Raw genomic sequence first — 57,671 nt, 5'->3', positions numbered from 1 at the left:
TTGAATTATTGGAAAGTTTTTATATTTATGAGAAATTTGTTTTCATCTATCCTTTAGCCTCTTTATCCAAACTCTTCTTTACGCCCACCTCACTTAATGTTAGATTTTATAACATATCATTATGAAAGCGAGTGGGTTGAAGATGGATCTGCAACAGTTATTGACTATCCCCATTCTCTCCAAAGCAAAGGTTATTGCCGGACATCGCGGACTAGATCGCTTGGTGCAATCGATTAATATTATGGACGCACCAGATATTGTACAATTCCTGAAGCCGGGAGATATGCTGCTGACGAACGGTTATATCCTGAAAGACCGCCCAGATGCTCATCTTGGATTCATTACAGACATGCATGCAATTGGTTGTGCAGCGCTCGCGGTCAAGACACAGCGTTTCTCTCTTGAATTATCTCCGCAACTGCTTGAAACGGCCGACAAGCTGGGCTTCCCAATCATCGAACTGTCCAAGATAGACAATACACTCGGTGAAATATTTCAACATTCGATCAGTGCCATCCTTCAGAACAAAACCCATGAGCTACACTACGCCTTATCTATTCACAAGCAATTTTCCACGATGGTTATGCAGGGAAAAGGCATACCATCCATCGTGGATACATTGTCTCAACTGCTATCCTCACCTGTGCTGCTGCTTGGTTCGAAGAAGCAAATCACGGCCAGCTCCCACTATGCACAACAGATGGATGACCAGTCTCTCGCCGCGCCATTACTGACATTTATTGATGAGCACCCTTCCTTCCATACTGCAATCTCGATCTGCCTGCTTACTGCTGATAAATACCGACATGCTGAGCTTCATCCCATCTTCACGGATCGGCACGAGGGCTATTTGATCGCACTATACGACAGTTCCGCAAGCTCTAAGCTCTCCACTCTGGCACTGGAGCAAGCGGTCAATGTGATCGGTCTGGAGTTAACCAAGAAGCAAGCCGTCAAGGAGCGCTCCCGCCGTTACAAAAATGAATATTTCTCCGATCTCATTCAAGGCTTCATTCGTTCTGAACAAGAAGCGCTGCATCGCGGCAAGAAATATGGGCTGCAAGCCAAAGGAAGTTCCGTTCTGATCATCGGCAAAAAGGATGAATCCTTAGCGGGCGTACCTAAGCAGAACTCTGCTTCCTCCGGGGAAGAGCGGTTCATCTCGGAACGAGACGCTAATTACGAGTTGATTAAACAGGAATTCGCCAGATTGGATCTCTCCTTTGTCATGTTCACTAAGAACGACCAGTTCGGCATACTCGTTTTTTTGGCCGAATCGTCTTGGGACGAACACACCGTTGTTCAGCAGCTTGAGCGGATGGCGATCAATCTGTATACAGAGTCGCAGCTCAGCCTATCCTTCGGCATAGGTAATTCCTACACCAATGTATTGGATATTGGACTCTCCTATAATGAAGCAGTCAAGGCACTCCAATCCGGTTATCAGATGCGAAAGACCCGCTTCGCTCATTCCTATCAAACCATGGATATAAGCCGTCTGCTGCGCATGATTCCCCACGATGAGATGCTGCAGTTCCATCACGAAACCTTTAAGCCCTTCAACGACCGAGATCCAAACGAGCGCAACGAGCTTATGAAAACTTTGTCCTCCTTCTATGAGAATCATTGCCAGATCGTCGATACAGCCAAAGAGCTGTTCGTACATCGCAATACCGTCATCTACAGGCTTGAGAAATGCGAAAAATTAACCGGCAGGAACATCAAGGATCCGAGTGAAAGTCTACGCTTCCGTCTCGCCTTCGCACTTGAGTCACTTCTGAATGTTAATCCAGCCCCTAGTGAAGCTAATCATACGTCTTAAACCGAGAACATGTCATGTATAATGACACGTTCTTTAATTTTTCTTTTCATATTCAATTCATGTTCAATCTTCATTTGTGCATTTTAACTAATTTAATTCTATTTTTATGTTCAGAGTAACTAATGACAATGATGCAAACAGTCTATATGATTAGGAATATATTCATTAATGTCATGTTAATTAACATCAATTCACATCAAGAAACGAACTACCATCAGGCTGTAGGAAAGGGGCTACCTATCATGGCTATACAGATACAAGGCGTATCCAAATCATTTGTCAGTGCAACCGGAGAAGATATTCAGGTACTCGCTGAGGTTTCGATGCAAATCAAGAAGCAGGAGTTCTTCAGTATCGTGGGACCGAGCGGCTGTGGAAAGAGTACGATCTTCAATATTATCGCGGGTCTGCTCAAGCCAACAAATGGCAAGGTTATCGTCTGTGGCGAAGAGATCGATCAGACCACCGGGCATGTCGGTTATATGATGCAGAAGGACCTGTTACTTCCTTGGAGAAGCATCCTGGACAATGTCACGCTAGGCTTGGAAGTGAAGGGCATGTCCAAAAAGGATCGCGGCGATATTGCCATGGATTATCTGGATCGTTATGGCCTGGCCTCATTCGCAGAAGCCTATCCCTCCACACTATCAGGTGGTATGCGCCAACGTGTAGCCCTCATACGTACCCTCGTTACCCAGCCCGATATTATATTACTGGATGAACCCTTCTCCGCACTTGATTATCAGACCAGACTCATTCTGGAAGATGAGATCTTGTCCATCCTGAAATCCGAGGGCAAAACAGGCGTCCTGATCACGCATGACATTGAGGAAGCCATCGCCATCTCCGACCGTATTGCCGTTATGAGTAAACGACCAACAACCGTGAAACAGGTGTATGACATTGGTCTCGCCTCGCAATATGGTTCAGCACTGAAAGCCCGCTCCGACCACAAGTTCAAGCAGTATTTTGAATCGATCTGGTCAGAGCTTGATATCCAAATGGGGAGGATCAGCTAATGAAGAGCACATCACCTGAAGTTACCCTTGCCGGAAAGCCTGCTGGAGTTACGAAGAGCAAGAGCAAACGCAGACAGTCCACCTTCTCCAAAGAATGGCTGATGACGATGCTGTGGCGGTTCATTATTGTAGCGGTCATCCTGGTGATCTGGGAATCCGCCGTTCGTTTGAAGCTGGTTAACGGATTCCTCATGGGATCACCAAACGCCATTCTTGATGCCGCCATCACCATGGCCAGCTCAGGGCAACTGCTTACAGACGCGTTTGCAACGGTGAATGCCACCGTTATCGGATTCGTAGCCGGAAGCTTAATCGGCTCATTGGCAGGACTGCTCATGTGGTATTCCAAGTCCGTTGCCCGTGTGCTCGATCCATTCATTGTAGCGATGAACGGCATCCCGAAGATTGCCCTCGCTCCTATGATTATCATCTGGTTTGGTTCAGGCATCTTCTCTAAGATTGCTCTGGCCTCCGTAGCAACATTTATCGTAGCTCTATTATCCGCCTATCAAGCGACTCATCAAATCGACGAATCACAGATTAATCTGATGAAATCCTTTGGTGCAAAGAAATCACAAATTTTCCGCAAAATTATCGTTCCTTCCTCTCTGCCATGGATCATCTCGGCCTTTCGGATCAATATCGGTTTGGCATTGGTGTCTGTTGTAGGTGGAGAATTCATCTCTTCAGATAAAGGACTTGGACACATGGTATTCGTCGAAGGTAATCTGTTCAACCTTCCGGCCGTATGGGTTGGCGTGTTCATGCTAATGCTGGTCGCCATGCTCCTCTACACCTGTGTCGGTTATATCGAATCCCGTCTCCTTCCATGGAATGACAACAAGACCAGCAGCAAATCCACATCTGTATAGCTGACCTACAACGATTAAAGGGGACGGATGACTAATGCGTACATTCAAAAAGATAGCTATTCTAACAGCGATGACGATTATATTGACTACACTGCTCAGTGCATGCGGAAGCAATGCCACAACACCCGCGAGTGGTGCAGGTGCATCTGATAGCGGGGGGCAAGCAAATACGCAGGTGGACAAAATTATGGTCTCCGAGGTGTATCACAATCTGCTCTACCTTCCCTTGTATGTAGCGAACAACCAAGGTTTTCTAGAGGAGAATCGCATTGAGCTATCTTCCATCCGTGCTGCCGGAAGTGGCCCAACAGCATTGTCTTCGGTGATCTCAGGCGAGTCTGCGTTCTCCTTCCACGGTCCTGAGCATGTCGCATTTGCTAATGCAAAGGGCGGAGATGCTCGCTCACTGGTCCTTCTATCCGGCAGTGCACCAGTATGGGCAGTTGCGCGAGAAGGAGTAACCGTGAACTCGACAGCGGATTTCAAAGGTAAAACCATCGTTGTGGGCTTGGCACCTACAAGCTCGAACAGCTTACTGCGGAAACTATTCGCTGACAATAACATCGATATTGACAAGGATGTGACGATCACTGAGGTTCAGAATGGCTCCGAGCTTGGTGCTGTATTAGCCGGCAAAGCCGATATTGCCATCGTTTACGAGCCGCAGCTGGATCAAGGCGTTGCTGAGGGACTGCATATTGTCCATGATTTCACGAAGGATTATCCTGACTTTGCCTTTGCAACGATGAATACAACCGCAAGCTTCATTGAAAAGAATCCTGATCTCACTCAGCGCTTTGTCACCTCTATTGAGCAAGCCCTGGACTACATTCAATCGAATCCTGAAGGCGCAAAGGCAGTTGCCGTGAAGGAATTCCCGAATCTGGACAAAAACGTCGTGGAGCAAGCGGTACAACGCATGATCGACAGCAAGGTATATCCTGCGGAGGGACTTATCAATGAATCCGCATTCGAGACCGCAATCGATATGCAGCGCTTCATCGGCAATCTGAAGGAAGACCTCGCTTACGAGGACATTATCGATTCAAGCTTCACCACCAAATAGAGAGAGAAAGGGTGATTACTCTGAACCAGGACAACTATCTCACACACCGCCGTACAGAAAGCGCCAAATATGAGGACGGAGTTATTACAAGCGAGGAGCTTGCCCTATTTACAGCAGACTTGAAGCTGATTCGAGGCTTCAAGTTGCCAGAAGAAGTAGGGCCCAATCCCCCGCATAGGAGCGTGCCTCTGCGATGATTACGAAACCACTTAACGAGCTGACGATTGCTGAAGCCGCAATACTGATTAAAAATAAGTTGATATCTCCTGTCGAGCTTACGAAATCCTATTTGAATCGCATTGAGAAAGTAGAGCCTGCTGTGCAAGCCTTCGTTACAGTCACCGCCGAACAGGCTTTGCAGGCCGCAAGAGAGTCTGAACAAAAACTGATGAATGGCGAATATCTCGGTCCTCTGCACGGCATTCCATATGGAGCCAAAGACATTATCCATACTGCTGGCATACGCACCTCGGCCGGATCAAGTACCTTTCCAGACTTCGTACCCGGAACGAATGCAACAGTGATTGATAAGTTGCAGGCTGCAGGCGCTATCCTGCTCGGCAAGACAACAACGACGGAATATGCCTTCCAGGGAGGAGAACCGCCAACACGCAACCCCTGGAATTTAGAACATACCCCGGGCGGTTCCAGTTCAGGCTCCGCCGCTGCTGTAGCGGCCGGCATGGCTTCCTTCACACTCGGAACGCAGACCTTTGGATCTCTGCTCAGACCCGCAGCTTACAACGGATTAACCTGTATGAAACCCACTTACGGCAGGGTTAGCCGTAACGGTGTCATCACAGCCAGTTGGAGCATGGATCATATTGGTGCCTTCACTCGATCCGCCCAAGATAACGCAATCGTCCTTGAAGCGATGGCCGGGCAAGATGAACTGGACCCCTTCACGCTTTCTTATGGCAAGCCAGACTTAACAAATGCTCTTGAGCATCCTATATCAGGAATGATGGTCGGGCTACCGAGCAACTTCTTCCAGACTGATGAACCGGCGATCTTGTTAGCGGTGGAGTCAGCAATTGCTATACTTGAGAAGCTGAGAATGCAATGGAAGAAAGTTAACCTGCCTTCTTATATGGAAGAGACAATTGCTGCTCATCGTACGGTAATGCGGGCAGAAGCTGCCGCCTTCCATCAGAAACGCTTCGCGGAAGCCTCTGATCGTTACGGCCACACGATGCGGGAGCAGCTTGAGCTCGGCTACCAGACGAGTGCTGTTGATTATTTGCAGGCACAGCGCATCCGAACAGTATTCCGGAGCGAGATGATGATGCTTTTCGATGAAGTAGATGTGTTATTGACTCCATCAACACCGTATGTGGCCCCATATGGCTACAAGACAGGCAGCCCGATTTTTAACGGACCGTTCACCAATACAGGACTACCTTCCATCACCGTACCCATCGGGTTTGATACCACCTCAGGGAAGCCATTGCCTATCGGCATGCAGCTTGCTGGTCCACTCATGCGAGAAGACCGCTTGTTGTCCATCACTCATCATTATCAGCAGGCTACGAACTGGCATCAGTTAACACCAATCATACACACTCATTAGGAAAGGAATGACAGCTACGATGTCTACCATCATACATGCAAGTGCAGCACCCAAGTTCCCGCTTCCTTTCTCCCATGCTGTCCGTGCAGGAGATTTGGTCTACGTCGCAGGTCAGGTAGGCGTTGATCCACAGACGCTTGAGCCCATTGGCGGCATTAAGGAGCAGACTGAGCAGTGCATTCGTAATATTGAGGTGATCCTGCAAGAAGCCGGACTTACACTCGATCATATTGTGAAGGTAACCACTCATCTGGCCCGAGTCGAGGATCAGTCCGAATACAACGAAGTGTATGCGCGAATGATTAAGCAGCCCTATCCCGCACGCATTACGGTATTTAGCGGGTTAGGCCCTTATTTAATTGAAATGGAAGTACTGGCGTATGCCCCCTCTGTCCGGGGAGCGTAGGAAATCACCTAAGAGCACCTGTACCATAGATGGGTACAGGTGCTCCGATTGTCGAGGAACCCGGTTCTCTTTCGAGAGGCGGGTTTCTTCGTATTCATTTAACTTTAACTGCAATCTCAAGCAACTCTACGCTGTGTGTGTATGCAGACCACATATGCTGCTTCGTACTACTCGGGCTGCTATCCTACTTCGTTTTGAAGCGAGATGATTCCTCGGCAAGTTGTTTGGTCAGTTCATCGATTCTCTGCACCATATCTGTCAAATGTTCCGTCATGCCGGACTGTTCCTGCATTGTTGCTGTTACTTCCTCAACAGAGGCGGATACCTCTTCACCAGAAGCGGACAGATTCTGTGCAGCTCCAATGACGTCATCCTTATCACGTTCAATGGATTCAATCTCGGAGGCAATGGCCTGCACCTGATTCATCATTTCATTCATATTTTGGGTTACAAAATTAAATGTCTCCTTCGTCTGAGCCACGCTACTCTTATTCTGTATTGCAATCGCCTCAATAGCTTGTACACTCCGGTTATTCTGTTCGACATGTTCAATCGTCTGCATCACAATTCGGTTAATGCCCTCCGACTGGGCCGTGGTCTGCTCCGCCAGCTTGCGAATCTCCGATGCTACTACGGAGAAGCCCCGACCATGCTCGCCCGCTCGTGCCGCTTCAATGGAGGCATTAAGGGCCAGCAGCTTTGTCTGATTTGCAATCTCGGCAATGGTGCCCGTAATCTGGTGAATACCGGAGGAACTCTCGGCTAACTGAACCGTGATTTGGGAAATTTTGCTCACTTCCGTCTCATTCTGAACATTCACCGCATTCAGTGCGTCAATGACCTCATAGTTGTTTTTAAATGCATCCGTGATCTCATCTGCCTTGAGCTTCACAGCCTGAGACATCTCATTCACGTTCGCAATTTTGTTGCCCACGTTCATGAATTTGTCCACAATCGCTTCTGTATCGTTCGCCTGGGATTCCATAGCTCGTGAAATCTCAAACGCCGTTGTCGTTGTTTCGGCAATGGAGGTCGATGTCTGCTGGGTGGACTGATCCAGCTCGGTTGTACTTATTTTCAGAACGTCAATGGAATGATTCATGCTGGAGATCAACTGTTGGTTGCCCGCTGCCATTGTATTGAAACTGTCTGCCAGGTTTTTGAACTCCCCACTATATTTACCTTGCGCCTGCACCGTCAGATCCCCGCCCGCAAGCTGTCTGAACAGCACAGTCAATCTCGTAATGGGTTTGGTCACCAGCAACGAAATCAAAATACCCGCTACGATGGAAACCGCGATGGCACTAAATAGAACAATATACATCTGTTTCGCCATCGCACGTAACGGCTTCTGCACATCACTTAGTTTATCTTCAACAATGACGATCCAGTCGGACCTTGGGATTTTGGAATAATACGCCACTTTTTCATCCGTGCTGACTTCCCCCTGCTGCAGTTCAGCGCTTGGAGCAAGATCAATCAACGATTGGTATTCGCCAGACTCCATCTTCTGGCCTGCCATCTTCTCATCCGCTGAATCGTAGATAACCGTACCTACACGGTCCAGAATGAGGACTTTTCCCTCATCATTAATATTGATATTCTGAAGCTGATTGACGAAGAAAGAGGTAGAAGCAGTAGACGCGAGCACGCCCTGTACTTCTTGATTCTCATTGTAGATCGGCATGGCAAAGACGGTTCCCAGCGTCCCCAGAGATTCGGAAATCACACCTTCGCTGATGACACTCTGTCCTTGCAGCGCCTGTTGGAAATACGTACGACTGGCGCGTTCTCCCCCGACCACTTCAGGATTGTTTGCTGCAACAACGACGCCTTTTCGGTCCAGCAAAATAAGAACGCTGTTGCCCTCCATTCCTGTCAGGCTGTCTGCCAATATCCCATTGGCCTTGTCCAGCAATTCACTATTTTCAGAAAAAAATAACTCATCACTCTGTCCTGCCGTATGTCGAATCTCCAGCAAATCACGGAATGTGCGATGTGTCGTAATCAGAAACGTAGACTGCTCCTCCAGATTCAGTGAGGTAAACAGCCCCGCACCAATCCGGTCGGAGGTTGCTCTGATCTCATCTTTGCTTTTGTCGAGAGTAATGACCGCTGCTACAGTGTAAGATAATACCGCAGTTACCGCCAATACGAGGGTTACCAGTAAACTGATCATCAGCGGCAATTTGACTCTGAACGACATGTTGAGCATGCGCTCTTTCGCCTTCACGATTAACAATAAATCCACCTTCCATTTCATCGATGTTGTTTTCAATATTGTATGAATCAACTTTATATCGGTATATATCAATAAATTCAGCAGTATAGAGAGCATTTTCAAAAAAATATTTATTTATATGGAAATACATGTATTTTATGTTAGTTTTATTTATTGTTTCTATCGCATTTTAGGAAAACTGGAGTATATGTAAAGGATAGTGGGCTCAAGATTGCATACCTGCAGGAGTTTCGGAAACTACAATAGTGATTTGAAGTAAGTTTTAACTGCTCACAGTAAAAAGTATAGGATACTCCAAGCAAAATACCCCGTAGAAAGACTTCTTAGAACGTCTCTCTACAGGGTACATTTTAGATATAGCTGGAACGTATATCATCGTAAACTTCAGTTACTCTCCCGCTTAACCAAGCTCCGCAATACGCTGTCCAATACGCGGAAACAGCCCAAAGGCATTCTCGTAGAACACTTTATCATGATGCTGTTCCGGTACAAGTCGGCGGACAAATTCGGCATACAGATCGATGGGCGCAAGGGGCCAGTCGGTGCCAAACAGCATTTTCTCGTAATGATCCGAATAGACCAAGGCCCGGCGGAAATGATCCATGAATAAAGGCTCGTTCATGAACCGTTCAAAATGAGGCCGATCCCCCACCACAAGACCAGACAAATCCGCGTACACGTTAGGATTCTTCGCCACCACTTCAGCTGCATCCATCACCCAGGGATCACCCAAATGACAGATCATGAAGTTCACACCGCGCTGCTGCAAGGCTAATTCATCCACCGTCAACGGATGCGAATATTTGAGTAATCCATTCATGGAGTACGTGTCACCCGTATGAATCACGACAGGCAGGTTGTACTTGGCTGCGAGTTCATAGACCGGAGTGTAAATTTTGTCATACACATAGTGATGATAGTATCCGGCATAGAGTTTGATTCCGGCTACTTCAGGGGATTGCAGTCTTGCTTCAATCCGATCAAGCTCGTCCTGAGCGTTTTTACCATCTAGCGCATTGGGATTGATCCCCACACATTCCATGAGGAATGATGGGACCTTCTCTTCCAGATCAAGTCCCATCGGGTTAGGGGAACTGGAATCCGGGAACGCTCCCTTCGTCTGCTCCGTAACCCCCATTCCGATACCCAGAATGACGTCGTTCTTATCAAACTCCGCTTTAAGACCAGCGGCAGAGTAATCCACTTTGGACAGATCAATCGCTGTTCGGTGAAAGCTGTCGATGTCCGACAGATGAATGTGAATATCAATGATCGGCATGTGAAGCCTCCTTTTCATCGGTAGAAGTTGCAAAATTCAGTTTGAGAAGGTCATGCACATCCGCTGAACTCAGCGGAATCTGTCCCAGAACCAGATATGTCGGCTCCGTCCAGACCGTTTCTCCCTGATGAATTGTCAGATGATGATTCACGTGCAGACCCGTCACTTGATTATTGGCAAACCCCCATGCACTCTGATTCGGGTAACGATGGACCGCATGCAGCATGTTTTCACGCGAAACCGATCCTAATCGCAAAAGGTCTTCAAGTGGCAGGCCCACATCCACCTTGCCCAGCGGGAATCGATCTTTACCCGGTTGCTCTATCCAACCTTCCGTAAATACAGATGAAGGCTGGAGGAAACGCTCCTCCGCAAGCGAGTAATCCGTCAGCGTCAGGCCGCTTTCGTTGGTCACGGCAAGCAGCGTGCATAGCACAGGAACACCCGGCAGCATCAGATAATGCTGGTGGATCGTGATTCCCCGATTCGCTTCATGCTTCTCAATCCGGGTGGTCAGCTTTATACCCTTCCAGACGTTGCCGTATTGATCCTTCTGCTCTGTCCAGGAAGCGGCTCTCTGTTCCAACTGGCGGCTGAAACCATTCATGCCTGGAACCCCCACACCCAGTCCGCCGTACCACGGATTCCACCACGAGCGTGGAGCCGGTTCAGGGTACGAGCTGTCCAGCCATTCTTCTCCTGCATATTTCAGAGAGTGTACTACACTCCCGAATTCAGGAGCAACGGAGATCGACAATACTCCATTGTTTACGGTATACAAAGGTCCAGATGAACCTTCTTCAATCTTCTGCTTCACCTCTGTTCCGCTCTGCGGGAACCAAAGGGCAGTTCGCTCCTGAATCCGATCTTCGCCCCGGTATAGCCCACGAACTTTCCAACCACTCACGTGCTGGTCTCGGTCCGCTTCGTCTGGTGAAAATGTCACCTTGGCGGAGTTTAGATTCTGCTCCGGATTGAATGCCATAGCATTGGCCATAACCTCCGGTTTGCCACCCTGCTGTACATACAGCTCCAACTTGCCCGCAAGCGAAACCAGTTTATGTTCAGTCAATGTTGCTTGTAGTACATCCGGGGCAAATGGATTCCCCTCACTCAGTGTCAGATCCAGATGACTGTCCAGCAACGGTATGATCGGGTTACGCTGTTTCCGGGCAAACGCACGGAAATCGTGCCACTTGGCAAACGTGTTCAAAGCATATACGGTTGCCTTGGTCCGCATAACGGTCCCTGCGGGAATACGGCCAAGCTCATGCTGAAACCCCAGCGTGTATTCCGGGCGAAGCAACTTCAGAGAAGGGTCCCAATAGATGCCGCTGGCACCATACTCCTCCTTACAGAACAGCCAGTTCTCCGTGATTTGGGCGCTGTCCCAATGGCTCGGATCGCCAGCGTAAGAATCCCCCATATCCACGAAGCGCCCCTGATAAGGAAGGATTAACCTGCTACCATAGAACCCAAAGTTGTTCATTAGAAACAGGTCTTCTTCCCAAGCGGTACCTCGTGTATTTTCAACCTCGTGGTGGAATTCGGCGACTCCATTCGCAGACAGCTTGACCACCGACTTGATCTGCAAGCCAGGGAAATTCTCCGAGTCATACAGTGCTTCAAGAACCTGACGTTCCCCTTCGGGATAAATATTCACTTCTTTTGCTTGTTTCTTGGATAACTCTTCGGCAAACGGCTTACCCAGCTTCGGATAAGTCCACCAAAACGAATGACGGGAGCCCGGGTATTCAATCCACATGTTATTATCTTGCTTGCTCATATGAATAGAGAATGCACCGTTAACAGCCACCCATTGATCCTCAATCTGCCCGCCATACTTACCTTCGATTCCCTTCATCAGGACAGAAATTTTGCTTGTAAAAGAGATCGCATGGTTCCCCACTGGGACAGCCGTCACTTCTACTTCTTGGGAATAGAGACCATATGAACACAAGGTGAAAGGCACTGGCACAGACACTTTGCCTTTGGCAGGCACCGTAAAGCGCACCGAACGCTCCGCCCATTCAAGGAATTCATCCTCAGGCAGGTTCAAGCTGAACTCCGTTTCTGCATCCACATTATTTTCCACGTTCAGAACCAACTCAGCCGGGATGCCTGGATAGAGTTCCTTCACAGGCAAGACGGTCTTGATCTTGGCCGGGAATTTCGGGGCGATACCCAACCTGAACTCCGCTTTCTTACCACCGATCAACCATATGCTGGCAACAACGGGATGGGTCTTATTGTTATTCTGTTCCTCTGTAATTGGATCAAGGTGAAACTCACCTTCCACGATGATGGTTTCTCCCGGAGCCACTGCTCGTGCAACGTCCAGCGCAAATCGAATGTTTTTGTTATCCTCACCCTTGATCTCAACTGCCAGTTCGGACGCAGAAGTGTTCTTAATGCGATAGCGAACCTTATAGCTGGAACCGAATACCAGATCATGATCGTCGACCTCTGTTGAGATCTCGTAATCCGGTGTTTCGAGGGCAGTCAGCCCGCGACCCGACTTTTCAAATTCAGCCCGCAGGGAGACATCTCCCTTTTTCCACGTGTAGTCAAAGAAATCAAAACCACGTTCCCGTCGGCCATCCGGCTCGATGACGAGTTCACGCGTGCTGTCTGCATACCAATCCAACTCCTCAAAATAAGGAGCAAGTGCTTCGGTCTGCAAAATGGTAGGGATGAAATTCATCAGATGCACATTATCGTCTTTTTTCTCCCAGAAGAATCCACATTTCTTGTACATCGGTACAGCCTTTGTATTCCCGGCCCAAGTGAACAGATCCAGGCGGGGCCATCCGGCCTCCACGGTCTTGCGCACAGCATTCAGGATCAGGTTGCGTCCAACCTTATAACCGTGATAGTCGGGGCGTACGTTAAGCAAAGGTACATATAGCGCTCTCTCGTCATAGCGGTAATGAGCAAAACTGCAGAAGCCAACAACCTCTTTCTCATGAACAGCTAGAAATGCATAAAGATTGGACGAACTCTCCATCTCCCGGCGAACCGTTTCCTCTGTTCTAAGATTGGTGCCACCTCCCCAGCTTTCGTTACTACGGTTCCACATATCCGCGAGTGCGGCAGCGTAAGAGGGGTCGTATTCAATAATATGGATTTGATCAATAATCGAAGTTACTGTCATATTTGGATCTCCTTATCTTTATCTATAGGATGGTCTTTGTGAACTTTAGATATGGCCTTTGCCCGATAGCCGCAGAGATAATACAGGCCATGTTTGAAGAAGCTAGCGATAGTCTTATCATACTATAAATGGAAGCATTTTCAGAGAATTAAAAATCTTTCTTTCCAACTTATATGTGCCTTTCGGAAGCTCTTGTTAGAAGCGTCAAGGATGGACGAATCTATTTAGGCATGAAAGAAAAAATCCACGTCTTTTAGTTAGACGTGGATTTAGGAATATGATCAGCTACTAATTTTCAATTATGCCAATATAGAACGGACATTGCGTAGAACTGATTTCATAAATTCAGAGGTTGGTTCGGCATGCCCCGCAATTTGGATACGTCGTTGCCGCACATCAAGACTCTTCAACTGATCCGTCAAAACAACACCTGAAAATGGCAGCTCTTCTGGTAGTGTAACTTCAAAAGGATAATCCTTGGCTTGGCTCGTTATGGGACATACAACGGCAAAACCCGTTATTTCATTGAATTCAAGTTCCGATAGAACAATAGCCGGTCGTCTCCCGGCTTGCTCGTGACCCGCTTGAGGATCAAAGTCAAGCCATATCAGATCGCCTCGTTTGGGAATAATCAAAGTAACTCGTTCCCTTCAGTACCAAAGTCTATTTCTTCATGTCTTGTATCCTGTTTCACTTTAGAGAGCAAAGTCTTTAGATGGTTACGTAGTTCCTCATTGGACTCTACAGGCTTGGTTTTTGGACGCAACAACAATTCATTATCTTCTGTCACCAAAATCTCGATTTCCGAGCCTTCTTCCAGATTAAGACGCTTAAGCAATTGGTTAGGAATGCGAATTGCACTGCTATTTCCCCATTTGCTAAGTGTGGCTGTAGTCATGGCAATCCCACGCCTTTCGTTTGATTGATGCTCCAATTATACCTCACCTCCCTACAGTTGTATATCTATATGATATACATGAAACAATAAAAGGATACATTGTATTCAACCATAAAATAATGATTGTACAGCCTATGATTACGAATAGATATACCATTGCTATAAAGCAAAATGAGCATATAAAAACCCTCGTTTGGTCGAAACGAGGGTTCCCCGTCAGATCATCCCCAACAATGAAAAACAGCTGTAAGCCTTAGACGAAAAAAATGAAGTCCAGACTGCCCCTGTTTTATGGAGCTATAGTCCCTCGGTAGCTTACCCTTGTATAATGTGCCTTGATCTCGACTGCCAGTTCGGACGCAGAAGTGTTCTTAATGCGATAGCGAACCTTATAGCTGGAACCGAAAACCAGATCATGATCATCGACCTCTGTAGAGATTTCGTAATCCGGTGTTTCGAGGGCAGTCAGCCCGCGACCCGACTTTTCAAATTCAGCCCGCAGGGAGACATCTCCCTTTTTCCACGTGTAGTCAAAGAAATCAAAACCACGCTCCCGTCGGCCATCCGGCCTCCACGGTCTTGCGCACAGCAGCGTAAGAGGGGTCGTATTCAATAATATGGATTTGTTCGATAATCGAAGTTATAGTCATGTTCTGATCTCCTTCTCTTTATGTACAGGATGGTGAAGAAGCTAGTGATAGTTTTATCACACTATAATTGGAAGCGTTTTCAGATGATTATATCATTGCCTGGTATCCACTTCTGTATGAAGTGTCAATGAATCCATGCCTTATGTACGGGTAAACATATTGCCGCAGTGTGTCCTGAAATAGACATACATGCGAACTTTGACAAGCTCTATTCGCTATTGTTACTCTTTGTATAGGAGTGTTTCTTTTATATAAAAAAAGATAGATTCATGGAGGGAAAGCATGACGGAATGGATCACGCAATTTATACTCTTCTTTAAAGATTTGTCATACACAGGTCTCGTTATTGCCTTGTCGTTTGAATTCGTACCTGCTGAACTTGTGCTGCCCATGGCGGGATATTGGGTGTATCTGGGGGATATGAAGCTTTGGCTGGCAATTCTGGCGGGTACCGTAGGGGGAACATTTGGACCTCTGACGTTATATGCCCTGGGACGATACGGCGGCAGACCGATGGTCGAAAAATTCGGCAAGTATTTCTTGATTCGCCCCCACCATCTGGACGCTTCCGATACGTTCTTCGAGAAATATGGCAGCGGGGTAGCTTTCTATGGACGTTTTGTACCCGGCATTCGCACAGTTATCTCCATTCCTTGCGGAATGGCGAAGATGAATGTTTTTAAGTTCAGTATCTTTACATTCTTGGCCATGCTTCCGATTACCTCATTGTACATCTACTTAGGCTTCAAGTTAGGCTCTCAGTGGGAGCATGTGGATGAGATTGTTAAACCTTATATCGTTCCGGCGGCGGTGGTATTCTTAGGTGCTTTTGGATTGTACGTGCTTTTGAAACGTTGGAAAAGAAGAGCGGCTTTGAACAAGTTATAGGTTTGTTTAAGTAAGGTAAAGAGATGGGAAGTTTGATGTTGATTTTTTGAAATAAATCGTATGCTAAAATTCAACTGATTATATGTAAGACCCCACTCGATCCTAAGGATCAGTGGGGTTTTGTCGGTTTAATGAGTATTGAAGGGTAGAGAGGAATCTACACTTCACCGTATTTTCATTTTTTAAAATATATCTCTCCAAAAAAAACCAACTATGTGCTAGCTCCTTTTCTGGTCACTAATGACTTAAAGTCGTGGTTTACTTTATTTATATGTTTTTCGTACCCTACCGTACCGAGGTCACCACTGTATGCCTCACGTATCCTTTTCATTTCAAGCTCTATAGAATGCTCGGCGCCTATCGGTGGTGGAACGATCATTACGCCATCTGACATACTTCACCCTCCCAATATTTCTAAATCAGTTCCTGCCTTCTTTTCAAATACACATACAATACTACGCCAGATGCCGCACAGATCACCGCACATAAACCAATGAATCCATATCCCGCCTGAAGTCCGCGCAGCAGCCCCAACTGAGTCGTTGAACCGTACAGATTCTTCACACCTTCAATCACCCAACCAATCACATAGTTACCGATGACACTACCAACCCCCATCAGGGTAACCGTGAACGTAATCGCGGTGTCACTGCCGTTCGGATATCTGCGTGCGATAAACGCCATAACTGTTGGATAGATCATCGCTATGCCCGCGCCAGATATCGCAAAGAAAATCGCAAGACGCTCTCCCCCTGCAAGCGCTACGAACGTACATACTCCCGAGAAAGCCGAGAACAGAATCAGTGATAATACAAATCCGATCCGGTCCGTCAATGGTCCAAGCAGCAAGCGTCCCAGCGAGAACGTGAGGAAGAACGCAGATAATAACCCGGAGGCTTTGACCGTGTCCCACGTGTAGGCTTTTTCTAGGAAATTAACCAGCCAACCCCCAACCGCCAGCTCCGATACCACGCCAAAAGAAAGAATGAGCACCATCAGCCAAAGGGCAGGATCACGTGTTAACGTCTTCAGTGAAGTCCGATCTTCATGCGGAAGATCATCCCCCGGGAATTTACTGCGCAGCGCCGCAATGATCGGCAGCAGACAGAGTGACAACATCACCAGATACATGCCGCGCCAGTCCAGTTCGTGTCCAAACACCTTCAAGGACATGACACCTGTCGCCAGCAAAGGTGCAACCGTTGAACTCAGCCCATAGAAGAAATGGGACAGGTTCATCATCGTACCTGTGTTTTTTACAAAAATCCGCGCACCCAGAATCGCCAAAGCAATCTCCAGCATGCCGTTACCGATGTACATGAAGAAGTACGATGAAGCGAAGAGTGGATAGGTATGAGACACATAAATGAATACACCCGAGAGGATCATCGAGGCAAACGATATGATGCTAACCGCCTTGATGCCCCATTTGCGAACCAGAATAGCCGTGAAAGAGCAGGCGATCAGATAACCCAGTGCGTTCAGAGACAATAACGTCCCGAGCTGTTTCTCATCCAGATTGAAGTCGAATTGAATACGCGGAATCGCTGGCCCCTTAATATTTTCCGATATGCCAAACACGATAAATCCAAGAAAGATCGTTGCCAGTTGCATGGCGTACAGCTTGTTGAACTTTCGTTTGTTTCCTTGCGTACCTGCTTGCTGATTCAAAATAAGTTCCTCCATTGTGTTCAGAAAAATGATTGCCCGTTATAACTACGATTGCAGTACCATCTTCCGACCGCTGTTATCCCTGTATTTTTTTGAATTGTTCCTAAAGGTGAAAATACAGTGATAAAGGCGTTCTTCAGATTGGTTCTGCCCTCTACGTTATCGTGTCAATAATTTGTACATTTGAGGCAGGAAACATGGTTAAGCTTTATTCCTAAAAATAGAATACTCGTAAAAGCTCCTTTTTCCTTTACCACTGCTTCTCAACTACCTGAATGCGGTAGGTCAGGCTCTCCAGCGTCACCGCGACCAGCCCAGTCACATATTCGCGCCGCGTGTCTCTTTGGATGATCAACTCCGGCATATGCTCCAATGGAATCATTCGATCCAGACAACCGTTCGTCAGTCCATCCCTCATAGCCGGGTCCATCGTATCCCCTGTAACTACAATCGTAGCCGGGTTAATGATCGCGATAATGGATACTAGCGTCTGTACCACCAGTTCCTGCAATCCTTCCGTCGTTTTCAACATCAGTAGCTGCTCTTCCCGTGAAACGCCAAAAGGTAAAAAGGACACCTCTCCCCCAAATTGCGTATTCCCGGTCAGCGGACGACCATCTATGATAAAACCTGCACCCGGAAAATGGTTCTCTGGAAACGTCACCACCGCAAAGTTCTTCTCTTCCTCGAATTGCTGCTGGTTATACAGACCGTAGACCGTCAGATTCATGTCGTTGCCAATGACTACTTCCACGTCATCATACTGCTCTTTGAGCATTGGCCCAAGTGGTTGACCCGCCAGCTCCGATACATCGCAAATTCCAATAACGCCGTTGTGTGCTACCCCTGGTATACCAATTCCGATGGCCTGCACATTGTGGTGTTGTTCGATCAGATTTGCAATCAGATCCTCTACCACCGTTACATTAATCTCATCCAAAAAGAGTGTCTGTTCTTCCGCCATCTCTCCGTTCAGATTGGCATATGTATGTGTGATCGAGTGAATGCCGCCCTCTGTTCGAATAATCAGGCACAGTACGCTGGCGTAGTCCGCATTGAATTGATACCGACTGGCAGGTCTTCCCCCACTCGATTCGTCTGGGCCCAGATCAATAATCTCACCAGTTTGGAGCAATTCGTTCAGAATCGTACCGCATGTGGCAACACTGAGTTTTGTTAGGTTCGCAATGGAAGCTTTCGTGCCTACGCCCATGGATCGGAGTGTGTTCTTCACAAGTTCAACGTTAATGCGCTTCACCTGCTGGGTGTTGTGTGATGTGGGTAACATGGTTAGTTATATGCCTCCTTTCGTTCATTTCGAACCATTCAATGAATGTTTTTAAAAGTGTTTTAATAATTGAAGTTTAGGGGGATTTGGGAGGAAAGTCAATGCTTAATTGGGATCGAAAAACGTTTGGATGGAAAGACAAAAAGACAGTTCAAGATCATCTTGTGTGATCCTGCACTGCCCTTTAGTTAGGTGGTTTATGTAGACTGGCTCATTTGATTTGCCAAGATGCTCTTCTCCAGTCGGACTTTAAATAGCTTTCGGTTTAGATCCTGTTCCATGGAATGAAGGTGATATGCTGCTTGTTTTACTGTATCCATGTCTAGCACACCTGCCTGCTTCGCAATAATGTCCATAGCGTCTAGGATGAGTTTGTTGCATGTAATGAGTTGGTCAACGTAATCGTCTTCCTGTTGGACAAGTTGTGCGTACTGCAAAGCGAGGTCTTCGCTGTTGGTACTTGTCATGTCACCACTCCTTTTAAGGAGAGGGTAACATATGATTTAGAAAGATGTGGTACTTCCATACGTAACACAACGCATTTTAACATTCCAAAAATAAAATTATATAAGCACTCAAAAATTTTCATAATTGTTATATTGAAGTTATTTGTCTATGGAATTTTAGAATACTATACCTTTTTTACATTTTCTTCTCCAAACCATAATTTAGCCTGATTGATAACAATCTCACTAGGGTTATGATAGAAAACTATTAAATTTTCTTTTGCTCGAGTGCAACATACATAGAATATTTTTTGGGTTCTTAAATAAACCGATTCTTTATCTGTTCTTTTACTAAATAAATAATCAAAATTATAATTATTCCATTTTCCATTATCTAGAACTAAAAGAACATTTTCGAATTCTTCACCTTTGATCTTATGTTGCGTAGAGAAAGGAGTATGTCCTTCTAAATAAGTGAACAAATTTCGAAATTCCTTAAACTTCACTTTCTTAACTCTATTATATATATACTCGTTTTCAATTATGAATTTATAAAAATCATCGTCTTTACAACAGAGTTGCCTCTCATCTGCAAAGTCAATAACTTCTTCGATTGTCAAATCGAACATTTGATCTATCCTAGTAATCGTTTCATTTATTTGTTTCTTTATATTTATTGAAGTAATTTCCAACTCTGTTCTCCTGATAAAATCATTATATAATTTATCCTTATAAAGTTGAATAATAGACTGTATTTTAAAGAGATGTTTTATTAAAGCATCCCTTTTAGTGCCTCCCTTATTTATATCTTGTTCATCTTGTTTCTTATCATCAATTAGGGAGTCCTTATTTAAATATATTTTACTGACTTTGGAGAACAATTCGTTTTTCATTTCATTATATAAAGCGTTATGAATAGGATTTTCTATAATAATATCTTTTCGTAATTTGTTTCTATTTTTTAAAGCGACCAAATCTACAACTTGATCAAAAGTATACTCTTCTCTAATTTGTATATTATCTTTTTTTATCTTATCCTTTAGTTTATTTTTTAAATCAATTATTGGATCTTTATCATAAATCTCCATTAATACCGAAAACCCTGCTTTTGGGGCAATTAAATTATGAGTCAGGTATAGCTCTTTTGTTTGCTTGGAATCTTCAAAATTCCAATTGTTAAAATACTCTGTCTCTCTAATATCACTAAGGTCATTGTTTAATGAGTATAAAAATTTTATATTACCTTCTTTTATGAGCCCTTCACACATGTTAGGCGCTTTGTCGTCAAGGGAAGGTTCCTGATGTAAGCCATCTGTTCTTATACTATTAGCTAAATTAATCACAGTTCTTGGATTCCTTCGATTTTGTTTTTTCCTAACTTCCTTAACACTCTGTTTTTGAATATAATTATTTAAATCACCAATGCCATCATCATATATTGATTGCATAGAATCCCCAAAAAAACCTATTATATTTTTTTTATTGCTTTGTTTTAGATGATCCAAAAAAATTTCAATAACTAATTGACTGGTATCTTGATATTCATCTATAAAAATAAATTTATAATTATCCTTTAAAATATCACAGAGTAAAGAGTACTTCCTGTACATTACATTTGATAACTCTAAAACTTCATCATGGGAAATTATCCCTTCCTTGACTCGAACATAATCTTTGTATTGGATACCTGACTCCAAAGAATCAAAATAATTAATATCAACATCATCAGGACTAGAGATTCTAGAATGTTCGTCATTTATAAGAAGAATTAATTCTTTTTTTAAATTTTTTTGGAAAGGTTTAATTGTATTCCATAAAAACTCATGAATAGTCATTACAGACAAGTTAGTGTGGTTTATTCTATCTTTGATTTCTTTAACAGCAGAATTTGTGTAAGTTATACAAGCAATTTTAGACGTCGGATTATCTTTTATCGCTTTCTTTATAACCATAACTAGGGAGTAAGTTTTCCCACTACCTGCGCCTCCACTTAACAAAAAATTTTGGTCATTTCGAATTAGTTCAAATATCTGTTCTACTTCAGGTTCTAATTGTTCTTCAGCCATAATAAACCTTCCTTAATGTAACTCGGAATATCCCAATTACAATATTTTTTATTATCTAAACTCTCCTTACTATTCAATAAAATTTCCATTGCAAAAGATGGCTTCTTATCTACACAACTCTCAGCCAAAAAATAAGAATCTTTTTCTTTATCTTCGAAATGTTTTATGTTTACTAAACTTTTGAAACTTTCTTTATTATCCAAAATAAATTGCTTATTTATATGAAAAAATGAATCTTCAAAGCTTCTCGCATGATATGCCACATTTAACGAATTAAGCTCAGATGTTTGATAAATAATCAACAAATTCCCTTCATTAGAGGGTATCCATTTTTTTGTTTCTGGGTTTTTCAAAAGTATTCTCTCTCTGTAATGCAGATTTATATAAAAATCTAAAATATCTACTTCTTCGTTGGACTCACTTAATATGTTTTCTGTAGTTGAAGCCACTTCGGTCTCATAATATGGAGAAGAGATATAATTATTGTAATTAATAAAATATTTTAATGAAGCATTTGTAGTTGTATAAGCTCCTTTATCAGTAACCCTACATTTTATATTCGAAATTTTTTCTTCACCACTTTTATTAATCTCAACTTTTTTCTTAGCAGAATCTATATCAGTAATTATAAGGGATTTTATCCCAATAAAAGCAATGAATTTTTCAAAAACATGAGAGTACGCCCCTACTTCTATAACAGAAATATTTTGTGATAGTAAAGGATTCTCTTCGTTCTCCTGATCAATCTTTTTCATCATTGCAGGTAATAATAACCTCTCTGTATCCCCCTCAATAAATATTGCTTTGTCTGCAAAAAACAACTCTGCTCGATGTAATGTCAAATACTGCTTTAGAAATTTAAAATTGCCGATCTGTCCATCCTTCTCGTATTCCTTTTCTAAATCTTTTAAATTTTTCGCGACAACTTGATTCTGATTAGTTTTATAAAAATATTTTATATCGTTAAAGTCGCTCTCTGCAGTGATATGGCAGGAATGAGTTGTGATAATAGTCTGTAAAGTAAACTTGTCACCATCCTCACCTTTACTCGCACTATTCAAAATATCTTTTATATTCTTTATAAATATGTATTGCATTTGTGGATGAGTATGAGCCTCTGGCTCTTCTATGAAGAGCAGATTTATATTTGCTGGTTTCTCATTCGATTTATTCTCACATCTAAATTCACTTAAAATAAGCTCAATCTCAAATATCATACTTATTAAATTTAAATATCCTAGACCATTATAGTTTTCTGGTAATGAGTGCTCTCCGTTATGGTCATACATCACTGTTGTATTATCTTTTAATAGTTCTTTATGTTGTAAGGTCGATACGATTTTAATAATTGAATCCCCTTTTTTTATACCTCCAAATCTCCCAACCTTCTCTATTATTTTCTCAAACAAATTATTATAAACTTCATTTAAATGCTTATCTGTTCTGCTTAGAATATCTTTGAACTCCTGAATTTTTTCTGACTCTTGATCCCTCTCTTCTTTCTTTTTATAGTAATTTGATGAAAGGATTGATAGTGTTTTATCTGAATCAATATTAGAAACATTTCTTTTAGCACTAATCATTTTAAAACTTATGACTTTTTCAATTTGAATCTTTTCTTTCAATAAATCAATATATTCACTTTCTATCTCAGTTGAAGCTTCAGTGTTGTAACCAATTGATTTTTTCGATAGTTGAAAATACTTCTTATAATTATTTCTCAGAAAAATGCTACCTTTATTTTCAATCTCATCATTTTTTATATTTTGTTTATCTTTGAACTCATTATATTCTTTTCTCATCTTCCTTAGATTTTCTTGTATTAGCTGATATTCAAATTTTAAAACAATCATTCTATGATTTGGATCTAAATCCAACATCAATTTACTTATATTGGATAAATCATCCTCTTCATCGTACTTTATAAATAACATCAATGATATACCTAGATATGTACTATTTTCTTCATATTCCTCAGCTTCTAATCTATTTATCAGATCTTTCAGAAAATCAATGTTGAAATCATCAAGAGAAAATGCATTTACGCCTGATCTTGAACCGATAAACTTTTCTATTATTGAAAGTAATGAAGTTTTACCACAATTATTTTTTCCAATTACTAAGGAGAATTCCTTTTCTAAATCAAGTTCAAGTGACTTGAGAAGTCTAAAATTCTCGATCTTAATCTTTGAAATTTGCATACTGTTCACTCCAATTCTAATAATAAGAACTTAAATTTCAATAATTTCTACCTCTAAGGCCTTGTTAGATCTGTTACATTTGACCTATAAAATCTTATTCTACATTTATAGACTATTTCCTCTACAAAAATTAGAAGAATTTTCAGAACTAGGACCTAGTAACTAAAATTACATTTAGACCAAACTACTCACTTGCTTTTGGTTGAATTTCACTCTAATGCAATTTACTCGCCATTCTATTATAAAATTATTAACTAATATCGCTATTTTCTAAGTAGCCATGAGTATCACCGTACCTATAAATTCATAGTGTTTTCAGTATATATTTAAAATATTGACACCCCCCTCAAAAAGTTCTAACCTAATAACGAATAACCCATTCACTATTAAGGAGTCGTTCCCGATGGTGCAAGCCAAGAAAGAAGAAGTCAGGAAAGAGATTGAATACGCGGCGCTCAAGGTCTTTTTTGAAAAGGGTTATGTGGATGCCAAGATGAGCGATATCGCGGATGAGATCAATATTTCCGTGGGCAATATCTATACTTATTTTAAGAATAAGAAAGAATTATTCTACGCCGTCGTGCCTCCGGATCTCGTGGATTATTTAAAAAATGTGCTTGTGGAGACGATTCACTTTGATAATCAGACCTTGTTCGAGGAAACGGATAGCGAGCGAAAGTCGGCGCTGTTGCAGGAACAGGTGGATGTATTACGGAAATACCGAAATCAGATCGTCATCATCTTTGAAAAGGATAAAGGAACGATCTACACCAATGCCAAGAATGAACTTGTTGAGCTGATGATTGAAACCAAGAAGGCCTATCTGAAGAACCAATATAAACGGTATGAGATTGGTACCGAGGAGAATTTGATCTTGCTGAACATCCTCGCACACAACGTGATCGACATGAACCTGGATCTATTGAAGCGAGAGATGAGTGAGGACAGCCGGAAGAAAATATTCGAAGCGTTGTATGTATACAGACTGTACGGTATGAAGAGTCTCAACGAATAATACTCCATCTCATCATTTATATAATAAAAAGTTGGGCGGATGAACGTAATGTTCTCCTCCCAACTTTAAGTATTTGTTCGTCTGCAATCTCTGCGTTCAAAGAATACTATTGGTCTTTCAATTCTACTACCACGCTGTCAATTTGCAAATTTGTATCCCCTGACGCTGTTTGGGAGAATGTAATCTTCAGGCTGCCATTCGTCACTTTTACGGTTTTAGAAATGGTTGTATATTCCTCTCCATGAGGGATAGATACATAAACTGGCTTTCCCCCATAACCCGTTAATTGCATGCGACTGCTTGAGGGGTTGCCGGTATTCTGCTTTACCTTGGCGCTAACGGTGTAGGTGCCCGGGTTCAGACCAGAGACCGTTTGGAATACGCTGGCAGTATACGGCTCAGAACCATAAATCCAATACTTACTTCCTTCATAAGCATCATTAGAATCTACGCCATAAACAGCTGTTCCAGTATATGTCCATCCCTGTTGTCCATTCTCAAAATTACCGTTAACCACGTACTCCTTCATTGACGGATCTGTCTCACAGCCCGAATCTTCAACACTCATATAAATCATATTCCAATACTCCAAGGAAGGGACAGTAACTTTTAAATATTTTCCATTTCTATCTTTCCCCTTCGTAAAGGCCAACGGTTTCGATCGTCCATCATTGGCATCCGGCGAAGCCAGCCATACGCTGTTTACTTCATTCGAGTAGTAATACTTCATTTCGAAGTTGGAGATTTGCTGCGGTGTTTCCTTCTGTCCGTCATTGGCTCTCCAATCCTTCCGGCTTACTCCGAGCAAATTGATCATTTGAACGATCTCATATTGGCTATCTTTCTTGCCATAAGCCCAAATTTTGTTGGCATCTCCATAAGCACTGCTGGCATATGCCGGAAACTCAATGCGATTCGTTGTCTCTGTTTGACCATCGCGAAGCAGGTTTTCGTAAGCTACAATGAAGTCATACAACTTGCTTATGCGATGCTGCAATTCTTCTGTCATGTACAAGTTCTGATCGGGAAAATACTCGTTGCTTAGCATATTACCGTTATCACCAAGCTCCATCCGTGCACCGCCAGCAGCATACACACTGGCACCTGTCAACATGACGGCCGCTGTATTAAACGGACTGCCTGGGTTCTGCTCACCGTAGTCGTAACTCATATAAGCGGGAACGACAAGTGATTTCCCTCCACTCTCTCTACGAGACTGTTCAATTTCTTTTTTTAGAGAGTAATAGGTGTCATACAGCATGCCGTCGCTATCTCGATCCCATGGCCAAATCTCAGCATAAAGTGCATCCACACTGGATTTGTTAACGTTTTCAATTCCTTGTGCGCCGACCGGATTAAAGACAAGTTTCTTGTCACCTATCGCTTGTTTGGCATTGTTTAAAAATTCCGTGTACGTGTCTTTTACATATAGGGTCTGGTTGTCAGCGGTTTTCATTTTTCCCCATTCGCCCACCGTATCACCATGCCATCCGTCAAAATCAAAGGTCTGAAACACCTTATTCATTTCGCCAAAAATATAGTTCTGCCACCCTGGATTTCTTGGATTAAAAAAATAGAGATGTGTTATACCCGTCGATGTGGAATCCGACATTTTAAAACTGAAATTCCCCTTCCCATTCGGGTTATCATCTGCATAATAGAGTGCCCAATCCCGCTCAACTCCATCTAGGTCATAACCAGATGTCGCAGCATAGATCATATTGTAAGCCATATTGGATATCCCTTTTGCTTTTGCCTGCGAGATGTAACTTTTAATTGTATCTTCGTAAATTACCCGACCTGACCAGTCTTCCCACTGAACCAGGTTCGCTGAAACAGGCTTGTGATGCCGGTACTTCCAATCATAATATTGCAAAACATTAATATGATAGTTTTTAAGCTTGTCGATTCTTTCCGTGGTATTGGTATTTTGACTGAAGTCCCAAACATACCCGTAACGAGGGAATTTAGTCCACGTAGAAGATACGTCAACGCCGACCGTGTCCGAGTCAACAATCGCTCCGGCAGCGTCTTTCACGTGCACTTCAATCAGATATCCTTTAAAATCGGACTCCGGGGCAATCCAATTGGCCATCATCATCAGATCTGTATTGTTATTCAAATCTAATGCCTTCGTTATGGTTTCACCGACCTGCTCCTGTAAATACTTTGCTGTAATCTCTACCGAACCTCCAACAATATTCCGTCCTAATTTGTTTTTCAGATCAATGTGGAGCTCGACGTTCGACCCAGGATCATACATTGCCTTATCTGTCGTTACATCATACAACAGCTTCCCCGTACTTGCTGCTTCACTTACATTCGGATGTAAAGCAATCTGGCTAAACAGCATAACTCCTATTAATAAAATCATTCGAGGGACTTTAATTCGATTTTTTCTCAAGAAAATCATCCTTTCTTCATTCGTATGTAAACAAATGGAAGCGTATTCATAATTTTATAATTCGAAGAAGGAGGCCGATTAAACCTGCCTTCTTCGGATTTCGTTCCTTATTCTTTCACTGATCCGATAACCAATCCAGAAACAAAGTATCTCTGCAAGAATGGATAGATTAACAACACAGGGATAATGGAAACTACAATTTTAGCTGCATTCAGCGTTTTATTCGAAACGGACGCTAGCGATTTTAATTGTGAAGGGTCCGTAACCTTCGTCACATCAACAGTCAATTGCTGAATATAGGTTTGAAGTGGATAGTTAGATGAGCTATTCATATACAGCAAACCGCTAAAGTAATCATTCCAATGACCAACCATTGAGAATAAACCGATCGTGGCCAATGCAGGCAATGAAATGGGAAGGAATATACCAAACAAAATTCTGAGTTTGGATGCACCGTCCATAACGGCAGCTTCTTCAAGCGCGTCCGGAATGCTTTTGAAAAAATTCATCAATAAGATGACGTTAAAGATGGGTACCGCCCCCGGCAATATAAGCGCCCATATCGAATCGATTAGTCCTAAACTCTTAATAACCATGAAAATTGGAATCATTCCACCAGAAAAAAGCATGGCAAATATCATACTATTCATATACATATTACGTGCATGAAAACTATGCTTATTTTTGGACAATGGATAGGCCATCAGAACAGATAACAATAAATTCAAAGCAGTACCAAGGACTACCCTCTCCACAGAAATAACAAACGAACGCCAAAACTGTGTATCATCGAGTAAAAGCTTATAGGCATTCAGATTAAAATTAACAGGCCATAGACCAACCAGATTGGCTTGGGCAGCTGATTTATCACTAAAGGAGATCGACACCATATTAAGCAGAGGTAAAAAGCATAGTGCGGTCAATAATAATAAAACAATCCATATACACGCATCCGCAAAGCGGCTTCCGAATGTTTTTGATCTCATTGGGCTCTCCCTTCCTTAAAAAATCCGCATTTTCACAAGTTTAATGGATAATTGATTTGCGGCTATAAGCAAGGTAAAAGACACCACTGATTTAAGCAAACCAACTGCAGTTGCAAAGCTATATTGTTGTCCAAGCAGACCAACACGATAGACATAGGTATCAATAACATCCCCGGTTTCATAGACAATCGGATTATACAGGGCAAAAATTTGATCAAAACCGGCGTTAAGGATATTTCCTAAGTTTAAAGCTGAAATAAGCATGATCGTAGGCAAGATTCCTGGAAGTGTAATATAGAGAAGTTGTTTGAATCTGCTGGCCCCATCAATTGACGAAGCTTCATAAAGCCCTGGATCAATGCCCGTTAGAGCGGCGAGATACACAATAGCCCCATATCCAAATCCTTTCCACACATCCGTACCAATGATAATTTCTCTAAACCAATCATTGCTTGCCAAGAAAAGAACAGGGTCTAATCCGAATAATTGTACGATTTGATTGACGGGTCCATTGTAGTCGAATACGTTAATGACAACAGCAGCCACAACCGCCCAGGATAGAAAGTTAGGTAGATACACGATCGTTTGAATCGTTTTTTTCGCCCATTTTAGTCGGATCTCGTTTAATAATAAGGCAAACACGATAGGTACAATGGTTCCGAAAATTATTTTCCCAAGAGCAATCACCACCGTGTTTCTTAGAATCTTCATGCTATCGGGAATCTCGAACATATATTTGAAATTTTCCAATCCCACCCAAGCTGATCTGAAAATCCCTTTCGCCGGAGTATAATCTTGAAACGCCATCAGGATGCCAAACATCGGGACAAAGCTAAAGATGATCAAAAAGATAAAACCTGGCGCCATCATCAAATGATACCCAAGCTGTCCCACCACTTTTTTCCCTTTTCTCATACTTTCCCATAACCTTCTTTCAAAAATGTTAGAAGTGGGCACAAAGCTTGACTTGTCCCCACTTCAACCCTATTTATTTATTCATGATGGCCTGTGTAACTTCGTTGGTTATGTCACTTCCTCCGGTTCTGTTCCAAGTATCGACGAAAGTATCAAAATAACTCAATGGCTCCTCACCCATCACAATCTTAAGAAAGGCCTCATCCTCCAACTTGACTAAGTTCGTCCATTTCAGCTTCATGCTCTTGGTTTGACCAAAGAATACAGGGTGTACATCATTTACTTTTGTTTCCGCCATTAATTTAGCTCCTACCATTCTGGACATGTATCCACTCCATTGATTGGCATCGGCTTTCTCCGGGTCTTTCATGTAACCTACGATTTTATCGTACGATGTTCGATCATCCAGCGTTAACGTTTCATATTCTTTCTCCCCGTCAACGGTCGCCTTCAAATCCTTGTACATTTGTGCGGTTGCATCGTTATAGTTCACCATAATTCCCAGCGGTTTGCCGCCATCGAATCCACCTTTAATAAATTCGACAACCGGTTCATAGTTCAGATCTTCATTTACCAGCTTGTCATTCAGTGCGCTGGTAAGTTTCGGAAGCAGCTCTGGATGCTCAAACCCTTTTCTCACTACATAGAATTCAGCGGCTGGATTTTGGGTGTATGCCGTTACTTCGCCGCTGCCATCTTTAGAAATAATATAGGGTCTCCAATCCGCATCATTATTTTGGCGTTTGGCATCATTTAGCGGATAATCTGCCGACCACCAAGGACCGAAGAAAGCGCCTGCTTCGCCGCTGATAATTACGGATTCAATGCTATCGCGCACAGCCATTTGCCGATCAATCAAGCCTTTTTTATACCAATCGGCGAGCAATCCTAAGCTCTGTTTGGTTTCCTCCGTAGTGGACCCGTATACAACTTTCCCATCTTTATCCAGCCATTGGCGAGGGTAGGATTGATAGGTGGCAAAAATATTATCGGCCTGAAATAGTGAGCCGTATAAACCACCGATAGATTTCGCAAGCACTAATCCTACGGTTTTCCCTTGTCCGTTGCCGCCAGGATCTTTTTGTACAAACTCGGTGAGGATTTTCTCCATATCTCCAACCGTCTTAGGTTCGGACAAACCCAGCTTATCAAGCCAATCTTTTCTTACCCATAACATCGTCGGAATATTGGCGTTAGAGGTTGATGGCATAGCCATAAGCTTCCCGTCAAACGTGGCTGCTTCCAGTGCTCTTCCCCCATAGGAAGCATATTTTTCTTTCACGATATCCGAGGTACTCGACTCATATACTTCTGTTAGGTCAGCGATCATATCATTATCAACCAATTGGCGTAATGTTTGCTCGTCAACTGCCATGATGTCGGGTAAATCGCCTGATGCTACAGCCATTGCTACTTTCTGATCATAGTTATCTCCAGATTGAGCCTCGAATTTATTTTCATTTTGAATATTCAGCGTTTCTTTCAAATACTGTGTGAAGGCATTGTCTTCGTAGCTTTGGCCTCCAGGCAGCTTAGGAATGCCTGGTGTCGATTTTCCGACGGTATAGGTAACGGTTTCAGCATATTTCCCATATGGCGTTAGTTCTTCGGCTGTCGCTGTTGAATTTGCGCCTTCAGGACTGGAACTTGTTGTACACCCCGCCACAAGAACGCTTACAGACATGAACAGTGCAGTCGCTGATATCAATATTTTTCTCATTCCATGCTACCCCCAACACTAAGATGTATTACAACAAGGTTCTGATCATTAATTTACACTTCAACAGCAAAAGCTTCGTAAGGATGTAATAACAAATTGGCAAAATCAACGGATTCCCGATCATAGTTGCTGATGATTATGTTCTGGCTTTGACCAAAGTTCGGCATATTCAAAGTCGCCTTTTCTGGACCGAAATTCGCAACTATGGCCCATGTTTGGCCTTGATCATGCCTTAGATACATGAATACGTGCGCTGGTGTATCTACCAATTCATAGTCTCCCCACACGAGAATAGGATTAGCTTTCCTTAACTGAATTAGTTGTCTATAACAATAAAAGATCGAATTCGGGTCTGCCAGACTGGCTGTCACATTCACTTCCCGATGATTAGGGTTGACGTGCAACCACGGTGTTCCTGATGTGAAACCGGCCTGTTCAGAATCATCCCATTGCATCGGAGTTCTGGAGTTGTCCCGCCCCTTAGCATTGATAGATTCAATAATTTCTTCATGTTTGTATCCGCTTTCGAATCGTTCATGATACATGTTAATGCTCTCAATATCCTGAACCTCGTTAATATCCGTTACAGGGTAGTTGGTCATTCCGATCTCTTCCCCCTGATAAATGTAAGGCGTCCCTTTCATGAGATGAAGCAGGATGGCAAACATTTTTGCACTTTCGACCCGATATGCGGAATCGTTCCCCCAGCGCGACACAATCCGTGGACAGTCATGATTGTTCCAAAACAGGCTATTCCAACCTTCGTTCCCTAAGGAGACCTGCCACTTACTAAGAACCTGTTTTAATTCGTTCACATCCAGTGGCTTAAGATCCCACTTTTCCTTCCCTTCTTGTTGATCCAAACCAATATGTTCAAATTGGAAGACCATGGACAACTCGTTGCGCTTGGGGTCCGAGTACAGCTTGGCGATTTCAGGTGTAGCCCCCCAGGTTTCTCCAACGGTTAAGACATCGTATTTCCCAAAGGTTTCTCGGTTCATTTCCTGCAAATAATCGTGCAGCTTAGGCCCATTGCCGGTTACTCCCAGATCGGGGATTTTCCCCACCAAATCGATAACATCCATTCGGAAACCGCCGACCCCTTTTTCCAGCCAGAAGTTCATCATGTCCCATACTTCTTGTCTGACTTTCTCGTTCTCCCAGTTAAGATCCGGCTGTTTTTTACTGAAGAGATGAAGATAATATTGATTGCTCTCCACATCGTACTCCCATGCACTTCCACTAAAAGTTGAACGAAGGGAGTTGGGGACGTCGTTGTTTACCGGATCTCTCCAAATGTAATAATCACGGTATGGATTATCCTTGCTCTTCCGAGATTCAATAAACCACTTATGTTCATCTGAGGTATGATTGACAACTAAATCCATAATAATTTTGATATCGCGCTGTTCTGCTTGGTCAATTAACTCATCCATATCTTCCATTGTGCCAAACTCTGGCATAATAGCTTGGTAGTCGCTGATATCGTAACCGTTATCATCATTAGGGGACTGATAAACAGGACTTAGCCATATAGCCGTAATCCCCAATTCCTGCAAATAATCCAATCGGTTGATAATGCCTCTCAAATCTCCAATGCCATCGCCATTGCTATCCTGAAAACTTCGAGGATAAATCTGATATATGACCGCAGTCTGCCACCATTTTTGTTTCAAAACTTCCACTCCTTACTGTCCATCGTTTTGTGATAATTACTTAAACGTTTAAGTTGATTGAATCTCTCTAAAAGTGCTTAAAATACCTTGATTCAACATGATTCCCCTACCGAATGAATCCTTTTTAAACTTAAAATAATGTAGATCACTTGCATATTACGTAAACGTTTACTCTTTATCGTAAAAAAAGATTCTCACCTCCATAGCAGAATTACCTCCGATAGTATAGAGCGATTATCTACATACCGGAGCGTAATCATTTGCCTTATTACGTACAGTTAAAGTTATGTTTTAGCTTTTACGGTTTGTCTTTCCACAATGGAATGGCTAACGATACTGCTGGTAACCTCTCCCTGCTCTTCAATGAGTGTTATTAATTTCTCAACAGCAATACGTCCCATTTCAGCCAATGGTTGATGAATCGTTGTCAAAGGCGGATAAATGATTTTTGCTAAATTTAAGTCGTCGTAACCGATGATCGAAAGCTCTTCTGGAACCTTTATCCCTTTTTCAAAAGCCATTCCCATGGCTCCAATCGCCATTTCATCACTGGCTGCGAAAAGGGCTGTGAAAGGTGGTGCTTCCTCCAATAGCTTCGCCATAGCTGTTCTTCCGCTTTCCATATGAAAATTTCCGTAGGCTATTTTAGTTTTATCAAAAGGAATTCCGTGATCTGTAAGAGCTTGTCGGTAACCCTCAACACGAGGAATACCTGCTACAGTATCCCAAGAAGTTCCACCGATCATCGCAATGTCAGTGTGTCCTTTTTCAATTAAGTAGGCAGTTGCTTGATAAGAAGCTTGCCGATCATCGACCTTCACATACGGGATTGAGTATTTGGCAGAATGTGTGTTAACCAATACAACAGGCATCTTCATATTTTTCAACTGATGATAATATTCATCTTTCAATAGCTCACTAGTGAATACAACACCATCCACCTGTTTTTCCCGAAGAACCTGTAAATATTTCATGGTCCTTTTTCCATCTGCTGCTGTATTACATACGATTACACTGTAATCCTTTTCATTGGCAGCTTCCTCAATACCATAAAGAATCTCGGACGTGAACCCACTGGACACATTGGGAAACAAAACGCCAATGGTTTGTGTCCTTTTATTGATGAGTCCCCGAGCAATAGCGTTAGGGTGGTATCCAAGTTCTTCAACAGCTTCAAGGACTTTAACCTTTGTTTTATGAGAATAGCCATTTAAATTATGGAGCACTCTCGAAACTGTGGCTACGGATACGTTTGCCGCTTTGGCTACATCCTTAATCGTTGGAGTAATAGTCTCACCCCATTTCTTAAATATACGTCTTACGTAAACGTTTAACTGAAGTATAATTTCAACCCTTTAATTTGTCAACGACTCTTCTAAATGGGACAATGAAATCGCATTCACACCAATCAATCATTGAAGCCCTGAGGTACATTGGATATCGGCACACAGATCAAGGAAGTAGATGAGGTACTTAACTCTGTATGGTGAGTCAAGAATGGGATTGGCACGCTCATTATTGGCAACATCCCCTCAGTCAACAAAAAAACATGACCACCCGCCAGATGGGTGGTCATGTTCGGTTCATATTTTCTATTGTTCCATTAATCAAGTTCAAGAAAGATTAATGACTATGTTCTTGTATCTCAACTTTTTTTCTTGATCCGATCAATGCACTGCGTGTTATTCTAGCATCGTGGTACACAGCGAAGGCTTCGCTGAAATAGTTCAAGTAATCGGACTCGTGGGATTTGGGGGATAGAATAATCATTTTGCGTGCCAATTCGTCACGGTACAGTTCAAATACTGAAAAAGGTGCAAGAAGAACAAAAAAGCCAGGTATTAGTTGAAGATTGGTGCTCTCGGTTGGATATAAAAAAAGGCTTTTCCCAGACGTCATACGGATGACAGGGAGAAGCCTCTTGGAATTTGTATAAATCTAACGAATTTAGGAGTGTTAATTACTTATCAATCATTCAATCCTTTGCCCTCCAGGATCGGCTGCATGTACTTCTCGATTCGTGACACTTTTGTTTTGGATTGCTTTGGTTGTGAGAAATAATAGAGATATGCCCGCTGACGTCCGGGTGTCAGTGCTTCAAATGCATCTCGGAAAGCAGGATTCTCTTCGAACTGCTGCTGAAGTTCCTCAGGAACGCTATATTCAGCAGTCTTTTTCATTTCCACTTGCAGTCCGGCTTGTTCCACTTCAATCGCTTGCTGGATATAGGCTTGGATCATAGCCTCCTGCTCTACAATCTGCTCCAGACTGATGAAGCGAAGCTGGCGTTCTGCCTGTACATTCTCCGTTTGCTGGACCAAAATGTCGTGCGTATCCTTCAGCAGAGCACCTTTGAAGAACAGGATCGCCACGTATTCTTTGAATCCATGAATTAGTACGATGTTTTTCCCATCCAGCATGTAACAAGGGTGCATCCATTTCATATCTTCTGTCAGTTCAAAATCCCGAATAATCTCTCTCAGCTTTGTGGACTCTTCCTTCCACGTTTTGAGTTTCTTTAGATAGCCATCAACTTTGCGATTCCCACTTGTATCCGTCATGGAGAAATACCTCTCTTTATCTCATGGTTTTATAGGTTCAATTGTACTGGTTTTCAGTGGATTATACAGCGTAGCTTACAGAGCTTTTATTGACTTTTCCACTTGAATTTAAACCTTAATAGCAACAAAGACCATCCTGTTAGATGGTCTATCATTTAATTCAATCTCATCTAATAAGTTTCAATCGACAGTTTACCATACCCATAGTAAAATAATGGAATGCCTATTGCCATAATTCCAACATATGAAAGGATGATTTAAATGAGAGAGTACACAGTCGTTCCAGGTCCGAAAAATGTTCAAGTAAACCGAGGTGATACTCAGGCTGCTGTTAATTTATTTGCTGATATCATCAATCACAAAGCACAATCTGGATGGATCTATCAATCTATGGAGTCGCTATCCGTCACTGAGAAGCCCGGTTGTCTCCAGCAACCTGTTACAACACATCATTATATGCTGATTTTCTACAGAGAGATTTAATAATAGTACAACAATCATGAGAAACTCAGAATCTGAGGAACTGATATATAATAACATGCCATCCGAAGAAGAACTTATTAGACTCTTACATACACATCATGAAGAAAACGATCCTCGAAGCAGTTTCTATATAAGAACTCATGTTATTCCAGAAATCGATTGGTTAAAGTCTTTGCTTAACGTTTCACTTGCATTATTCACAGGGCTAATCATCTCTATAATATGTTTCTATCTCTTGAATCTATTCACCCCAGTATATGCTTTGCTAAGTGCCCAGGTTGTTTTCATAGCAAGTATGTTATTCATCGTTCTACGACGTGTTAGAGTGATCCTGATATGGAGTATTAGAATCTATCAACGTTTTGCCCCCATTGAAGTGAGGAACAAATGTCGTTTTGAACCAAGCTGTTCTGTGTATATGATTCAAGCTATTGAGAAATACGGGGCGATTAAAGGTCTTTCCTTGGGCATTCATCGTCTTCGCAAATGTAATATCAACGGTGGAGGATATGATTATCCATAAAGCAAAAAGGTCCATAGACTGTCTATGGGCCTTTTGGTTCTGTTAACATTTCTGGCTTAAGCTAATATCCAGTAGTGACAATGTCTCATTTTCCAACATGGAGGAAGCTATCATCATGAAGTCTTCAGCCCCAATTTCAAAGTGACCTTTACGAAATGGAAACCCCCAATTGCGATTCCCGCGTGTAAAAGTGAGTTGGTCTAACAACGTTGCTATCTTTACTTCTCGACACGGAAGATAACGGAGATCTCGGCGAAAGGGTACAAAGGATTCCGACATCTTATATTGGTATATCCTGTCATCGGTAATTTGACCAATAGCGGTAAACGCCTGAAGTGGCTGCCCTGTTGATATGTCTGTGCGTGGAGAATAGTATATCAACCAGTCACCCGCGGACATCTGTCGCAACAGCGCTGACTTCCCATGGCACAACTGCGCAAACCCTCCCTCTACGGCTACATTTACATGAAAAGCAGATACAACACCAATCCAATATCTGCTGTCCTGATTTGGTTTCATGGATATATCCCATCCCCTTCTCTCGTTTACATTTCCAGATTCGATATCAATCGATCCAATTGTAAAAAATGATGTCTGTAGTGCATCTCTATCAACAAAAACCACTCCTGAGCATTTAGAGCGCCAAGCCTTGGATGACGTATTTTGTTGTTTACGGACGCTTGGTGTAAAACAGATGCCGTGCTTCTCATCTGATCCACTACCTCGTGAAGCCCATCGATCAAGGACTCCATGCTCTCGTGTGGTTGCGGGGTGTACTGCGGGGAAGCAGGGACTTTAATTGGAACGGGAGGGAATTGTCCTAATTCGAACACTCTCCTACCCAGTTCTGTTTTTTCCTCCCCCAAGTTTAACGTCGAATCCTTGCTGCTCAAACACTGCTCAATATTATGCAGATGCATGAAAAGCGCTGATTGAATCAAATGAACATACATCTGTCCAATGGACCATTCCTCTTCACTTTGTTTTTTAAGTAAGCTACCCATATCCAATTTGTTCAGTTCTGCCAAATATCGTTCTACTGCCGTTTCAAATGATTTCAATACTTCCGTTGTACTTCTCATCCTTCAACCCACTCCTCTTGATCTGTGATATATCAAAGTATAAAAAAACACTACTGACAGGTGTATGTCAGTAGTGTTTTAAGATGTTTTTGGCTACTTCCTGCATTCGGAAGCGCAAAGACTCCGGCTCCAAGACCTCGATATCTCCACCCCAGCCAAGTAAATAATGCAATATTTCTTCCGGGTAGCGGACACGAAAATGAAAAACAACACCCTCCTCTTGCTCCTCAAATGCATCCATATAAAAATGAAGGGCCTCCATAATTTTGTCAGCGATTTCAGGTTTAGCCCTGATTAATACTTGTTCGTTACGGTCGTCAGGAGGTCGATAACTGTTTAGATCAAAATCCGGTGGCAAAAGGAATCGATTCTCCAGCACGGAAAGTTCAGTCATCCGTGACAAACGAAAATGACGAATGTCTTGTCGCATATCACAACGTGCAATTAACACCCAATTCTCCTGAACCAGTGAGAGTCCATATGGAGAAACCTCACGCAAGTTATACCGATTGCCATCCGTTCCTGGTATTTTTTTCAGGTACATAAAGCTGATTTTACGTTGATCCAAAATGGCATTACGTATCTGGTTAAGATATGTTTTCACCCGCGCTCTGGTTAAAGGTTCAACCGTATGAAGCAGTCGCATCGTTTCCCGAACACGTGTGGATTCATTACGAACGGATTCTGGTAAGATCGCTTCAATTTTCCGTTGAGCCGACTTAGCCTCCATCGCGTATTCTGTATCCAATCTCTGTTCGATAAAATCAGCTCCCATGAGCAGGGATACGGCTTCTTCTGCGGTGAAGCTTACCGGGGGCAGAAAATATCCTTCCATAAGGGAATACCCCTGACCCGGAGCACCCATAATCGGAACACCAGCCTCACTTAATGCCTGTATATCTCGATATATCGTACGTACACTTGTCTCAAATTGAGCAGCTAAATCTTCTGCTCTTAACATCTTTCTTCGCTGCAATTCAAGCGTAATAGCAAGCTGCCGCTCCGTTTTGTTCATTTTCTCCCCCCCACCGTTTCAACATCCAAACCTAACTCATTCTATCATAATAACTTGTTCTCGCGGCTTCTGCTGAGAACTGGCGGAACTAAAGATAGCAAAAATACAAAATTGCAAAATAGCGTTCCTGCTCAACATTAAGCCTGTACTTCAACATAATTTTTTTGCGCACAAATATATTGATTAAAGCGACTTTATGATGAAGGGTGTGAGAAAAGTGGCTTTTATTGAAAGGTATGTGATCAATGATACTGGTGCCGTAACATTCACAGGTAACACTTTGGGGCTGAGCCGGTCCAATACGGTGGGTGTTCCCGGTACGGTTGACAGTATTGGAGGCTACATCATCACGGATACGAGTGTGCAGTTCGGCTCCTATCCGCCGGGAACCACCAACGTATTTCAGAACAACAGCTCAGCTGCCGTTCTCAATCTGCCTGCGGGCAGCACGGTTCTCTATGCGGAGTTAATCTGGGGAGGAACGTACATTGATAATCAGGAGAACAATTCGGCTTTTATTAACAAAGACGTCATCCTGACAACACCTGCTGGTGTAACAACGGTTTCACCCGATCCAGCTACGGCGAGAGAAGTGATCCTGTCCACGGCATCTGGATTCCCGACAACCTATGCATACGTTCGGTCGTCTGATGTGACGGATATCATTCGATCTGGAGGAACGGGGACATATGTAACAGGCGGGGTTGTGGGAACGTTGTCCATTCCCGATCCTACATCGAATAATGCAGGCTGGACGCTTGGCGTCGTTTATCGAAATCCGGCCCTGCCCCTCCGAAATCTATCCATCCGGGTAGGGGCGGAAGTGATTCTTTCTACTTCAGGTCCGGTCACAACGCCAATCGAGGGCTTTGCGACGCCTTTTGCTGGTCCCTTATCAGGACGCGCATTGCTCTGCGCACAAGAGGGAGATGCGAACAAAACGGGCGATCAGGCTCTGTTTGGTCCAACCGTCTCGAATCTCAGGGCGTTATCCGGCCCCAACAACTTTGCAACCAATTTCTTTGCCTCCCAGATCAACGGAGATACTGGAGCATTAGATACCACAGGTACCTTCGGCAACCGGAATCAGATCAACGGTACACCGGGAACCGATATTGTTGGCGGAAGACAAGGGTGGGACATTACTAACGTGGATGTCAGCAGCACACTTGTAAATACTCAAACTTCTGCTTTTCTACGTTTGACAACATCTGGAGACGGTTATTTGGTTAATTCCTTCGCCCTTCAAATTAATATTAATACACCTGTCATTACAGCAACCAAGACGGCAACTGAAGAGGACGCCATTGTTGGGGACACGATTACCTATTCCGTACTTGTGCAAAATACTTCTGTTTCGAATGCAACCGATGTGGTTGTATTTGATAACATTCCTGGCGGCAGTGCTTTTGTCGCGGATAGTGTTACGATTGATGGGGTGTCACAGCCAGGGGCGGATCCCATAACCGGGATTTTTGTAGGTTCCCTGCCAGCAGGTGCATCTGTTGTCGTTACTTTTCAAGCGCAGGTAACCTCCTTGCCGACACCTCCTCGTCTATTCGATCAGGCCAAAGTTGGTTATACGGCACCGACAGTACTAGGTGGACCTATCATTTCCAATGAGGCTCCATCCAACGCGGTTACGATTCCGGTCTTTCAGCCTGATCTTGCGATTGTCAAAAGTGCGGATACTGCCAATGCCCTGGTTGGCAGTACGGTTACATACACCTTGGTCGTAACCAATATCGGAAATATTGATGCAATCACAACGGTCACAGACCCCATTCCGGACAGTTCCAACTTTGTACCAGGAAGCGTGACCGTCAACGGTGTCGTTCAGCCCGCTGATAATCCGGCCAGTGGAATACCCGTGGGGAACATTCCAATTGGGAGTTCTACTACGATCACGTTTCAGGTTGTAGTGATCGGTTTGCCGCGTGGTTTTGATCTGAATAATCAAGGGACCGCTGACTACACCTCACAGTTGCCTGATGGTCGAATCCTTACAGATGCCTCCCTCTCGAACGTGGTGACGGTGACTGTATCGACTCCTATGGTCAGTGTCACCAAAACAGCCAGTGCTATTGATGCTGTTGTTGGAGATACACTGACGTATAGCGTTGTCATCACGAATACAGATTCCACTCCCATTAATAACGTTGTTTTTGCAGATGCCATTCCGTCCGGTTCGGCATTTATTCCCGGCAGTGTAACCGTTGACGGCGTCGTTCAGCCCACAGCTGATCCGGTCACAGGGGTTAGTGTTGGAACCATTGGTCCCGGTGTAGCCGTCACCGTTACATTCAGCACTACCGTTGTATTCGTACCTGATCCGCCAGAGCTGGCTGATCAGGCGCAGGTTACTTTTACAAGTGGTACGTTCGAAGGAGCGTCCTTCTCTGAGCCGTTGATCATACCCGTATATCAGCCCGTGATCACAACAACGAAAAGCTCGGACCCCACCTTTGCAACCGTTGGTCAAACGATTACGTACCAGCTGAATGTCACCAATACAGGCAATATAGCCGCAACGCTGACCCTTACGGACGTGATTCCACCAGATGCCGCTTTTGTACCGGGAACTGTGATAGCTAATGGCATTCCATTGCCTGCGGCTGATCCGATTACAGGCATTCCCTTAGGAACGCTGGCTCCGGGAGAATCCGTGTTTGTTACGTTTCAGATCATCGTGAATACATTGCCCGCCAATCAGCAGTTAACGAATCAGGCAACGACTGATTATACATTTAGCCCACCCGATGGGCGTGTCATTCCCGGAAGTTCCCCTTCCAATGAAATCATCATATCGATATCCGCACCAGACCCAATTCTGACCAAAAGCGCTGATGTCATCGATGCTGTAGACGGAGATGTTATTACCTATACGATCGTGATTGCAAATATTGAAGGCTTTCCTGTCAATAATGTGATTTTTTCTGATCCGATCCCGACAGGCTCCATTCTTGTTCCGAATAGTGTAACCTTGAACGGGACGGTTATCCCGGGAGCGGATCCTTCCACTGGCGTTAATATTGGAACCATTGCTGGCAATAGTCAGGTTGTCGTGACCTTTCAGGTGAGTGTTACCAATCTGCCTTTCCCTCTGCCCATCCCGTTTAATTTGACAGATCAAGCGAGCATCAATTTTATCGTCGGAACAACGCCTATCGTGAATTTGTCCAATATCTTGACCATCCCTGTGTATGCGCCAATTATCGATATAGTCAAATCCGCCTCCCAGTTGAATGCTGTTGTGGGAGATACCATTACCTACACCCTGATCGTGAGCAATACGGGGAATTTGAATGCGGATGTCATTTTATTTGACCCGTTGCCACCAGGAGAGACGTTTGTACAAAACAGTGTATTCATTAACGGGAATCGCTGGAGTGGTACCCGTCCTGTGACAGGAATTATTCTTGGCACCGTATCACCAAGGTTTCCGGCCGTTGTCACTTTCCAGGCTGCAGTCACATCTTTACCTGATCCGCCTGTATTGAACAATCAAACGAGAGCCGATTATGTTGCCCTTGTACCCGATGGTCGAATTCTTAGTGACAGCGTATTATCCAATATGGTCTCTATACCGGTAACGGCTGAGGATATTGTTTCAGTGATCAAATCAGTTTCTGTCGAGGAGGTTCAGATTGGGGAGACGATCACCTATACCCTTCTTATCAAAAATAATGTATCCACACCGATTACCGATGTTGTGCTTACAGACCCGATTCCGGGCGGTACAGCATTTGTTCCAGGAAGTGTTACCGTAGATGGCGCTGTTATCCCCGATGCCAATCCGGCTGCAGGCATAACGATCAGTATGATCATTCAGAACGGCTCAGCAACCGTCACTTTTCAAGTTGTAGTCGATGATCGCGTTATTAACGAGCCTGTACCCATCCTCGTAACCAATCAGGCCAATGTACAATTCACTACAGGAAATTTCACAGATACCGTGCAGTCCAATGCAGTAACAACCCCTGTAAATATCCCGGTCATTTCCATCGTCAAATCAGCCTCCAGCACCAATGTTCAGGTCGGAGATACGGTTCAGTATCTGTTAACCTTGAGCAACACAGGTAATATTGCAGCTAACGTGACTTTGCTGGATTCACTGTCATCCAGTACGACCTTTGTACAGGGCAGTGTCATATCCAATGGCAGCAGTTTACCCACAGCAAACCCGGGTACTGGCATTGCTTTGGGATCGATTGCTCCAGGGCAGACCATTGAAGTATTATTTTCAGTGACCATTATCTCCATACCACCAAGTTCGGAGATCATCAACCAAGCGATTGCCAGCTTCTCGTTCCTTACCGCAGACGGGAGAACACTTACTGACAGCTCACAGTCCGACCCAATCACTCTCCTTGTAAGCCATCCCAATGTGTCCATTAACAAAACAGCCAACAGGCCTGATGCCTCTCCAAAAGATGTCATTACCTATACCATTCTTATACGCAATAATAATCGATTGCCTATAAGCTCCGTTATATTGACTGATGCTGTTCCACCGGGAACAGCATTTGTAACGGGTAGTGTCGTCGTTAACGGAGTGATAGCATCAGCGGGTATCCCTGCGAACGGAATCAACCTGGGCATGATTCCGCCAGGAGGTTCTGCAACGGTTGCATTCCAGGTCAGCGTAAACGCAGGGGCTGCTCCTTCCCAAATAACGAATCAGGCGAATCTTCAATATACCTTGGGACAGATGGTCTTTACAATCCAATCCAATGCCGTCAACGTACTCGTGCCTTCCACTTCGACAGCACTGATTAGCCTCCAAAAGACAGCGGACAAAACTTCCGCTGTTGTGGGCGATACCATCACGTATCAATCCGTCATTACCAATACGGTAAGTACGATTGTTCAGGTCACGATAACCGATTTGATCCCGACCGGAACCCGCTTTGTTGAGGGAAGTGTAAGATTGGACGGACAACCGGTTGCTGGAGCCCATCCGGCCGCAGGAATCTTCATTGCATCCCTTCAGCCGGGCCATACTGCAAGTGTTACGTTTGAGGTTATCGTCATCAACCAGCCCGTGAGCGGAGATATCGTCAACCAATTATCAGCTAAATTCCAAGCTCAAGGCCAAGCAACAGTTGGGTCACTCCAATCTAATACCGTGGTTATACCCAGCCGTTTGCCACAGCTTACCATTGTCAAAAGTGCTAACAAACATGAGGTTGAAGTCCATTCCCATCTCCGTTACAAAATTTTGATTCATAACGCAAGCTCATTGTCAGGAACAGATGTCATTCTGAAAGATATCATTCAAGCGGAATCCACATTTATTGCTGGCAGCGTGGTGGTTAACGGACAGCTTCAACCCGATGGAGACGTTGTAAAGGGACTTCCATTGGGTACAATCGCACCAGGAGGGACGGTAGACGTTCAATTTAATGTGCTGGTTCACAACATACCTGAACACTGCAGGTTGCTTAATCAGGCTTTATTACATTTTAACATTGCACTGCCCGATGGCAGTCTGCTGCCTTCTTTTCTGGCCTCCAATAAAACAAATGTTGAAATTATAGAACAAGAGGAATAGGCTGCGCTGAGAGCAGACTTTTCTCTAAGCTTCCCTGGAAACTGTAAAATCACAAAAGCCTTTCAGATCACCTCTGAAAGGCTCACATGTTTCCACGATCAACTCATATCTTAACCAAACCGACCACTAATATAATCCTTCGTACGCGCATCGACAGGCTCGGCGAACATGCTCTGGGTAGCGGAATACTCCACGACCTCCCCATTCAGGAAGAACACAGTCTGCTGGGATACGCGAGAGGCTTGCTGCATGTTATGCGTAACCATCACGATGGTATAATGCTGCTTCAATTCATGCGTCAGCTCCTCAATCTTGAAGGTGGAGACGGGATCAAGCGAAGCAGTCGCTTCATCCATCAGCAGAATATCCGGCTCCACTGCCAGCGCACGTGCGATACAGAGGCGTTGCTGCTGGCCTCCGGACAGACTTAGCGCAGAGCGCTTCAGATTATCTTTTACCTCGTCCCACAGGACTGCAGAACGCAGGCTCTGCTCCACGATTTCATCCAGCTTCTTCTTGCCATGGATACCGTGTTGTTTTGGACCGAAAGCCACATTGTCGTAGATGGATTTTGGAAAAGGGTTCGGCTGCTGGAAGACCATACCGATCTTCTTGCGAAGAGTCTCCACATGAACTTCACCACTGTAGATATCTGTTCCCCCTACGGCCACTTTACCTTCAATCCGTGTGCCGGGTATCCGGTCATTCATACGGTTCAGCGTACGCAGCAGTGTTGACTTCCCACAACCCGACGGTCCGATAAAAGCAGTTATTGCCCGCTCAGGAATTTCAATGGACACATCCTTCAGCGCTTGAAACTGACCATAATACAAATTCAATTTGTTGATCTCAATAATAGGTTGCACAAGGTGCCCTCCCGGGTTGAAATGGAATGATTGCGAATTCAGCTTAAACAGTTGGCATTGTTCAGAGGATACCGATTAGCGGCATTCTCTTTTCATCACGCTTGATTCTTACGTGCATTAAGCCACAAGGGTACACGGAACAGAACATTAATGAGCAACGCCACAAAGATCAGTACCGCTGTGGTTTTCTGTGCAATTTCCTCGGCATCCGGCACAATCGCTTCCGATTGAATGTACCAGAGATGTACGGCAAGGGTTCCTCCAGGCGATAACAAATTAAAGTCCCACATTTCCCCAGATGTAGACACCCCAGCGGTTAGAATAATGACAGCACTCTCACCGAATGTCCGGCCTGCCGTCAGGCATATGCCTGTCATGATCCCGTTAATAGCCACCGGCAACAACACTTGGCGGATCGTCTGAAGATGCGTTGAGCCCAGCGCAAACGATCCATTGCGAAGTTCCACCGGAACTGCCCTGACGGATTCCTCCGTTACCCTGGTAAGCACAGGCAGGTTCAAGAAAGCAAGACTGACGGCTGCGCCGAGAATGGTAAGACCAATTTCGAAAAACTCCACAAACAGGGCAATCCCGAACAATCCGAAGATGATGGATGGCACAGAGGACAATCCCTCCACACAAATACGAACGGTCTCGATCGGCTTATTGTTTGGTGCAAACTCTGCCAGATATATGCCTGCCGCCATACCAATAGGGATGGCGATGAGCAAGGACAGAATCAACACATAGAACGAGTTGAACAGCGCCGGGCCGATCCCTCCCCCTTCTTCAATCTCACTAGGAACACCATAGAGAAAATCCCAGCTTAGTAGAGGCAATCCTTTGTTCAGCAGCAAAAATAACAGTCCAACAATAAACAAAATGACGACAATGCCAACGCCCCATACCATGCCTGTAAAGAGCCGATCCATCACCATCGATGAACTTCTCCGTTTGCCAAAAGAATAAGACGGGACGACAGCGTTCACCTGCTTCTTCACACTCATACGTTGCGGTCCCCTCTCTTCTGAAGCAGTCTTACGATAACGATCATCAGGATCGAGATCGCAAGCAGGATAAAGCCCATCATGTACAGACCATGATTCCAGGTCGAGTCGAATTCGACGCTAGAGATTTGCATAACGATATTACTGGTCAGCACGGCTGTTGGCGTGAACAGACTGTTCGCGAGCTGTGCTGTATTACCAATGACCATCACCACAGCCATCGTCTCACCGATGGCACGAGTCATCCCGAGAATGACCGCGTACATAATCCCACCTTTGGCAGCAGGTAAGACAACCCGAGTCACGGTCTGGAATCGGTTCGTACCGAGCGCATAGGCTGCATCACGGTATTTGTTCGGTACAGCAGATATGGCATCATCACTAATCCGGCTGATCGTGGGAAGTACCATAATGGTCAGTACAATGGACGCAGCGAGTAATCCGTCAGCCAGATCACGTCCACTAATATCCCTTAGCCAGGGGATGAGGATCGTCAGTCCCAGGAAACCGTAAACCACAGAAGGAATACCCACTAACAGATCCAATACGGGACGCAAAATATGGCGAAGCCATTTGGGCGTCATTTCAGCCAGAAATACGGCAATGGTGACAGACAATGGAATGGCGAACAACATGGTGAGACCCGTAAGAGCCAGTGTTCCAAGGATAAAGGTCAGTGCACCATAATGTTCATTTTCCGGGTCCCAGTTGGTGGAGAAAAAGAATTCACGCAGCGACACATCCGCAAAAGTGAGAACGCCCGTACGAAGCATGAGGATTAAGATACATAACAGAACCAGACATACAAAGATCGTACTGCCGATGCATACCATGCGAAACAGGTTATTGGACCACCTAAGACGCGCCTTACGGTTAAACCGCGTGCCCGATTCAGTGGCCTTACCAAGGCTTGCACCAAGCTCACTCGGGGCGGGGCTGTTCGGGGATGGATTCAAATCGATCATGAAGTGCTCTTCCTTTCACATAGAGAAGCCAGCTTGCGACCGTGCGCAGAAGCTGGCTATCCCTCTTCTTATGAAATGTGAGAATGACGAACATTTGAAGCTCCGTTATTTTACAGCCGCAAGCGGAATGAATTTCAGCTTTTTCAGGGAACCATTCTGGAATTTGCTGCTTTGGATGTACTCAATGAACGCTTTGGTTGCACCGGTAGGTTGACCTTTGGTCATGTAATATCCGATACCCCATACTTTGTAGGTTTTGTTCAAAACGTTTTTCTCTGTTGGTGCCACACCATTGATGGATACAGCCTTCATTTTGCTAGTTACATAAGGAAGGTCAATATAACCGATCGCATTGGGTGTCGTTTCAATGGTTGTTTTCATATCACCGCTGGAGCCAACTTCTTTGTAGTTATCGCCTTTGCTCATGAAGTCTTTACCGTCGAGCGCTTTTTGCTGGAAGTTGACCCGTGTGCCAGAACCGAACTTACGGTTAACAACAACGATGTTGGCGTTCGCTCCTCCGACATCTTTCCAGTTGGTCACTTTGCCGGAGAAGATATCCTGCAATTGTTTTGTGGTCAGGCTGCTTACACCCACATTTGTGTTAACAACAGCCGTGAATACCGTTACCGCTACTGGATTGGCTACCATTCCATCAAATTTCTTGAAGCCAGGTACATCCTTGGAAGCGTCCCAGTCCACAGCGCCAATGTCGGCAATCCCTTTACGTACAGATTGAGGACCTGTTATGGAACCTGCGGCGGAAGCCGAGATTTTAACTTTTGGGTTATCTTTCTTGAATTCACTTGCAGCCTGAAGAGTCAGTGGGAGCAATGCCGAAGAACCGTTAATGACAATTTTGCCTTTCTCCGTACTCTTGGCAGCAGATGCCGTCGTTGCGCCTCCAAGTCCACCAATTAGCGATACAGCCATAAGCATTGCAGTGAAGGGTTTGATCCATTTTTTCATGTTCATTTAAACTCCTCTCGAATTATAAAAGTGTGTGTTCGAAAAATTTAAAATCTTACTTCGTAACGGCTCTCCAGCTACCACCCGCTTGAACCAGAACCCGGTCATTTTCAATCACGGCGATTTGTGATCCGGCAACGGTAATGGAGGATACATCAGAAGATACGGTATATAGCTTGGTTTGTTTTCCTGTCACCGTGTCGATGGAAAGAATGACGCTGTTGCTGTCATCCTGCGCAGCCAGTACGTACAAGGTGCCGCCAGACAGAATCACTTGCTCAACATCGTGAACACCGTACACCGTTGTTGCCTTCTGGGATGAATCCACAGATTGCAACGAAGCATTACCATCCTCGGACGGTACGCTCACGTAATAGGCTTTCTGGCCATCAACGGACCATACAAACACTTTGTCATCGGTTGAAGTTGTTAACTGTGCTGCTTCTGGTTTTGATATACCGTTGTTATACGAAAATATTTGCTGTTGATTGGCTGAAAAGTCGATAGACACGTTGTCTTCATCTACATTGGTTGCATCTGAGGTTACCTTGCCCAGTGTCGTCACTGTGTAGATGAATCTTTTGCCGTCCGCAGACACATTCAGGTTTTCTTTGTAATCCACTTTGTCTTCAACCAGTTTCTTAATTACACCATCAGCCAGATTCAGACTCGCAATCACCGACCCTTTATCTCCTTGCAGGAAATAAATCGCGCTTCCATCCGCAGACCATACCAATTCCGGTTTGATGCTCGTGTCACTTGTGATCAATTTTGAAGCCTTTGTCTTCAGATCGATAACGTAGACGGCTCCATCCGCATTGGTATACGCCGCTTGATCACCACTCGGGGAAACAACCAGATCCGATCCACCATCTGTCGTTAACAACAGCTCGTATTTACCACTCGTCGTATTCACGAGATAATCCGTTCGGCCATTGTCATCACTCTTGGAAACGATAAGCTTGTCCGCTCCGGCAAAACGAGGGTTTTCCGCACCTTCGAGCAAAGCTACCGTGCTAACTTCAAGCAGTCCGCTTCTCTTAACGATTGTACCGCCAACGCTGGATACCAAAGGTCGAAGCGCAACGTAGCTCGTACCTCCAATAATCGTAACTGGTTGATTCAAATTCACTTTGTTGCCATCCACCAGAAGTTGTTTCGCATTATTCTGAAGTGTCACCGTGTGACCATTTAGCTTGATCACCGTTGTTCCACGTTGTACTTCCGCTTGCGCGCCGATGGCCTTGATCACATCACGAAGTGATACAAGTGTCTCGCCATTCTTCACGATGGAGCGAACGATGACGCTGTTTCCGTTTATTGTAAGCGTGGAGTTTTGCACCTGAGCTGTACTAGCTGCAGGTTTCACTGCAGGAGCAGCTGATACTGCACTGACCACAGAAGTTGTTAACACTGTGGCTACCATGGACACTACTAACACCTTTTTCATTGACATTGGCTTTGGTCACCCTTCTTTTCTCCATATAATTTGCCTTGTATGCCGTGCCCTGCTGTCTGGTATTCTGCATGTATCATCAATATGAGAGCTTGTCTGTCTCATCCCCCCAACTTCCACGTTCATCGTAAAAATGACCTATTACGTTTGTAATTATAGGAGCGAATTGCAAACGGAAAATCCTGGAATTGTTAGCGTATTGTCAATGTTTTCATATAAACAAAAACGTGTCGCTGGAAGGCATTCTCCAGGACACGTTTTATTGGAATTTCAGATAGTCACATATGCGTTGATTCATTGCAGCTACTTCTTCACCGTTCAGACTTTAATCTGTTCATACAAACGTGTGGTCACAGAAGAAGGACGAATATGCAACTCACATAATCGATCTTCAAGATCGCGATAGATACGTAAGACATGGTCATGATTACCCATGGACAAATAGGCTTGCATGGCACAACGATACGCTTCTTCTTCATAAGGGGAATGCCACATTGCACGTTCCGCTGCCTCTGCTGCCTTCTTGCCGTTATGCAGTTCCAGATACTTCTCGGAAAGCTTCAGCATGAGTTTCAACGCACCTCGCTCCATCTTCTGGCTCAGTTCAGACATCCAGAAATAATCCTCCTGCGGAAGCAGTTCATCCTGATACATATGCAAAGTCCGCTCCATTTGAGCCAGTGGAACATCCTCCCCGCGCTGCATTCGAAGCACAAGTTCCAGCACATCATATACGTCAGCCCGGATTCGCTTTTTGTCCAGCATGTAATGTTCATTCTTGTAGCTGACCATCTGCTCCATACCCATTTTATTCAGGTTTTTTCTTAGCAGACTGACACATGTATGCATATAGATTTTGGCTTTTTCGTAACGCTCATCAGGCCACAGATGGTCAATAATGCGATCCCGGTGAACAACACCGGTGGCCGGGTCATGCAACAGCAAATATGCAAACAGTTCCTTCTCCTTTGCTGTACGCCACATGACGATTTCACCGTTCGTAGGCGTGACACGAAACTTTCCAAGCATTTGTACAAATAATTGATTCGGCTCATCACTGTTCATCAGAGATTGCCGGTCCGGTTGCTCGGCAGATGACTTGACCGCGTTCCCCTTATCCTTCAGTAATCTGTCAATGGTTCTGGACAATCGGCCCATCTCAATTGGTTTGAGCAGATAATCCAGAGCCTCATGTTCAAAAGCAGAGACAGCATAATGATCATAAGCCGTTGTAAATACAATCACCGCATCCGGTTCGATCTCATGGATGTTCGCTGCAAGCTCCAATCCGCTCATGCCCGGCATCTCAATATCGAGGAACCAGATATCCGGTCGTGTATGCTGAAGTGCCTCCAGTGCCTCGAATCCATTCACCGAACGACCTGCAATGTGGACCTCTCCCGTTCGAGTCAGAAACATCTCCAGCATATTCAGAGCATGAGGCTCATCGTCCACCAAATAGGCCTGCAACACGTTCTCTCCCCCTCTTTTTATTATTGATAAGGAAACTCGATGGTCACCTTGGTACCTTGACCTTGTTCGCTCTTGATCACAGGTGCTTGTCCGTTCATAAGTTTCAATCGTCTCTGTACATTTTGGAGGCCAATGCCTTGTTCTGTATGACTTTTGCTCAGAAGAAAGGCAACCTGCTCTCCAGACATGCCCACACCATCGTCCTCAACCACCACTTGAACGCTATCTTCACATCTTCGAATGAACAAACGAACGGTTCCCCCATCAATCTTTTTGGATACGCCATGCCGTATGGCATTCTCTACCAGTGGCTCAATCAGGAGTGGCATGACTTTACAAGAATATAACGAGCTATCCACGTCCAATTGAACCTGAAGTCGTGAACCAAATCGCTCCTGCTCAATCTCCACATAAGCCTGAATTAACTCCATCTCCTTACTGAGTGGAATCAACTCCTCGGAGTTATCCAGATGAAAGAGAATACGCAGATAACGACTAAAACTGCCCAGCAGTTCTCCAGCTCTCGGCCCATCCGTAAAACATAATGACATGATAGTTCCCAAGGCATTATATAAAAAATGCGGCTTGATCTGTGATCGCAGAAAGGCCATTTCGTTATTGGCTGCTTCTTTTACGAGTTGCTTCATGCCAAGTAATGTATGTATTCGGACAAGAATTTCGCCAGCATCCAGTGGACGGGTAATAAAATCATTGCCGCCGGCCTGAATACACGCCTCAATATCCGCAGGTGTACTGCGCATGTTGATAAACAGAATCGGGAGATCCACCTGGCTGAACTCCATCCGAATCTGCTTGCACAGCTCATAGCCGGTCACCTCAGGCAGCATGGCGTCGACAATCACAAGATCGGGCAACCTTCCGCCAGCCAATGCAGTCCGAACCTTGACATCAGAGTCTGCGAAGCTCAGATGAAAGCCTTCCGTAGCAAGCAATGTGTTCAGTTGTTCCATGTCTACGAGATCAGACGTCGCAATTAAAACGTGGGCTGAAATCACGCTTCCCACCTTTTTCTCCTCCTTCACATCGGTCTCCTGCGTTGCGGCTATCTCCGTCAAATCTTCCCTGTCGACACTAGTAGCACACGGAAGCTCAATCATGATGGACGCAGCTTCATCGTTCACCACGAGTTTTCCTCGCATTGCGCTAACCATTTCCGCTGCAACAGACACCCCCGCTGCAATTCGATCCGCTTGCTGTGAACCGGAGTCCACTTCCTGACGTTGCCGAGTACTCCGATCTGGATCAGCTTCCAGACAAAGGGTAATCTGCACATTATCCTGATGCCTCTCGCACGCCATAACCAGCCTCCCATTATGATGTTGTCCCATCATGTGATAGACCAGGTTATACAGTACTTGCAGCAGCCGACTCTCATCCGCCATGACGTAGCGTGCTTCAGGCTCTAACCTGCGAATCATAACAATGCTTTTGCCAGAAGCCAGAAATCCCAGCACCTCCGTGACCAGCGAAAGGCAGGATACCAGATCAACGGTCCCCACGAATAGCTTTATGCTGCCATCCCTGAACCTTGACATGTCAATCAGATCATTGACCAGATTGGACATCCGGTACGCCGTATTGCGGATAAGCTGAAGCTTGCCCCGGATCTCCTGTTCATTAGCGCGCCTCAGTGAGGTCGTCAGCACAGAACGGGACAGATGAATAATGCTGTGAAGCGGAGAGTTTAACTCATGCGAAGTTAATAGCAAAAACTCATCCTTGGCCTTGTCCGACAATTGAAGCTGATGGGTAAGTTGCTGCATCGAGGCATACGCCTGTGTATATTGATAGATCAGCAACATGGCAAAGGCACACAAAATCACAAGCGTTGTACAGTTCAGCAGCACCTGACTGATTGGATACCACGTAACAATGATTCCAAGAACATAGTTTACTAACATAAGCCAGATGCAGATGATCAGCAATTGAGCTTGGGATCGACTCTTGTTTCCGTACCTTGCCTGAATATACTGATGAATAATAACAATGAAAGCCAAGGCGTACGCACATAGATTAACGGCATACATGCTCTCTTGGATCAACGAATAGATACGAAATGGAGATATCACGATCAATACCACGTATAAAGCCAGCACTATGCTTGGTACACGAAGCCATTTTTTCAACAGGGGCTTCAGATCAGGAGTAAGTCTCCAGGTAATCATGCTTGTAATAATAGACACACCATATACCGATATATATTTCAATTTGTACGCCAGTTCAAAGGAAATGTCCGGCATCAGCTGTAACAGCAGACGCTCCCCGTTGGTCACCACCGTCAATGCAAAACCAATAAAGAACAACGCATACAGCAGCTGGATTCCATCACGGTGCAAGCGCACATACAGATAGAAGAACAACAATCCAAAGATCACCACAATGCCGATAATCAACAGCTCAAGTCCCGATTGAATGATCGCTCTCGCTTCCATATGACTGCCTTGTCCCAGATCAATCGAGTTATAGATGCCACCACTACGAAAATCAAAATTGGCTACCTGTAGCACAACTTCAATCTCTGTACTTTCAGGGTGGAAATAGATTGTATAGGGCTCATTACGGGGGACGTACGATGCGGCAGATGTACCCGGCTGTCCGGAACGGCTCATCAATTTCCCATCAACATACATCACATCCGAGAAGCGTACATAACGTTTGGCAATCGCCAGAAGTTCACCTTGCGGCACATTGCGTACAATCAAGCGATAGGTTCCGTAACTTTTGCCATTCATGGGGTATGCCTGACTAATCCTTTTATCGTCCCAATTTCCCGGCACTTGTATCATGACAGGTTGGCTATGGTTGAGCTTAATCTGTTGTGGTGAGAGCAACTGCTCCGGATAGAACTCCCATTCTCCATCCAACGGTATGACAGATTGGTTCGTCCACTCCACACCTGCCATGTCCAGAATCCCCTGCCTGGCCACAGGCTTCTCGTGTCCATCTGTGATCTGCCACGCAACCACCAGTGCAAGCAGCAGGGTCATGCATCCGATCCCTAACAAAAATCGATCCGTTCTGATGACCGTCATCTCTCTTTCTCAAGTAAACGTCTATCTTGCAATATAGCGTTATTCTCCCACTCACACCAGATGCTGTCCATCCTTTTTGAAAACCACAATATAACGATGAAAAAAAGGCATCCGCAGATGCCTCCTGGATTTCATCTGATGCTGCTCGTCCCCAGCTGAAAGATAGGAACAAGCAGCATCAGCACTCTACATTTTAATTCTGGGATGCAGCCTGGATTGCACCATAAGCCCAGTGACTTGCAGATACATCCTTCCATCTGGAAGTACCGGACAGTTCAGGTTCAATATGAACCAGACGATTCAGCAATGTAACCGCCTCCGCTCGTGTTACGGCTTCGTTTGGACGAAATGCTCCGTCCGGAGACACACTCATGACTCCCGTTGCCAATACACGCTGAACCGCCTCGCGGGCCCAGTGCAGTGTAATGTCCGTAGCTTCCTTCGTCAGCTCTGTTGTCGTTACTGCCCCCGTGATATCCTTGCGATTCAGAAGCCGTTCAATGATGACCGCCATCTCAGCTCGTGTGATGGAACGTTCCGGCATGAAATCCCCGGCAGCATTGCCTCGCATATAACCTGCCGCAGTCGCCTTTGTAATCGCTTCGCGTGCCCATTCCGCAGCAGGCATATCCCGATATGATGTATCGAGCGTAGCTTCATCGCTGTCAGACGAAAGTATTCGAGATAATAAAGCAGCCATTTCAGCACGCTGAACCGCCTGATTCGGTCTGAACGTGCCATCCGCATAACCTTGAATGTAAGCTGAGGAAGAAGTGCGGTTCATGAGAATCATGGAAAATGTGCTGAACTTGGTAACTTCAAACTCAATTCCCGGTTGATCAGTTCCATTAAATTTAACGATTTTACCCTTAACGAGTTCCTTGGTTCCATCGCTATGTTCAATAAATACTTGCAGCTTGTCCATTTCCTTCTGCGTCAGGTTTGTCTCTCGGATTGGCAGTACTACTGTCACCGGACGACTGCTCATATTTGTCTCAATGGTCATTGGACGACCTACCAAACGGAAGTCCGCGGTATTTGATGATGATTTGACGATTAATGGATCGTTCTGGATACGCTGCTCCACCACTTCACGCCCTGCGGTATCCTTGATCGGCACAAGATGGAAGAATATATCCGAGCCCAGTCCCTGTAAAGAATTCGCCGGCAGTTGCAGGGAAGCATTATCCGTTTCAATATACAGATTCATCTTCTCATCAGCCATCAGTGAAGTAGACTTGGCTGGCAGCTTCACGTTCAGTTCGGATACCTCGTCTTTCTCATCCGGGATCATGATCCGGGCAATACTCGAACCGGCCTTCTTCAGGCTTTCAATTGCACGAGAAGTCTGCTCAGCCGTCAGATTTACCTCGTCTTTTTTACGTCCATCTGCCCCTGTTGTTCTCTCTATAATCGTTGCCGAAACAACGGCATTGGTGTTCCGTTCATTAGTCACATTTACTGTAATCTTCTCGGAAGTGCTTGCAGGCGTGGATGGTGTTGACGAACCACTGGATGAACTTCCTGAACCGGACGAACCCGGATTGGATGGTGTTGTTGGCGTAACTGGTGAACCCACGACTGAAATTTTGCCCGGTACAATCTGCTTGTTCATCTCCATTGCATCAGTATCTGTCACCGTAAAGTGTTCAGGCAGGGTTGTGCCGACAACCTGAACCGGATACTCTCCTGTAATAGCAGCGGAAGCAATCGTGAATTCGATTTTGAACAGCGCCTGTGGGCTCTCGGATGCCGGAATTGGACTCTGTCCTCCGTCCTCATCACTCCAGCCCACGATGACTGATCCCGTCTCATTATTCGCGTTATACTGGATTCCCGGAACGTCACCTGTAACATTAATCACCTGAAGGGCTGCGGGATTATACTTCAAGCGTACCCCGAAAGACCCAATCGGTTGATCAAGTGACACGGTATCCACCGGGAGCGTGACCTTGTCACCAGCTTTTCCTTGCGCTGATCCGATCGAAACAAGTCCATTTCCAATCGGCTTCTCATCTGCCAATATGTTCACTTGCCCGGCTTCTCCAGTCACCTGAGACAGATCAATTTCCTTAATCAATGCCCCTGAATGAAGGTTTACTGAACTTGCACTGGCAGTCGCACTATCCTTGATTTTGAAATGAAGGGAATACATCACTGTAGATTCATTAATGAAACTTTGCGTCGTCATTACAATCTGAATGAAACCTGGAACAGAAGTATTTTTAGTTATGCCAGCTCCAAGATATTTTTCATAAGCTTGCTGGTTCACGACCTCATCCCCATCCACCAGTTCAAGCACTGCCGGATCATAGGCAAAGGTCAGATCAGAGTGATAAAAAGAAAATTCTGAGCCTTTTGAATCATAGGATACAGGCACTTCGACGATATCTCCTGGTTTACCGGATACTTCTCCGATAAGAATAACAGGATCTACACTGGCTTCTGCCTGAGGCATCCACGAGAACATCATAGAGACCAGAAGCAACATAACCAGAATACCCTTCATTGACCGTCTGGATTTTCCTGAAAATATATATGAATCATAGTTTTGCAAACTATTCACCTCTTCCTAGGTTAATGAGTTGATGCCCAAGTAAACGCCCATAATCAGTACTGAATCCTTCGCATCGACTACACCGTCATCATTCATATCCAGTGCTTCAATCTGTTCTGGTGTAAATGTGATCAGCCCTTTGATATATTTATTGACCAATAACGCATCAGCTGGTGTAAGCACACCATCCCCGGTGGCATCACCTTTGATTCGCAGCATAATGGTTACACTGGCGCTATCCGTGAACACAACTCCGTTTTTGGCCTCCCACAGGAACGTTGTCTTGATCCCCGTAAATGACGAAGCAGGAAGGAAGCTCAATGTATTCAACTCTGCGACAGGAATCACCTGATCCTTCACAACGTCCGTACCATTCAACTGCAATTTACCACTGTCAGGCAGGGATACGATGCGAATGTCCGTCATGGGCCGATTCTCTTGGTCAGCATAGTTACTGTCAAAATCCGTAGATGTAAAGGCTATTGGTAACCCTTTGATAACTGTTTTGGAAAATGTACCTGCTGTAGGCTTAGGGGTGTCATCTTTGCTGAGACCCAGAGTACGAGCAGTAGTTCCGTCTGCACTGAAAATGACGATCCGGTCTCTCGCCGTATCAGCCATGTACACTTCGCCTTCCAGTCCAACGGCGATCTGATTGCCTATGTCGATAGGATAGGTCTCGTTTCCACTCACCCATGTACTCAAGACAGGAGCGTTAGGATATTCGAAGCCTTCATAGCCTGTGCGCATAATCTGATTCTCGCTCACAACGTATAAACGTTTGTCTACTACATCCAGTGTCAGATCTGCAAGCTTGTCTGTTGAATTCTGTATACCAACCAAGGGGTAGAGCATAACTCCACTATTAGATGTATACCATTTCTGATTTCCATCTCCAAGAATTACACTGGAGTATTCTGTGAATCCTCCGCTCTGTGATCCCCAGCCTGAATTGTCCAGGTTCATGTCGGCTAATGTGGCATACCTCTGTGGAACGTTATTATGCACTCTGTACTCGTTGTAGAACAGGGCCAAGGTTTCATTGTTGTTCTGTTTGTACCGAATTACATTTCGGATATAGGGTTGCTTATCCTCGTCTTGACCCGCATACAACGAAAATTTACGCATAACGTCTATAGGCGGCGCGTTCACTGTACCGTCCGGGTTAAAAATATGTACCTGTGCTTTTGCACCTGATTCAGCAGCATAGATCAACCCATCACTGCCCATCGTAGCCGCCGTTACTTGGTTGACCTCCATGGTCGCCAGCACTTCGCCTTCCGCTGTAGCCCGAATAACCCGATTGTTGCCGCTGTCTGCGATCAGCATCTCTTTTTCCCCATCAGCCGTCTTATAGAACTCGATATCTGTAGGTTGGCTTAACGAAATGGGTGTTGTTGCGGCCAATGCCGATGAAGATGGAAAACCCACGCTTGTGAGTAATGTAACGACAAGAGCAATCACAGTCCACCGTATAAACTTCACTCTTGTACCCCTTCCAATGTATAGACTCAAATGTTCTCCTCCTTAACCTTTCTGATGACTTACTGTTTCAATATACATAACAGCTCTTAACAATCACTGAACACCTCAGAACCTATAGATAAAAGAGAGGATCTTTTTTCTCATAAAAAAACGATGGGGCTGCCTCAAAAAGGAATTGCTGCTCCCTCCAAGCGCTAACGAACCTACCTAATCTTAAAAGGCGGATCATCAACGGTTGTAAGATTTAACGAACCTCAGTCACGCTATTTCGTCATAAAAAGGTATCAAAACCTAAAAATCGACCGAATCGACGAAATAACGTCTCTGTAATCTAAGCTTGACCCACAACGAAGGGAATAATTTACAGT

General features: G+C 44.5%; 41 protein-coding genes. 12 read left to right on the top strand and 29 right to left on the bottom strand.

The window, feature by feature from the left end; all coding sequences use genetic code 11:
* The first annotated feature begins 142 nt into the window (after positions 1-142).
* The 7 genes from D829_RS30185 to D829_RS0101200 all read left to right on the top strand — a co-directional run bounded on the left by D829_RS30185 (position 143) and on the right by D829_RS0101200 (position 6,755).
* Positions 143-1,822, top strand: a complete 1,680-nt coding sequence (locus tag D829_RS30185; protein WP_017687012.1) for a PucR family transcriptional regulator — start codon at positions 143-145, stop codon at positions 1,820-1,822.
* Between the two features lie 242 nt (positions 1,823-2,064).
* Positions 2,065-2,841, top strand: a complete 777-nt coding sequence (locus tag D829_RS0101225) for an ABC transporter ATP-binding protein (protein WP_017687011.1) — start codon at positions 2,065-2,067, stop codon at positions 2,839-2,841.
* Positions 2,841-3,713, top strand: coding sequence for an ABC transporter permease (locus D829_RS0101220; RefSeq protein ID WP_017687010.1), 873 nt, complete (start codon positions 2,841-2,843; stop codon positions 3,711-3,713). Before D829_RS0101225 ends, D829_RS0101220 begins: the two co-directional genes overlap by 1 nt.
* A gap of 34 nt (positions 3,714-3,747) precedes the next feature.
* Entirely contained in the window at positions 3,748-4,779 is a 1,032-nt protein-coding gene (locus D829_RS0101215; protein WP_017687009.1) for an ABC transporter substrate-binding protein, read from the top strand.
* An 11-nt stretch (positions 4,780-4,790) separates the two neighbouring features.
* Positions 4,791-4,976 carry a hypothetical protein gene (locus tag D829_RS0101210; RefSeq protein ID WP_017687008.1) on the top strand — a complete coding sequence of 62 codons (186 nt, stop codon included), beginning with the start codon at positions 4,791-4,793 and terminating at the stop codon, positions 4,974-4,976.
* Positions 4,973-6,349, top strand: a complete 1,377-nt coding sequence (locus D829_RS0101205; protein ID WP_017687007.1) for an amidase — start codon at positions 4,973-4,975, stop codon at positions 6,347-6,349. The genes D829_RS0101210 and D829_RS0101205 overlap by 4 nt, the downstream gene beginning before the upstream one ends.
* A 19-nt stretch (positions 6,350-6,368) precedes the next feature.
* Positions 6,369-6,755 carry a Rid family hydrolase gene (locus D829_RS0101200; protein WP_017687006.1) on the top strand — a complete coding sequence of 129 codons (387 nt, stop codon included), beginning with the start codon at positions 6,369-6,371 and terminating at the stop codon, positions 6,753-6,755.
* Positions 6,756-6,939: 184 nt separating this feature from the next.
* On the opposite strand, the gene D829_RS0101195 is transcribed toward D829_RS0101200, so the two are convergent.
* The 5 genes from D829_RS0101195 to D829_RS0101175 all read right to left on the bottom strand — a co-directional run bounded on the left by D829_RS0101195 (position 6,940) and on the right by D829_RS0101175 (position 14,364).
* The gene (locus D829_RS0101195; RefSeq protein WP_241230723.1) at positions 6,940-8,988 is read right to left on the bottom strand and encodes a methyl-accepting chemotaxis protein; all 2,049 of its coding nucleotides are present in this window, start codon (positions 8,986-8,988) and stop codon (positions 6,940-6,942) included.
* Positions 8,989-9,397: 409 nt separating this feature from the next.
* Entirely contained in the window at positions 9,398-10,276 is an 879-nt protein-coding gene (locus D829_RS0101190; RefSeq protein ID WP_017687004.1) for a TatD family hydrolase, read from the bottom strand.
* Positions 10,263-13,430: a GNAT family N-acetyltransferase gene (locus tag D829_RS0101185; protein ID WP_017687003.1), complete on the bottom strand. Its 3,168-nt coding sequence runs from the start codon at positions 13,428-13,430 to the stop codon at positions 10,263-10,265. The genes D829_RS0101190 and D829_RS0101185 overlap by 14 nt, the downstream gene beginning before the upstream one ends.
* Before the next feature lie 299 nt (positions 13,431-13,729).
* Positions 13,730-14,065, bottom strand: a complete 336-nt coding sequence (locus D829_RS0101180) for a type II toxin-antitoxin system PemK/MazF family toxin (protein ID WP_017687002.1) — start codon at positions 14,063-14,065, stop codon at positions 13,730-13,732.
* Positions 14,062-14,364 (bottom strand): AbrB/MazE/SpoVT family DNA-binding domain-containing protein, encoded by a 303-nt coding sequence (locus D829_RS0101175; protein ID WP_017687001.1) that lies wholly within the window; start codon positions 14,362-14,364, stop codon positions 14,062-14,064. Before D829_RS0101175 ends, D829_RS0101180 begins: the two co-directional genes overlap by 4 nt.
* 896 nt (positions 14,365-15,260) lie before the next feature.
* Between D829_RS0101175 and D829_RS0101165 the strand changes: the two genes are divergently transcribed.
* Positions 15,261-15,866 carry a DedA family protein gene (locus tag D829_RS0101165; RefSeq protein ID WP_017686999.1) on the top strand — a complete coding sequence of 202 codons (606 nt, stop codon included), beginning with the start codon at positions 15,261-15,263 and terminating at the stop codon, positions 15,864-15,866.
* A gap of 414 nt (positions 15,867-16,280) precedes the next feature.
* Here the strand turns inward: D829_RS0101165 and D829_RS0101155 are convergent, their stop codons facing one another.
* The 5 genes from D829_RS0101155 to D829_RS0101135 form a co-directional block, all read right to left on the bottom strand.
* Positions 16,281-17,480: an MFS transporter gene (locus tag D829_RS0101155; RefSeq protein WP_085981430.1), complete on the bottom strand. Its 1,200-nt coding sequence runs from the start codon at positions 17,478-17,480 to the stop codon at positions 16,281-16,283.
* A 307-nt stretch (positions 17,481-17,787) separates the two neighbouring features.
* Positions 17,788-18,825, bottom strand: a complete 1,038-nt coding sequence (locus D829_RS0101150; RefSeq protein ID WP_017686996.1) for an ROK family protein — start codon at positions 18,823-18,825, stop codon at positions 17,788-17,790.
* Between the two features lie 197 nt (positions 18,826-19,022).
* Positions 19,023-19,292 carry a hypothetical protein gene (locus D829_RS0101145; protein ID WP_017686995.1) on the bottom strand — a complete coding sequence of 90 codons (270 nt, stop codon included), beginning with the start codon at positions 19,290-19,292 and terminating at the stop codon, positions 19,023-19,025.
* A gap of 164 nt (positions 19,293-19,456) precedes the next feature.
* Positions 19,457-21,337 carry an AAA family ATPase gene (locus D829_RS0101140; protein ID WP_017686994.1) on the bottom strand — a complete coding sequence of 627 codons (1,881 nt, stop codon included), beginning with the start codon at positions 21,335-21,337 and terminating at the stop codon, positions 19,457-19,459.
* Complete coding sequence (locus D829_RS0101135; protein WP_017686993.1) at positions 21,319-23,538, bottom strand: AAA family ATPase; 2,220 nt, start codon at positions 23,536-23,538, stop codon at positions 21,319-21,321. The genes D829_RS0101140 and D829_RS0101135 overlap by 19 nt, the downstream gene beginning before the upstream one ends.
* Positions 23,539-23,941: 403 nt before the next feature.
* On the opposite strand from D829_RS0101135, the gene D829_RS0101130 reads away from it, so the two are divergent.
* A complete protein-coding gene (locus tag D829_RS0101130; protein ID WP_017686992.1) occupies positions 23,942-24,553 on the top strand; it encodes a TetR/AcrR family transcriptional regulator in 612 nt (203 codons plus the stop codon).
* A gap of 106 nt (positions 24,554-24,659) precedes the next feature.
* Here the strand turns inward: D829_RS0101130 and D829_RS0101125 are convergent, their stop codons facing one another.
* From D829_RS0101125 to D829_RS0101085, 7 genes are all read right to left on the bottom strand, one after another.
* Positions 24,660-26,957, bottom strand: coding sequence for a glycoside hydrolase family 66 protein (locus tag D829_RS0101125; RefSeq protein WP_241230720.1), 2,298 nt, complete (start codon positions 26,955-26,957; stop codon positions 24,660-24,662).
* A 107-nt stretch (positions 26,958-27,064) separates the two neighbouring features.
* The gene (locus D829_RS0101120; RefSeq protein ID WP_017686990.1) at positions 27,065-27,943 is read right to left on the bottom strand and encodes a carbohydrate ABC transporter permease; all 879 of its coding nucleotides are present in this window, start codon (positions 27,941-27,943) and stop codon (positions 27,065-27,067) included.
* 15 nt (positions 27,944-27,958) lie between these two features.
* Positions 27,959-28,858, bottom strand: coding sequence for an ABC transporter permease subunit (locus tag D829_RS0101115; protein WP_017686989.1), 900 nt, complete (start codon positions 28,856-28,858; stop codon positions 27,959-27,961).
* Positions 28,859-28,931: 73 nt separating this feature from the next.
* Entirely contained in the window at positions 28,932-30,578 is a 1,647-nt protein-coding gene (locus D829_RS0101110) for an extracellular solute-binding protein (RefSeq protein WP_017686988.1), read from the bottom strand.
* A gap of 53 nt (positions 30,579-30,631) precedes the next feature.
* Positions 30,632-32,254, bottom strand: coding sequence for an alpha-glucosidase (locus D829_RS0101105; RefSeq protein ID WP_017686987.1), 1,623 nt, complete (start codon positions 32,252-32,254; stop codon positions 30,632-30,634).
* A gap of 284 nt (positions 32,255-32,538) precedes the next feature.
* Positions 32,539-33,531: a substrate-binding domain-containing protein gene (locus D829_RS0101100; protein WP_346773273.1), complete on the bottom strand. Its 993-nt coding sequence runs from the start codon at positions 33,529-33,531 to the stop codon at positions 32,539-32,541.
* Between the two features lie 690 nt (positions 33,532-34,221).
* Positions 34,222-34,815: a YdeI family protein gene (locus tag D829_RS0101085; protein ID WP_017686983.1), complete on the bottom strand. Its 594-nt coding sequence runs from the start codon at positions 34,813-34,815 to the stop codon at positions 34,222-34,224.
* 261 nt (positions 34,816-35,076) lie between these two features.
* Here D829_RS0101085 and D829_RS0101080 point away from each other — a divergent pair, with 261 nt between their 5' ends.
* A complete protein-coding gene (locus D829_RS0101080; RefSeq protein WP_017686982.1) occupies positions 35,077-35,298 on the top strand; it encodes a hypothetical protein in 222 nt (73 codons plus the stop codon).
* A 16-nt stretch (positions 35,299-35,314) separates the two neighbouring features.
* Positions 35,315-35,821 (top strand): membrane protein insertion efficiency factor YidD, encoded by a 507-nt coding sequence (gene yidD / locus D829_RS34345; protein WP_346773271.1) that lies wholly within the window; start codon positions 35,315-35,317, stop codon positions 35,819-35,821.
* 42 nt (positions 35,822-35,863) lie between these two features.
* On the opposite strand, the gene D829_RS0101075 is transcribed toward yidD, so the two are convergent.
* The 3 genes from D829_RS0101075 to D829_RS0101065 all read right to left on the bottom strand — a co-directional run bounded on the left by D829_RS0101075 (position 35,864) and on the right by D829_RS0101065 (position 37,918).
* Positions 35,864-36,340: an EVE domain-containing protein gene (locus tag D829_RS0101075; protein WP_017686981.1), complete on the bottom strand. Its 477-nt coding sequence runs from the start codon at positions 36,338-36,340 to the stop codon at positions 35,864-35,866.
* A gap of 26 nt (positions 36,341-36,366) precedes the next feature.
* A complete protein-coding gene (locus D829_RS0101070) occupies positions 36,367-36,903 on the bottom strand; it encodes a DinB family protein (RefSeq protein WP_017686980.1) in 537 nt (178 codons plus the stop codon).
* A 67-nt stretch (positions 36,904-36,970) separates the two neighbouring features.
* Entirely contained in the window at positions 36,971-37,918 is a 948-nt protein-coding gene (locus tag D829_RS0101065) for a YafY family protein (RefSeq protein ID WP_017686979.1), read from the bottom strand.
* Positions 37,919-38,135: 217 nt separating this feature from the next.
* On the opposite strand from D829_RS0101065, the gene D829_RS0101060 reads away from it, so the two are divergent.
* On the top strand, positions 38,136-43,472 hold the full coding sequence (locus tag D829_RS0101060) for a DUF11 domain-containing protein (protein ID WP_017686978.1): 5,337 nt from the start codon (positions 38,136-38,138) through the stop codon (positions 43,470-43,472).
* A gap of 110 nt (positions 43,473-43,582) precedes the next feature.
* Here the strand turns inward: D829_RS0101060 and pstB are convergent, their stop codons facing one another.
* The 9 genes from pstB to D829_RS0101015 all read right to left on the bottom strand — a co-directional run bounded on the left by pstB (position 43,583) and on the right by D829_RS0101015 (position 57,333).
* Positions 43,583-44,338, bottom strand: coding sequence for a phosphate ABC transporter ATP-binding protein PstB (gene pstB / locus D829_RS0101055; protein WP_017686977.1), 756 nt, complete (start codon positions 44,336-44,338; stop codon positions 43,583-43,585).
* Between the two features lie 95 nt (positions 44,339-44,433).
* Positions 44,434-45,345 carry a phosphate ABC transporter permease PstA gene (gene pstA, locus D829_RS0101050; RefSeq protein WP_017686976.1) on the bottom strand — a complete coding sequence of 304 codons (912 nt, stop codon included), beginning with the start codon at positions 45,343-45,345 and terminating at the stop codon, positions 44,434-44,436.
* Positions 45,342-46,310 carry a phosphate ABC transporter permease subunit PstC gene (gene pstC, locus D829_RS0101045; protein ID WP_017686975.1) on the bottom strand — a complete coding sequence of 323 codons (969 nt, stop codon included), beginning with the start codon at positions 46,308-46,310 and terminating at the stop codon, positions 45,342-45,344. Before pstC ends, pstA begins: the two co-directional genes overlap by 4 nt.
* 105 nt (positions 46,311-46,415) lie before the next feature.
* On the bottom strand, positions 46,416-47,279 hold the full coding sequence (locus D829_RS0101040; RefSeq protein WP_017686974.1) for a phosphate ABC transporter substrate-binding protein: 864 nt from the start codon (positions 47,277-47,279) through the stop codon (positions 46,416-46,418).
* A 55-nt stretch (positions 47,280-47,334) separates the two neighbouring features.
* The gene (locus D829_RS0101035; protein ID WP_152416917.1) at positions 47,335-48,735 is read right to left on the bottom strand and encodes a stalk domain-containing protein; all 1,401 of its coding nucleotides are present in this window, start codon (positions 48,733-48,735) and stop codon (positions 47,335-47,337) included.
* Between the two features lie 318 nt (positions 48,736-49,053).
* Complete coding sequence (locus tag D829_RS32275) at positions 49,054-50,208, bottom strand: response regulator (RefSeq protein ID WP_017686972.1); 1,155 nt, start codon at positions 50,206-50,208, stop codon at positions 49,054-49,056.
* Between the two features lie 20 nt (positions 50,209-50,228).
* Positions 50,229-53,261: a histidine kinase gene (locus D829_RS0101025; RefSeq protein ID WP_017686971.1), complete on the bottom strand. Its 3,033-nt coding sequence runs from the start codon at positions 53,259-53,261 to the stop codon at positions 50,229-50,231.
* Positions 53,262-53,454: 193 nt separating this feature from the next.
* Positions 53,455-55,770, bottom strand: a complete 2,316-nt coding sequence (locus D829_RS0101020) for an S-layer homology domain-containing protein (protein ID WP_017686970.1) — start codon at positions 55,768-55,770, stop codon at positions 53,455-53,457.
* 63 nt (positions 55,771-55,833) lie between these two features.
* The gene (locus D829_RS0101015; protein ID WP_017686969.1) at positions 55,834-57,333 is read right to left on the bottom strand and encodes a dockerin type I domain-containing protein; all 1,500 of its coding nucleotides are present in this window, start codon (positions 57,331-57,333) and stop codon (positions 55,834-55,836) included.
* Positions 57,334-57,671 lie beyond the last annotated feature (338 nt).

The organism is Paenibacillus sp. PAMC 26794 (genome assembly GCF_000316035.1).
Lineage (GTDB): Bacteria > Bacillota > Bacilli > Paenibacillales > Paenibacillaceae > Paenibacillus.
Note: the sequence above shows the minus strand (reverse complement) of the source record. Positions and strands in the feature narration are given on the sequence as shown.

What these genes read in the sequence shown, in the direction of transcription:
- D829_RS30185 (WP_017687012.1), top strand. Translation starts at nt 143, where the DNA reads ATGGATCTGCAACAGTTATTGACTATCCCCATTCTCTCCAAAGCAAAG.
- D829_RS0101225 (WP_017687011.1), top strand. Translation starts at nt 2,065, where the DNA reads ATGGCTATACAGATACAAGGCGTATCCAAATCATTTGTCAGTGCAACC.
- D829_RS0101220 (WP_017687010.1), top strand. Translation starts at nt 2,841, where the DNA reads ATGAAGAGCACATCACCTGAAGTTACCCTTGCCGGAAAGCCTGCTGGA.
- D829_RS0101215 (WP_017687009.1), top strand. Translation starts at nt 3,748, where the DNA reads ATGCGTACATTCAAAAAGATAGCTATTCTAACAGCGATGACGATTATA.
- D829_RS0101205 (WP_017687007.1), top strand. Translation starts at nt 4,973, where the DNA reads ATGATTACGAAACCACTTAACGAGCTGACGATTGCTGAAGCCGCAATA.
- D829_RS0101200 (WP_017687006.1), top strand. Translation starts at nt 6,369, where the DNA reads ATGTCTACCATCATACATGCAAGTGCAGCACCCAAGTTCCCGCTTCCT.
- D829_RS0101190 (WP_017687004.1), bottom strand. Translation starts at nt 10,276, where the DNA reads ATGCCGATCATTGATATTCACATTCATCTGTCGGACATCGACAGCTTT.
- D829_RS0101185 (WP_017687003.1), bottom strand. Translation starts at nt 13,430, where the DNA reads ATGACAGTAACTTCGATTATTGATCAAATCCATATTATTGAATACGAC.
- D829_RS0101165 (WP_017686999.1), top strand. Translation starts at nt 15,261, where the DNA reads ATGACGGAATGGATCACGCAATTTATACTCTTCTTTAAAGATTTGTCA.
- D829_RS0101155 (WP_085981430.1), bottom strand. Translation starts at nt 17,480, where the DNA reads ATGCAACTGGCAACGATCTTTCTTGGATTTATCGTGTTTGGCATATCG.
- D829_RS0101150 (WP_017686996.1), bottom strand. Translation starts at nt 18,825, where the DNA reads ATGTTACCCACATCACACAACACCCAGCAGGTGAAGCGCATTAACGTT.
- D829_RS0101145 (WP_017686995.1), bottom strand. Translation starts at nt 19,292, where the DNA reads ATGACAAGTACCAACAGCGAAGACCTCGCTTTGCAGTACGCACAACTT.
- D829_RS0101140 (WP_017686994.1), bottom strand. Translation starts at nt 21,337, where the DNA reads ATGGCTGAAGAACAATTAGAACCTGAAGTAGAACAGATATTTGAACTA.
- D829_RS0101135 (WP_017686993.1), bottom strand. Translation starts at nt 23,538, where the DNA reads ATGCAAATTTCAAAGATTAAGATCGAGAATTTTAGACTTCTCAAGTCA.
- D829_RS0101130 (WP_017686992.1), top strand. Translation starts at nt 23,942, where the DNA reads ATGGTGCAAGCCAAGAAAGAAGAAGTCAGGAAAGAGATTGAATACGCG.
- D829_RS0101120 (WP_017686990.1), bottom strand. Translation starts at nt 27,943, where the DNA reads ATGAGATCAAAAACATTCGGAAGCCGCTTTGCGGATGCGTGTATATGG.
- D829_RS0101115 (WP_017686989.1), bottom strand. Translation starts at nt 28,858, where the DNA reads ATGAGAAAAGGGAAAAAAGTGGTGGGACAGCTTGGGTATCATTTGATG.
- D829_RS0101110 (WP_017686988.1), bottom strand. Translation starts at nt 30,578, where the DNA reads ATGAGAAAAATATTGATATCAGCGACTGCACTGTTCATGTCTGTAAGC.
- D829_RS0101085 (WP_017686983.1), bottom strand. Translation starts at nt 34,815, where the DNA reads ATGACGGATACAAGTGGGAATCGCAAAGTTGATGGCTATCTAAAGAAA.
- D829_RS0101080 (WP_017686982.1), top strand. Translation starts at nt 35,077, where the DNA reads ATGAGAGAGTACACAGTCGTTCCAGGTCCGAAAAATGTTCAAGTAAAC.
- yidD (WP_346773271.1), top strand. Translation starts at nt 35,315, where the DNA reads ATGAGAAACTCAGAATCTGAGGAACTGATATATAATAACATGCCATCC.
- D829_RS0101075 (WP_017686981.1), bottom strand. Translation starts at nt 36,340, where the DNA reads ATGAAACCAAATCAGGACAGCAGATATTGGATTGGTGTTGTATCTGCT.
- D829_RS0101070 (WP_017686980.1), bottom strand. Translation starts at nt 36,903, where the DNA reads ATGAGAAGTACAACGGAAGTATTGAAATCATTTGAAACGGCAGTAGAA.
- D829_RS0101065 (WP_017686979.1), bottom strand. Translation starts at nt 37,918, where the DNA reads ATGAACAAAACGGAGCGGCAGCTTGCTATTACGCTTGAATTGCAGCGA.
- pstA (WP_017686976.1), bottom strand. Translation starts at nt 45,345, where the DNA reads ATGAGTGTGAAGAAGCAGGTGAACGCTGTCGTCCCGTCTTATTCTTTT.
- pstC (WP_017686975.1), bottom strand. Translation starts at nt 46,310, where the DNA reads ATGATCGATTTGAATCCATCCCCGAACAGCCCCGCCCCGAGTGAGCTT.
- D829_RS0101040 (WP_017686974.1), bottom strand. Translation starts at nt 47,279, where the DNA reads ATGAAAAAATGGATCAAACCCTTCACTGCAATGCTTATGGCTGTATCG.
- D829_RS0101035 (WP_152416917.1), bottom strand. Translation starts at nt 48,735, where the DNA reads ATGTCAATGAAAAAGGTGTTAGTAGTGTCCATGGTAGCCACAGTGTTA.
- D829_RS0101025 (WP_017686971.1), bottom strand. Translation starts at nt 53,261, where the DNA reads ATGACGGTCATCAGAACGGATCGATTTTTGTTAGGGATCGGATGCATG.
- D829_RS0101020 (WP_017686970.1), bottom strand. Translation starts at nt 55,770, where the DNA reads ATGAAGGGTATTCTGGTTATGTTGCTTCTGGTCTCTATGATGTTCTCG.